This window comes from Sphaerisporangium sp. NPDC049457, assembly GCF_055586705.1.
Map to the genome: position 1 here is coordinate 1 of NZ_JBVJHR010000030.1, position 57671 is coordinate 57671.

Annotated in this window: 51 protein-coding genes (1 of these 51 running past the window's edge); 21 read left to right on the forward strand and 30 right to left on the reverse strand. The window is 71.3% G+C overall.

Annotated features, from left to right (window positions below; translation table 11 throughout):
• Positions 1-135 precede the first annotated feature (135 nt).
• Positions 136-723, reverse strand: coding sequence for a TetR/AcrR family transcriptional regulator (locus ACZ6QO_RS35275; protein WP_465857430.1), 588 nt, complete (start codon positions 721-723; stop codon positions 136-138).
• 70 nt (positions 724-793) lie between these two features.
• Between ACZ6QO_RS35275 and ACZ6QO_RS35280 the strand changes: the two genes are divergently transcribed.
• The 4 genes from ACZ6QO_RS35280 to ACZ6QO_RS35295 all read left to right on the forward strand — a co-directional run bounded on the left by ACZ6QO_RS35280 (position 794) and on the right by ACZ6QO_RS35295 (position 5791).
• Positions 794-1618: a class I SAM-dependent methyltransferase gene (locus tag ACZ6QO_RS35280; RefSeq protein ID WP_465857432.1), complete on the forward strand. Its 825-nt coding sequence runs from the start codon at positions 794-796 to the stop codon at positions 1616-1618.
• Positions 1619-1786: 168 nt separating this feature from the next.
• On the forward strand, positions 1787-2224 hold the full coding sequence (locus ACZ6QO_RS35285; RefSeq protein WP_465857434.1) for a Fur family transcriptional regulator: 438 nt from the start codon (positions 1787-1789) through the stop codon (positions 2222-2224).
• 30 nt (positions 2225-2254) lie between these two features.
• The gene (gene katG / locus ACZ6QO_RS35290; RefSeq protein ID WP_465857436.1) at positions 2255-4486 is read left to right on the forward strand and encodes a catalase/peroxidase HPI; all 2232 of its coding nucleotides are present in this window, start codon (positions 2255-2257) and stop codon (positions 4484-4486) included.
• A gap of 204 nt (positions 4487-4690) precedes the next feature.
• Positions 4691-5791, forward strand: a complete 1101-nt coding sequence (locus ACZ6QO_RS35295) for an NADH:flavin oxidoreductase/NADH oxidase (RefSeq protein ID WP_465857438.1) — start codon at positions 4691-4693, stop codon at positions 5789-5791.
• Positions 5792-5830: 39 nt separating this feature from the next.
• On the opposite strand, the gene ACZ6QO_RS35300 is transcribed toward ACZ6QO_RS35295, so the two are convergent.
• Positions 5831-7390, reverse strand: a complete 1560-nt coding sequence (locus tag ACZ6QO_RS35300) for a phospholipase D family protein (protein WP_465857440.1) — start codon at positions 7388-7390, stop codon at positions 5831-5833.
• Between the two features lie 110 nt (positions 7391-7500).
• Here ACZ6QO_RS35300 and ACZ6QO_RS35305 point away from each other — a divergent pair, with 110 nt between their 5' ends.
• Positions 7501-8082, forward strand: a complete 582-nt coding sequence (locus ACZ6QO_RS35305) for a DinB family protein (protein ID WP_465857442.1) — start codon at positions 7501-7503, stop codon at positions 8080-8082.
• A gap of 76 nt (positions 8083-8158) precedes the next feature.
• On the opposite strand, the gene ACZ6QO_RS35310 is transcribed toward ACZ6QO_RS35305, so the two are convergent.
• Complete coding sequence (locus ACZ6QO_RS35310) at positions 8159-9307, reverse strand: acyl-CoA dehydrogenase family protein (protein ID WP_465857444.1); 1149 nt, start codon at positions 9305-9307, stop codon at positions 8159-8161.
• A gap of 174 nt (positions 9308-9481) precedes the next feature.
• Positions 9482-10597, reverse strand: a complete 1116-nt coding sequence (locus tag ACZ6QO_RS35315; RefSeq protein ID WP_465857446.1) for a M24 family metallopeptidase — start codon at positions 10595-10597, stop codon at positions 9482-9484.
• A gap of 120 nt (positions 10598-10717) precedes the next feature.
• Here ACZ6QO_RS35315 and ACZ6QO_RS35320 point away from each other — a divergent pair, with 120 nt between their 5' ends.
• Both ACZ6QO_RS35320 and ACZ6QO_RS35325 read left to right on the forward strand, forming a co-directional pair.
• A complete protein-coding gene (locus tag ACZ6QO_RS35320; protein WP_465857448.1) occupies positions 10718-11623 on the forward strand; it encodes a 5'-3' exonuclease in 906 nt (301 codons plus the stop codon).
• Between the two features lie 32 nt (positions 11624-11655).
• Positions 11656-13056 (forward strand): RNB domain-containing ribonuclease, encoded by a 1401-nt coding sequence (locus ACZ6QO_RS35325; RefSeq protein ID WP_465857450.1) that lies wholly within the window; start codon positions 11656-11658, stop codon positions 13054-13056.
• 70 nt (positions 13057-13126) lie between these two features.
• On the opposite strand, the gene ACZ6QO_RS35330 is transcribed toward ACZ6QO_RS35325, so the two are convergent.
• The 4 genes from ACZ6QO_RS35330 to ACZ6QO_RS35345 all read right to left on the reverse strand — a co-directional run bounded on the left by ACZ6QO_RS35330 (position 13127) and on the right by ACZ6QO_RS35345 (position 18304).
• Positions 13127-13696, reverse strand: a complete 570-nt coding sequence (locus tag ACZ6QO_RS35330) for a ferritin-like domain-containing protein (protein ID WP_465857451.1) — start codon at positions 13694-13696, stop codon at positions 13127-13129.
• Between the two features lie 16 nt (positions 13697-13712).
• Positions 13713-14366, reverse strand: coding sequence for an MIP/aquaporin family protein (locus ACZ6QO_RS35335; protein ID WP_465857453.1), 654 nt, complete (start codon positions 14364-14366; stop codon positions 13713-13715).
• 447 nt (positions 14367-14813) lie between these two features.
• Positions 14814-17564, reverse strand: a complete 2751-nt coding sequence (locus ACZ6QO_RS35340; protein ID WP_465857455.1) for a DEAD/DEAH box helicase — start codon at positions 17562-17564, stop codon at positions 14814-14816.
• 266 nt (positions 17565-17830) lie between these two features.
• Positions 17831-18304, reverse strand: coding sequence for a MarR family winged helix-turn-helix transcriptional regulator (locus tag ACZ6QO_RS35345; protein WP_465857457.1), 474 nt, complete (start codon positions 18302-18304; stop codon positions 17831-17833).
• A 112-nt stretch (positions 18305-18416) separates the two neighbouring features.
• Here ACZ6QO_RS35345 and ACZ6QO_RS35350 point away from each other — a divergent pair, with 112 nt between their 5' ends.
• Together ACZ6QO_RS35350 and ACZ6QO_RS35355 are read left to right on the forward strand one after the other, a co-directional pair.
• Entirely contained in the window at positions 18417-18773 is a 357-nt protein-coding gene (locus ACZ6QO_RS35350; RefSeq protein ID WP_465857459.1) for a nuclear transport factor 2 family protein, read from the forward strand.
• A 136-nt stretch (positions 18774-18909) separates the two neighbouring features.
• Positions 18910-20439: a carboxylesterase/lipase family protein gene (locus tag ACZ6QO_RS35355; RefSeq protein WP_465857461.1), complete on the forward strand. Its 1530-nt coding sequence runs from the start codon at positions 18910-18912 to the stop codon at positions 20437-20439.
• 80 nt (positions 20440-20519) lie between these two features.
• On the opposite strand, the gene ACZ6QO_RS35360 is transcribed toward ACZ6QO_RS35355, so the two are convergent.
• Positions 20520-21407, reverse strand: coding sequence for a diacylglycerol/lipid kinase family protein (locus ACZ6QO_RS35360; RefSeq protein WP_465857463.1), 888 nt, complete (start codon positions 21405-21407; stop codon positions 20520-20522).
• A gap of 161 nt (positions 21408-21568) precedes the next feature.
• On the opposite strand from ACZ6QO_RS35360, the gene ACZ6QO_RS35365 reads away from it, so the two are divergent.
• The gene (locus ACZ6QO_RS35365; RefSeq protein WP_465857465.1) at positions 21569-22579 is read left to right on the forward strand and encodes an NADP-dependent oxidoreductase; all 1011 of its coding nucleotides are present in this window, start codon (positions 21569-21571) and stop codon (positions 22577-22579) included.
• Between the two features lie 79 nt (positions 22580-22658).
• On the opposite strand, the gene ACZ6QO_RS35370 is transcribed toward ACZ6QO_RS35365, so the two are convergent.
• The 6 genes from ACZ6QO_RS35370 to ACZ6QO_RS35395 all read right to left on the reverse strand — a co-directional run bounded on the left by ACZ6QO_RS35370 (position 22659) and on the right by ACZ6QO_RS35395 (position 27028).
• Positions 22659-23399 (reverse strand): MBL fold metallo-hydrolase, encoded by a 741-nt coding sequence (locus tag ACZ6QO_RS35370; protein WP_465857467.1) that lies wholly within the window; start codon positions 23397-23399, stop codon positions 22659-22661.
• Between the two features lie 164 nt (positions 23400-23563).
• Positions 23564-24424: a twin-arginine translocase subunit TatC gene (gene tatC, locus ACZ6QO_RS35375; RefSeq protein WP_465857469.1), complete on the reverse strand. Its 861-nt coding sequence runs from the start codon at positions 24422-24424 to the stop codon at positions 23564-23566.
• 44 nt (positions 24425-24468) lie between these two features.
• Entirely contained in the window at positions 24469-24825 is a 357-nt protein-coding gene (tatA, locus tag ACZ6QO_RS35380; RefSeq protein ID WP_465857471.1) for a Sec-independent protein translocase subunit TatA, read from the reverse strand.
• A gap of 66 nt (positions 24826-24891) precedes the next feature.
• Positions 24892-25080 (reverse strand): hypothetical protein, encoded by a 189-nt coding sequence (locus ACZ6QO_RS35385; RefSeq protein WP_465857473.1) that lies wholly within the window; start codon positions 25078-25080, stop codon positions 24892-24894.
• A 50-nt stretch (positions 25081-25130) separates the two neighbouring features.
• On the reverse strand, positions 25131-26087 hold the full coding sequence (locus tag ACZ6QO_RS35390) for a helix-turn-helix transcriptional regulator (RefSeq protein ID WP_465857475.1): 957 nt from the start codon (positions 26085-26087) through the stop codon (positions 25131-25133).
• Positions 26084-27028, reverse strand: a complete 945-nt coding sequence (locus ACZ6QO_RS35395) for a helix-turn-helix transcriptional regulator (protein WP_465857477.1) — start codon at positions 27026-27028, stop codon at positions 26084-26086. Before ACZ6QO_RS35395 ends, ACZ6QO_RS35390 begins: the two co-directional genes overlap by 4 nt.
• Positions 27029-27064: 36 nt before the next feature.
• On the opposite strand from ACZ6QO_RS35395, the gene ACZ6QO_RS35400 reads away from it, so the two are divergent.
• A complete protein-coding gene (locus ACZ6QO_RS35400) occupies positions 27065-28147 on the forward strand; it encodes a DUF3866 family protein (RefSeq protein WP_465857478.1) in 1083 nt (360 codons plus the stop codon).
• Positions 28148-28240: 93 nt separating this feature from the next.
• Here ACZ6QO_RS35400 and ACZ6QO_RS35405 read toward each other — a convergent pair whose 3' ends face one another.
• Positions 28241-28468, reverse strand: coding sequence for a DUF397 domain-containing protein (locus tag ACZ6QO_RS35405; protein WP_465857479.1), 228 nt, complete (start codon positions 28466-28468; stop codon positions 28241-28243).
• 18 nt (positions 28469-28486) lie between these two features.
• Positions 28487-29341: a helix-turn-helix domain-containing protein gene (locus ACZ6QO_RS35410; RefSeq protein ID WP_465857480.1), complete on the reverse strand. Its 855-nt coding sequence runs from the start codon at positions 29339-29341 to the stop codon at positions 28487-28489.
• Between the two features lie 292 nt (positions 29342-29633).
• On the opposite strand from ACZ6QO_RS35410, the gene ACZ6QO_RS35415 reads away from it, so the two are divergent.
• On the forward strand, positions 29634-29867 hold the full coding sequence (locus tag ACZ6QO_RS35415) for a hypothetical protein (protein WP_465857481.1): 234 nt from the start codon (positions 29634-29636) through the stop codon (positions 29865-29867).
• 33 nt (positions 29868-29900) lie between these two features.
• On the opposite strand, the gene ACZ6QO_RS35420 is transcribed toward ACZ6QO_RS35415, so the two are convergent.
• The 5 genes from ACZ6QO_RS35420 to ACZ6QO_RS35440 form a co-directional block, all read right to left on the reverse strand.
• A complete protein-coding gene (locus tag ACZ6QO_RS35420; RefSeq protein ID WP_465857483.1) occupies positions 29901-30344 on the reverse strand; it encodes a phage tail protein in 444 nt (147 codons plus the stop codon).
• 128 nt (positions 30345-30472) lie between these two features.
• Positions 30473-33253 carry a COR domain-containing protein gene (locus ACZ6QO_RS35425; RefSeq protein ID WP_465857485.1) on the reverse strand — a complete coding sequence of 927 codons (2781 nt, stop codon included), beginning with the start codon at positions 33251-33253 and terminating at the stop codon, positions 30473-30475.
• Between the two features lie 332 nt (positions 33254-33585).
• Positions 33586-34881, reverse strand: a complete 1296-nt coding sequence (locus tag ACZ6QO_RS35430) for an amino acid deaminase (RefSeq protein WP_465857487.1) — start codon at positions 34879-34881, stop codon at positions 33586-33588.
• A 230-nt stretch (positions 34882-35111) separates the two neighbouring features.
• Entirely contained in the window at positions 35112-35591 is a 480-nt protein-coding gene (locus ACZ6QO_RS35435; protein WP_465857489.1) for a DUF3291 domain-containing protein, read from the reverse strand.
• Between the two features lie 32 nt (positions 35592-35623).
• Positions 35624-36292 (reverse strand): helix-turn-helix transcriptional regulator, encoded by a 669-nt coding sequence (locus tag ACZ6QO_RS35440; protein WP_465857491.1) that lies wholly within the window; start codon positions 36290-36292, stop codon positions 35624-35626.
• Between the two features lie 174 nt (positions 36293-36466).
• Here ACZ6QO_RS35440 and ACZ6QO_RS35445 point away from each other — a divergent pair, with 174 nt between their 5' ends.
• Positions 36467-36622, forward strand: coding sequence for a hypothetical protein (locus tag ACZ6QO_RS35445; protein WP_465857493.1), 156 nt, complete (start codon positions 36467-36469; stop codon positions 36620-36622).
• Between the two features lie 7 nt (positions 36623-36629).
• On the opposite strand, the gene ACZ6QO_RS35450 is transcribed toward ACZ6QO_RS35445, so the two are convergent.
• The 5 genes from ACZ6QO_RS35450 to prcB form a co-directional block, all read right to left on the reverse strand.
• Complete coding sequence (locus tag ACZ6QO_RS35450; protein WP_465857495.1) at positions 36630-39083, reverse strand: CHAT domain-containing protein; 2454 nt, start codon at positions 39081-39083, stop codon at positions 36630-36632.
• Between the two features lie 233 nt (positions 39084-39316).
• Entirely contained in the window at positions 39317-40270 is a 954-nt protein-coding gene (locus ACZ6QO_RS35455; protein WP_465857496.1) for an FKBP-type peptidyl-prolyl cis-trans isomerase, read from the reverse strand.
• A gap of 310 nt (positions 40271-40580) precedes the next feature.
• A complete protein-coding gene (pafA, locus tag ACZ6QO_RS35460; protein ID WP_465857498.1) occupies positions 40581-41939 on the reverse strand; it encodes a Pup--protein ligase in 1359 nt (452 codons plus the stop codon).
• A gap of 201 nt (positions 41940-42140) precedes the next feature.
• A complete protein-coding gene (gene prcA, locus ACZ6QO_RS35465) occupies positions 42141-42980 on the reverse strand; it encodes a proteasome subunit alpha (RefSeq protein WP_465857557.1) in 840 nt (279 codons plus the stop codon).
• Positions 42981-43019: 39 nt separating this feature from the next.
• Positions 43020-43841: a proteasome subunit beta gene (gene prcB, locus ACZ6QO_RS35470; RefSeq protein WP_465857559.1), complete on the reverse strand. Its 822-nt coding sequence runs from the start codon at positions 43839-43841 to the stop codon at positions 43020-43022.
• A gap of 253 nt (positions 43842-44094) precedes the next feature.
• Between prcB and ACZ6QO_RS35475 the strand changes: the two genes are divergently transcribed.
• From ACZ6QO_RS35475 to ACZ6QO_RS35505, 7 genes are all read left to right on the forward strand, one after another.
• Positions 44095-45468, forward strand: coding sequence for an extracellular solute-binding protein (locus ACZ6QO_RS35475; RefSeq protein ID WP_465857500.1), 1374 nt, complete (start codon positions 44095-44097; stop codon positions 45466-45468).
• Between the two features lie 217 nt (positions 45469-45685).
• Positions 45686-46570, forward strand: a complete 885-nt coding sequence (locus ACZ6QO_RS35480; protein WP_465857502.1) for a carbohydrate ABC transporter permease — start codon at positions 45686-45688, stop codon at positions 46568-46570.
• Positions 46567-47451, forward strand: a complete 885-nt coding sequence (locus tag ACZ6QO_RS35485) for a carbohydrate ABC transporter permease (RefSeq protein WP_465857504.1) — start codon at positions 46567-46569, stop codon at positions 47449-47451. The genes ACZ6QO_RS35480 and ACZ6QO_RS35485 overlap by 4 nt, the downstream gene beginning before the upstream one ends.
• Positions 47448-48512, forward strand: coding sequence for an ABC transporter ATP-binding protein (locus ACZ6QO_RS35490; RefSeq protein ID WP_465857505.1), 1065 nt, complete (start codon positions 47448-47450; stop codon positions 48510-48512). Before ACZ6QO_RS35485 ends, ACZ6QO_RS35490 begins: the two co-directional genes overlap by 4 nt.
• Entirely contained in the window at positions 48509-49744 is a 1236-nt protein-coding gene (locus ACZ6QO_RS35495) for a CehA/McbA family metallohydrolase (RefSeq protein WP_465857506.1), read from the forward strand. The genes ACZ6QO_RS35490 and ACZ6QO_RS35495 overlap by 4 nt, the downstream gene beginning before the upstream one ends.
• Before the next feature lie 37 nt (positions 49745-49781).
• Positions 49782-52646, forward strand: coding sequence for a glycoside hydrolase family 38 N-terminal domain-containing protein (locus ACZ6QO_RS35500; RefSeq protein ID WP_465857508.1), 2865 nt, complete (start codon positions 49782-49784; stop codon positions 52644-52646).
• Between the two features lie 209 nt (positions 52647-52855).
• Positions 52856-53257, forward strand: coding sequence for an SDR family NAD(P)-dependent oxidoreductase (locus ACZ6QO_RS35505; protein ID WP_465857510.1), 402 nt, complete (start codon positions 52856-52858; stop codon positions 53255-53257).
• Positions 53258-53625: 368 nt separating this feature from the next.
• On the opposite strand, the gene ACZ6QO_RS35510 is transcribed toward ACZ6QO_RS35505, so the two are convergent.
• Positions 53626-53835: a ubiquitin-like protein Pup gene (locus ACZ6QO_RS35510; protein ID WP_189167324.1), complete on the reverse strand. Its 210-nt coding sequence runs from the start codon at positions 53833-53835 to the stop codon at positions 53626-53628.
• Positions 53836-54225: 390 nt separating this feature from the next.
• Here ACZ6QO_RS35510 and ACZ6QO_RS35515 point away from each other — a divergent pair, with 390 nt between their 5' ends.
• Positions 54226-55107, forward strand: a complete 882-nt coding sequence (locus ACZ6QO_RS35515) for a serine/threonine-protein kinase (RefSeq protein ID WP_465857512.1) — start codon at positions 54226-54228, stop codon at positions 55105-55107.
• 53 nt (positions 55108-55160) lie between these two features.
• On the opposite strand, the gene dop is transcribed toward ACZ6QO_RS35515, so the two are convergent.
• Both dop and arc read right to left on the reverse strand, forming a co-directional pair.
• A complete protein-coding gene (dop, locus tag ACZ6QO_RS35520) occupies positions 55161-56678 on the reverse strand; it encodes a depupylase/deamidase Dop (protein WP_465857514.1) in 1518 nt (505 codons plus the stop codon).
• A 180-nt stretch (positions 56679-56858) separates the two neighbouring features.
• Positions 56859-57671, reverse strand: the final stretch of a protein-coding gene (arc, locus tag ACZ6QO_RS35525; protein ID WP_465857516.1) for a proteasome ATPase. 951 nt of this gene lie beyond the right edge of the window; 813 of the gene's 1764 nt are visible here — the last part of the coding sequence; its start codon lies off the right edge, out of view; its stop codon occupies positions 56859-56861.

The window sequence follows — 57671 nt, forward strand, 5'->3', positions numbered from 1 at the left end:
GGGGGGGGGGTGCTGTAGTGGGTTGTGGGGGGGGGGGGGGGGGGGGGGGGGGGGGGTTTGGGGGGGGGGGGGGGGAGGGGGGGGGGGGGGGGGGGGGGGCGGGGGGGGGGGGGGGGCCCCCCCCCCCCCCCCCCGTCACCGTACGACGCTTGCGATGACCGCGGTCACGACCTTGTGGACGGCCGCCTCCTGCGGCGGAGTGCCCTTGCGGTCGGCGAACAGCATGTGCGCGGCTCCGACGAGCATGGCCGCGAGCGTGTCGACGTCGGCGTCCGCCGCGACGCGGCCCAGTTCCCGCTCGGCGGCGAGGTAGGCCGCGATCATGATGGCGGCCTCGGTCAGCACCGGGACACCGGCCGGCCAGGCCTCGCGCAGCCGGGCGCGCAGCTCGTCGCGGGAGGTGACCAGGCCGACGATCGCCACGGCCACCGACTCGAACAGCGCGGTCAGCGCGCTCGTGAGGTTGCCGGCGACGTCGCCCGTCCCGGCGCGCTCGCGCAGGGCGGCCGTCTGCTCGTCCATGCGGTTGATGCTGTCGAGCACGAACTCGGCGAGGAACCCGTCGAAGTCGGGGAAGTGCCGGTGCAGCACGCCCTTGGCGCAGCCCGCCTCGGTGGTGACCGCCCGGCTGGTCAGCGCGCTCGGCCCGTCTCGCAGCAGGACGCGCTCCGCGGCGCCGAACAACTGCTCGCGCACGTCGCGGATGTGCACTCCCGTCGGCATGGGCACCCTTCTTTCCGGCCGGCCGGCCCACCCGGTTGTCGAGTGGGCAAGTGCCCACTATGGTGGGCATGTGCCCACTCTACCGCAGGCGGGAACGCCTTTCCCTGAGCAGGAACCCCATCAAGCCCGGGAGGTGGCGGAGTCGTTCGGCGTGGACGCCGAACGCTACGACCGCACTCGGCCGCACTACCCCGAGGCCATGGTGAGCCGCATCGTCGCCGCCAGCCCCGGGCCCGACTTCCTGGACGTCGGGATCGGCACCGGCATAGACGCCCGGCAGTTCCAGGCCGCCGGCCGCAAGGTGCTCGGGGTCGAGCCCGACGCGCGGATGGCCGACTTCGCGCGGCGGAGCGGCATCGAGGTCGAGGTGGCGACGTTCGAGGCGTGGGACGCCGCCGGCCGGACCTTCGACGCGGTCACCGCCGGGCAGTCGTGGCACTGGGTGGACCCGGTCGCCGGCGCCGCCAAGGCGGCGCGGGTCCTGCGTCCCGGCGGGCGGCTCGCCGTGTTCTGGAACGCGCTGGAGCTCCCGCCCGACCTCGGCGAGGCGATCATGGAGGTCTACCGCCGGGTCATGCCCGACTCGCCGCTGCACCAGCGCGTGTCGTCCGCCGCCGACGCGTACCCGATGATGTGCGACAGGGCGGCCGACGGCATCCGGCGGGCGGCCGCGTTCGGCGAACCGGAGCAGTGGCGATTCGACTGGGAGCAGTACTGCACCCGGGACGAATGGCTGGACCAGGTGCCCACCACCGGCCTGCACACCCGGCTCCCACCGGCCACGTTGCGCGAGGTGCTCGCCGGCATGGGCGCCGCCATCGACGCGCTGGGCGGCGGCTTCACGATGCGCTACGCCACGCTGGTCGTCACCGCCGCGCGTACCGGCGACGCCTGATCCGGGCTTCGGGAGCAGGGGCCGCGCAGGAACGGGGCGACGCCCCCAGGCCGCGAAGTCGGACGGCATGTCGCGACGTTAGGGGGTGAACGCCGCCCGGCGCGGCACTAGACTGGGATCGTTCGTTGTCTTGGGCAGTTCGTGTTTATGAAGGTAGGTCTTTCCGCCATGACCACACCCGAGACTTCGACCGCCGCCGATGAGCTGCGCAGGGCAGGCCTGCGGGTGACGGCCGCCCGCGTCGCACTGCTCGAGACCGTCCGGAACGGTGACCACCTCGGCGTCGAGGCGCTCGCCTCCGGGGTGCGCGATCGCGTCGGCCACGTCTCCCTGCAGGCCGTGTACGAGGCTCTCCACGCGCTCACCGCGGCGGGCCTGGTCAGGCGCATCGAACCGGCCGGCAGCCCGGCCCGGTACGAGGGACGCGTCGGGGACAACCATCACCACCTCGTGTGCCGGTCGTGCGGTGTCGTCGCCGACGTGGACTGCGCGACCGGCCAGGCGCCCTGCCTGACCGCGTCCGACGACCACGGCTTCTCGATCGACGAGGCCGAGGTCATCTACTGGGGCCTGTGCCCCGGCTGTTCCACCGCCCGCAGCTCCTGAGCACTGTGATCCCTAGTCCGGAAGGATTCCATGTCCGAGAACCATGACGCAATCGTCACCGACGCCAAGACGGAGGGCGAAGGCGGCTGTCCGGTCGCCCACGAGCGCGCCCCGCACCCGACTCAGGGCGGCGGAAACCGCCAGTGGTGGCATGACCGTCTCAATCTGAAGATCCTCGCGAAGAACCCCGCCGTGGCCAACCCCCTCGGCGACGGGTTCAACTATGCCGAGGCGTTCAAGACCCTCGACCTTGCGGCCGTGAAGCGGGACATCGCCGAGGTGCTGACGACCTCGCAGGACTGGTGGCCGGCCGACTTCGGCCACTATGGCCCGTTCATGATCCGCATGGCGTGGCACAGCGCGGGCACCTACCGGATCAGCGACGGCCGCGGCGGCGCGGGGGCCGGCCAGCAGCGCTTCGCCCCCCTCAACAGCTGGCCGGACAACGGCAACCTCGACAAGGCCCGCCGCCTGCTGTGGCCGGTCAAGAAGAAGTACGGCCAGAAGATCTCGTGGGCCGACCTCATGATCCTCACCGGCAACGTCGCCCTGGAGACGATGGGCTTCAAGACCTTCGGCTTCGCCGGCGGCCGCGAGGACGTCTGGGAGCCCGACGAGGACGTCTACTGGGGTCCTGAGTCGACCTGGCTCGGCGACCAGCGCTACACCGGCGACCGCGAGCTCGAGACGCCCCTCGCCGCGGTGCAGATGGGCCTCATCTACGTCAACCCGGAGGGCCCGAACGGGAACCCCGACCCGCTGGCCTCGGCCCGCGACATCCGTGAGACGTTCCGCCGCATGGCGATGAACGACGAGGAGACCGTCGCGCTGATCGCGGGCGGCCACACCTTCGGCAAGACCCACGGCGCCGGCCCGGCCGACCACGTCGGCCCCGACCCCGAGGCCGCCTCGATCGAGGAGCAGGGCCTCGGCTGGAAGAACTCCTTCGGCACCGGCAAGGGCGCCGACACGATCACCAGCGGCCTTGAGGGCATCTGGACGCCCACCCCGGTGACGTGGGACAACTCCTTCCTTGAGACGCTGTTCGGCTACGAGTGGGAGCTGACCAAGAGCCCCGCCGGCGCGCACCAGTGGAAGCCGAAGGACGGCGCCGGCGCCGGCACCGTCCCGGACGCCCACGACCCGTCGAAGCGTCACGCCCCGACGATGCTGACGGCCGACCTCGCGCTCCGGTTCGACCCGATCTACGAGCAGATCTCGCGCCGCTTCCTTGCGAACCCCGACGCGTTCGCCGACGCCTTCGCCCGGGCGTGGTACAAGCTGACCCACCGCGACATGGGCCCGATCGTGCGCTACCTCGGCCCGGAGGTCCCCGACGAGGTCCTGCTGTGGCAGGACCCGCTGCCGCCGCTGACGCACGAGCTCGTCGACGCCGGCGACATCGCCTCCCTCAAGGAGCGCATCCTCGCCTCGGGGCTGCCGGTGTCCCAGCTGGTGTCCGCCGCGTGGGCGGCGGCCTCGTCCTTCCGCGGCAGCGACAAGCGCGGCGGCGCCAACGGCGCGCGCATCCGCCTTGAGCCGCAGAGCGGGTGGGAGGTCAACGACCCCGACCAGCTCGCGACGGTGCTGCGCGCCCTGGAAGAGGTCCAGCAGGCCTTCAACGCCGCCCAGAGCGGCGGCAAGCGGGTCTCGCTCGCCGACCTGATCGTGCTCGCCGGGTGCGCCGCGGTCGAGCGGGCCGCCAAGGACGCCGGCGTCGAGGTGGAGGTCCCCTTCACCCCGGGCCGCGTGGACGCCTCGCAGGAGCAGACCGACGTCGAGTCGTTCGCCGCGCTGGAGCCGGCCGCCGACGGGTTCCGCAACTACCTCGGCAAGGGCAACCGGCTGCCGGCCGAGTACCTGCTGCTCGACCGGGCCAACCTGCTGACGCTGAGCGCCCCCGAGATGACCGTCCTCGTCGGCGGCCTGCGCGTCCTGGGCGCGAACCACCGGCAGTCGCCGCTGGGCGTTCTCACCACGACGCCGGGGACCTTGACCAACGACTTCTTCGTCAACCTGCTCGACCTGGGCACGACGTGGAAGGCGACGTCCGGGGACGCGAACACCTTCGAGGGTCGCGACGCCGCCACGGGCGAGGTCAGGTGGACCGGCAGCCGCGCCGACCTCGTCTTCGGCTCGAACTCCGAGCTGCGCGCGCTCGCGGAGGTCTACGCGAGCGACGACGCCAAGGAGAAGTTCGTGAAGGACTTCGTCGCGGCGTGGGACAAGGTCATGAACCTCGACCGGTTCGACCTCGTCTGATCGCCGCGTCCAGGCCGGCCCGCGCGGCCGGCCTGGACGCCGCCGCCGGGGATGGAGAGCAATCCGATGATTGCGTGCGCGGGATATCTGCTGGAATAAATATCAGGCGTATGCAATTATCATCAGCGTTGTCACATCATCGCGGGCGGGTGACCCGCCCCCTCCCGACGGCCGGCCGCACAGGCGAGCACAAGGAGTCTCCACATGACCTCGCTGTTCACTCCGCTGACCCTTCGGTCGCTGACCATCCCCAACCGCATCTGGATGGCGGCGATGTGCCAGTACAGCGCGGATCCGGAGGAGGCGACGGCGGGCGTCCCGACCGACTGGCACTTCGCCCACCTCGCCGCGCGCGCCTCCGGCGGGACCGGCCTGATCGTCACCGAGGCGACCGCCGTCAGCCCCGAGGGCCGGATCTCCCCCTATGACCTGGGCATCTGGAACGACACCCAGGTGGCGGCGTTCCAGCGCATCACGGCCTTCCTGCGGTCACAGGGCGCCGTCGCGGCCATCCAGCTCGCCCACGCGGGACGCAAGGCGTCCACCGAGCGCACCTGGGTCGACGGCGGGCGCCCGATCGCCCCGGACGAGCCGTACGGCTGGACCCCGCTGGCCCCCAGCGCCATCCCGTTCGCGCCCGGGTCGACGACGCCCGAGGAGCTCACCGCCGACCGCATCGCCGCGATCGTCCAGGAGTTCGCCGACGCCGCCCGGCGCTCGCTGGAGGCCGGATTCCAGGTCGCCGAGATCCACGGCGCCCACGGATATCTGATCAACCAGTTCCTCTCCCCGCACAGCAACCACCGCACCGACGAGTACGGCGGCTCGTTCGAGGGCCGTACCCGTTTCGCCCTGGAGGTCGTCGACGCCGTACGGGCGGTGTGGCCGGAGGAACTGCCGGTGTTCTTCCGGGTCTCCGCGACCGACTGGCTCACCGAGAACCCCGAGGACGACCGCGACGGCTGGACCGCGGCCGACACCGTCCGTCTCGCCAAGGAGCTGCACGCCCGCGGCGTGGACCTGATCGACGTCTCCAGCGGCGGCGTCGCCCCGCGCGCCAAGGTCGTGACGGGCCCCGGCTACCAGGTGCCCTTCGCCGAGCAGGTCCGCAACGACGCCGGAGTGCCCGCCGCGGCCGTCGGCATGATCACCGAGCCCGCGCAGGCCCAGGAGATCGTCGCCTCGGGCCAGGCGGACGCCGTCCTGCTGGGCCGCGAACTCCTGCGCGACCCCTTCTGGGCCCGCCGGGTCGCGAACGAGCTCGGAGGCCAGGTCGCCACCCCCGTCCAGTACCACCGCGCCTGACCGCTTCGTTCAGAAACGCTTCGTTCAGAAACGCTTCGGTCAGAAACGCCGGGAGCGGCGCATGGACGACGGGCGGCCGTCGGGGTCGACGGCGAGCCGGTAGAGGGGCGCGGCGAGCATCCTGCGGAACCGGGTCAGCTCGGGGACCAGGTGCGGGCGCAGCCGCCCCGGCGGGCGCGGGCCCTTCCGGCCGCCGTCGTACCAGGCCTGGAGCCTGGCCGCCGACGCGGCGAAGGCGTCGAACGCGGCCACGGGATCACATAGTCCGTCCAGCTCCGCACCGGCGTCGGGCAAATCCAGATGCTCGGCCATGAGCGTCAGCCGCAGCTCACGGGCGAACCTGGCGGCGCCGTGCGGCGGACGCGGATCCTCCCGTTCGTCCAGGACGGCGCAGCTCAGCTCCGAGTCGTTCGTCCACGAGCGCAGGTTGACGTTGTCGGACCCGACCGAGGCCCACACGTCGTCGACCACGCAGGCCTTGGCGTGGACGTAGACGGGGGTGCCCTCACGGTTCTCCAGATTGTAGATCGCGACCCGGTCGCCGCCCGCCGTGAGCAGCCTGTCCAGCGCCTCGACCCTGCCGATCAGGCTCGCGGGCCCGGCCAGCCAGCCGTCCTGGTCGGGATGGCGCGGGACCACGATCACCATCCGCAGGCCGGGCTCCCGCTCCAGCGCCTGAGCGAACGGCTCGATCACGTCCGTGGACCACAGGTACTGGTCCTCCAGGTAGACCAGCCTGCGGGCCCTGCCCAGCACCTTGTGGTAGGCCTGCGCGACGCTCCGCTCGCCCTGCGGCGCGAACGGGTAGGCGCTGTGCCGGGCGGGATAGGTGCGAAGGACCTGCACGGCGTGCGTGCCCGCCGGCGGCGGAGGCGGGCCCGGCTCGGGCAGCGGGGGCGCGTCGTCCAGCTTGGCGAAGTGGTCGCGCAGCCGCCGCAGCGGATCCCTGGTCGCGGGAGCGGGGTCCTCCCAGCGCTCGCGGAACACCTTCTCCACCTCCGCGACCGCCGGGCCCCGGATGGCGACCTGGACGTCGTGCCACGGCGGCCGCTCGCCGTACGCCTCCGGCATCGGGCAGGTCTGGGGGTCGCCCAGGTGGTCGCCGTCGTCGCGGCGGCTGTGGCACAGGTCGATGCCGCCGACGAACGCGACGTCCTTGACCGGGTCGCCGTGCCGGAGGATGACGAACTTCTGGTGGTGCGAGCCGCCCGGCCTGGTCCGCGTGTCGAGGATGGCCTGCCCGCCGGCCGCCTCGATCCCCTCGCCCAGGTGCCGGTTCTCGGCCGAGCTGAAACGCAGTCTGTCCAGGTGCGAACGCCAGATGAGCCCCCTGACCACCGCTCCCCTGCCCGCCGCGGCCGCCATCGCTTCGCCGACGCCCGGCCCGCCTTCGGTGAGCCGCTCGTCCGGATCGCCCCGCCAGTCCGCGAAGGCCAGCAGGTCACCCCGCCGCAGCCCTTCGAGGCAGGTCTTCAGCTCGGCGAAGTAGGTCGCGCCGTGGACGAGCGGGCGCACGTCATTGCCCGTGGTCCAGGCGTCGAGCCTGGTCGCGGGATTGCCTCTCTCCTCGTCGGTGAGGAACCAGTCCTGGATCCGCATTCGCTCCCGGCTACCCACCGCGGCCCCGATCAGTCCTCCGGCGCCGGCCGCGGCCCGGGCGTCCGTTAAATGAGTTGCCGGGCGCCGCACGCGTCACGATGATGACGGCCATGGCGACACGACGACGAGCCGACATGTTCACCGCGGACGGCAAACCCTCCGACGACGACCCTCGCGAGAACGGGCCCACGCTGGGCGACGAGCGCACCACGCTGGTCGAGGCCCTGCGCACCGGGCGTCTCACCCTGGAGCTGAAATGTGCCGATCTTGACGCGGAGGCCATGGCGCGGCGTTCGGTGGAGCCGTCGACGATGTCGCTGCTGGGGCTGGTACGGCACCTCGCCGAGGTCGAGCGCGCCACGTTCCGGGTGCTGATGGCGGGCCAGGACGTGCCCAAGCTGTACTGCTCCGAGACCGACCGTGACGGCGATTTCGACGGCGCCGTCCCCGACCCCAAGGTGGTCGCCGAGGCGTGGGACGCGTGGCGCGCGGAGGTCGCCTTCGCCGAGCGGTTCGTGGCCGAGGCGCCCAGTCTCGACATCACCGCCGACGACTCGGCGAACCTGCACGGCAGCGGCGGGGCGCAGATGTCGCTGCGCGAGGTGCTGGTCGGGATGGTGTGGGAGTACGGCCGCCACATGGGCCACGTCGACCTGTTGCGCGAGCGCATCGACGGACGCATCGGCCAGTGACGGCCTCGCCCTGCCGGCAGAGGTGAGAGCCCCGGTCAGGGCTAGGCGTCCTTGGTGAGAGCGCCGGTCAGTACGGCTAGCCCTCCTTGGTGAGGGCTCGGCTGATCACCAGACGCTGGATCTGGTTGGTGCCTTCGACGATCTGCAGCACCTTGGCCTCGCGCATGAGGCGTTCGGCGGCGAAGTCCTCGACGTAGCCGTAGCCGCCGAGAACCTGCACGGCGTCGGTGGCGACCTTCATCGCGGCGTCGGTGGCGAACAGCTTGGCCATCGCGGCGCGGGTGCCGTACGGGCGGCCCGCGTCGCGCAGGCGTGCCGCGTCCAGGTACAGGGCGCGGGCGGCGGCGATCTGGGTGGCCATGTCGGCGAGCATGAAGCCGAGGCCCTGGAAGTCGGCGATGCGGGTGCCGAACTGGCGGCGTTCGCGGGCGTAGGCGGTGGCGGTGTCCAGGGCCGCCTGGGCGACCCCGACGGCGCAGGCGGCGATGCCGAGCCGTCCCCCGTCCAGGGCGGCCATGGCGATGCGGAAGCCCTCCCCCTCGCTCCCGATCAGCGCCTCGGGGCCGAGCCGTACCCCGTCCAGCCGCACCTGGGCCGTCGGGGACGAGCGCATGCCCATCTTGCGCTCCGGCCGCCCGAACGACAGCCCCGGCGTGCCGGCCGGCAGGTGGAAGCACGAGATGCCCCGGGCGCCGTCGCCGGAGGTGCGCGCCATCAGGGTGTAGAAGTCGGCCACGCCGCCGTGGGTGGTCCACGCCTTGACGCCCTCCACGGTGTAGCCGCCGTCCGCGGCCTCGGCCCGGGTGGTGAGGGCGGCGGCGTCCGAACCCGACTGCGGTTCCGACAGGCAGTACGCGCCGAGCAGCTCGCCGCCGATCAGGCCGGGCAGCAGGGCCTCGCGCTGTTCGTCGCCTCCGTAGGCGGCGACGGGGAAGCACGACAGGGTGTGAACGGAAACGCCGAGACCGACGGCGAGGAACGCGCCCGCCAGCTCCTCCACGACCTGCAGATACACCTCGTACGGCTGGGCGGCGCCGCCGTGCTCCTCAGGGTAGGGCAGGCCGAGCAGGCCCGAGCGGCCCAAGGTGGCGAACAGGTCGCGGGGGAAGCGGCCCTCGGCCTCGTCGCCGGCCGCGCGCGGCGCTATCTCCTTGGCGATGATGTCGCGGACCAGGTCCAGCAGGTCGTGGGCTTCGGGGGTGGGCAGGGCGCGGTCGACCGCCATGGGAGCACTCCGGTCACAGGGGGGCGGGGAAGAGGGAGGCACGGAAGAGGGCGCGGCGTCCCGCCGGGCGGCGTCCCGCGGAGGAGGTCCGCTGGAGCCGGCCCACCGCCGGGCGGCCTCCCGAGGAGGCCGCGGGGCGGGAACGGGGCGCGACGGTGGGCACGGTGCCGCCGGTCAGACCACGACGAGGCCGTGGGGCTGGTTGTTGAGGCGCTCCGCGCCGGTCTCGGTGCACACCACGATGTCCTCGATGCGCGAGCCGTGGCGTCCGGGCAGGTAGATGCCCGGCTCGACGGAGAAGGCGAACCCGGGCGCCAGCGCCTCGGTGTTGCCCGAGACGATGTAGGGCTCCTCGTGGGTCTCCAGCCCGATGCCGTGACCGGTGCGGTGGATGAACCGCTCGCCGTACCCGGCGTCGGTGATGATCTCGCGGGCGGCGGCGTCGACCGCCTCGCACGTCACGCCCGGCCGTACGGCCGCGCAGGCGGCCTCCTGGGCGTCGCGCAGCACCTGGTAGTAGGCCGAGAAGTCGGCGGGCGGCTCCCCCACGCTGTAGGTGCGGGTGGAGTCGGAGCAGTAGCCGCTCGGCATCTGGCCGCCGATGTCGACGACCACCGGGTCGCCGGCCTGGATGACCCGGTCGGACAGCTCGTGGTGCGGGCTCGCGCCGTTGGGGCCCGAGCCGACGATGACGAAGTCGACGGTGGCGTGACCGGCGGCGAGGATGGCCTCGGCGATGTCCCTGCCGACCTCGCGCTCGGTGCGGCCGGGCCTGAGCAGCTGCGGCACCTGCGCGTGGACGGCGTCGATGGCGGCGCCTGCCTCGCGCAGCGCGGCCACCTCGGCGGGGCTCTTGCGCATGCGCAGTTCCCTGAGCACCGACCCGGCCAGCACCTGCTCGGCGCCCGGCATCGCCGAGCGGAAGCGCAGGGACTGCATCGCCCACATGCGGTCGGCGAGGCCGACGGTCGCCACCTGGCCGACGCGGCGGGCGACCAGCGCGTACGGGTCGTCGGTCTCGTCCCAGGCGACGAACTCAAGGCCCAGCCGGGAGGCCGGGGAGTGCTCGGCGGCGGCGAGTTCGAGCCGCGGCACCACCATGAACGCCTCGCCCTCGGCGGGCACCACCAGGCAGGTGAGCCGCTCCAGCGGGAGGGCGTCGTAGCCGGTGACGTAGCGCAGGTCGGGGCCGGGGGTCAGCAGCAGGGCGTCGATGCCGGCGGCGGCGGTGGCGGCGCGCACGTCGGCCACGCGGGTCACCGGGTAGAGGTCCAGGGACGTCGTTGTCACATCGACCAATGTATTCCACCGGTATCTGACCCGTTCGCACCCCCTGTCCCACCCGCACTCGCCCGGAAGGCCGCAGGGGACTCCGTCCTGGGCGGGCGCGAGTGCTGGGAGGATGGGCCCATGCCAGGGTTGATGCTGCTCGACACCCCATCGCTGTACTTCCGCGCCTACTACGGCGTCCCCGAGTCGATGACCGCCCCGGACGGCATGCCGGTGAACGCCGTCAGAGGGCTGATCGACATGATCGCCACGCTGGTGCGCGCCCACGCGCCCGACGAACTGGTGGCCTGCATGGACGCCGACTGGCGGCCGGCGTTCCGCGTCGCGGCGATCCCCTCCTACAAGGCGCACCGGGTCGCGACCGGCCACGAGGAGGAGGTGCCCGACACCCTGGCCCCGCAGGTGCCGGTGATCGAGCGGGTGCTCGACGCGGTCGGCATCGCCCGTGTCGGCGTGCCGGGGTACGAGGCCGACGACGTCATCGGCACCTACACCGCCCGCGCCACCGGCGCGGTCGAGATCGTCACCGGCGACCGCGACCTGTTCCAGCTGGTCGACGACAAGCGGCCGTGCCGCGTCCTCTACACGATCAAGGGCATCCGCAACCTGCAGGCGATCGACGAGGCGCAGGTCAGCGCCAAGTACGGCATCCCCGGCCGCGCGTACGCCGACTACGCGACCCTGCGCGGGGACCCGAGCGACGGGCTGCCCGGCGTGCCGGGGGTCGGCGACAAGACGGCCGCCGCCCTGATCACCCGGTTCGGCTCGCTGGAGGCCGTGCTCACCGCCCTGGACGACGGCGTCACCGACGGCTTCCCGGCCGGCAGCCGCCTCAAGCTGGCCAAGGCCCGCGACTACCTGGCGGTGGCGCCCGCGGTCGTCAAGGTCGCCCACGACGCGCCGCTGCCGGAGGTCCCCATCACCCGGCCGGCCGCGGCGCGCGACCCCGAGGCGCTGGTGGCGCTGGCCGACCGCTATGGCTTGGACGGTCCGCTGAACCGGCTGCTCACCGCGCTTGCCCCATAAGATCCTCCATTGTGAGTCATAGAACGATTCATGTGTCCGACGCTCCCCGGCTCGCCGAGGGCTTCGAACGCATCCGCGATGAGCTGCGACTGCCCGAGGAGTTCCCCCGGCCGACGCTGGAGGAGGCCGACCGGGCGGCGGCGGCGCCGTTGCCGTCCCTGCCCGACCGCACCGACCTGCCGCTGCTGACCGTCGACCCGCCGGGGTCGATGGACCTGGACCAGGCGCTGTGCATCGAAGAACGGCCCCGGGGTTTCCGGGTGTGGTACGCGATCGCCGACGTCGCCGCCTTCGTGCGGCCGGGCGGCGCGATCGACGGCGAGGCGAGACAGCGCGGCGAGACGCTGTACCTGCCCGACGGGCGCGTCCCGCTGCACCCGCCGGTGCTGTCGGAGGCGGCGGCCAGCCTGCTGCCGGGCGTCGTCCGGCCGGCGGCGCTGTGGTGCGTCGACCTGGACGCCGACGGCGTCACCATCGGGGCCGACGTGTCACGGGCGCTGGTGCGCAGCCGCGAGCGGCTCGACTACGACTACGTGCAGGCGGCGGTGGAGACCGGCACGGCCGACGGGACGCTGCGGCTGCTGCCCGTGGTGGGCGAATTGCGCCTGGCCCTCGAACGGGAGCGCGGCGGGGTGTCGCTGCCCACCCCCGAGCAGGAGGTGGTCGCGCACGGCGACGGCTACCGGGTGGAGTTCCGCACGCCGCTGCCGGCCGAGACGTGGAACGCGCAGATCTCCCTGATGACCGGCATGGCCGCGGCGGCGATGATGCTCGACGCCGAGATGGGCGTCCTGCGCACGCTGCCGCCCGCCCCGCCGGAGACCGTCGCGCGGGTGCGCAGGATCGCCACGGCCCTCGGGGTGAGCTGGCCCGGCGGCGCGGGCCTGGGAGAGGTGGTGGCGGGCCTGGACCCGAAGACGCCCGCGAGCGCCGCGTTCCTGAAGGAGGCGACGGTGCTGCTGCGCGGCGCCGGGTACACCGCCTTCAACGGCGAGCCGCCCAGGGACGCCGTGCACGCCGCCGTCGCCGCGCCGTACGCGCACGTGACCGCTCCCCTGCGCCGCCTGGTCGACCGGTACGGCACCGAGGTGTGCCTGGCCGTCGCGGCCGGGGTGGCGGTTCCCGAACCGGTCCAGGAGGCCCTGTCGACGCTGCCGGCGCTCATGGCGGGCGGCGGGCGCCGCGCGTCCGCCGCCGAGCGGGCCTGCCTGGACCTGGTCGAGGCGTTCGTGCTGCGCGACCGGGTCGGCCAGGCCTTCGACGCGGTCGTGGTGGACGTCGAGGAGGGCCGGCCGGGAGGCGTCGTCCAGGTCGCCGAGCCCGCCATCGTGGCCCGGTGCGACGGCGAGAACCTGCCGCTGGGCGAGAAGGTGCGGGTGCGGCTGACCCGCGCCGACCTGCTCACCCGCGAGGTCCGCTTCAGCATCGCCTGATAGAGGTGCCGTCCTGATGCTCAACTGACAGGAAAGGACTCCTGGACGTCGGCCACCATGATGCTCAGGGTCACGCTGTTGGTTCTGCCTCCTCGGGAGTGGTGGCCAGGCGAGCGAGGAAGGGAGAACGACCGCGGAAACCGCGGTGGAAGCGCCCAGCCGGGCCTGCGCCGAGGAACTCTTCCAGCCACGCCATGTGTTCGATCTTCTCGTTGCGGATCGCCTGGGCCAGGAGACAAGTGCGCTGATCTCTGCCTTCGGTGAGGTCGCACAGGCCGTCATATGGGTGGACGGCACGTCGTACGTCCTCGACGAGTGTCGTCACCGGATCGCGTACGTCGGCCGTGGTGTCCTCTGGCCGTGCGAGCCTGCTTTCCAGGAACTGCCGGATGTCCTCGGGGAGCCTTCCGTCCAGCTCGTAGATGCGGCTGACGAGCGCGTCGAAATGGTGTCGATCCTCATCGCGGATGTCTTTGAGAATCTGGCGCAGTTCCTCATCCGCGAAACCGAGCGGATGAACCGTCAGGATCGTGTAACGGTAGACGGCGCTCAACTCCACTGCGGCAGCGGAGGCGAGCCGCCCGATCAAGATGTTCACATCGACACCCGCTCGCTCGACGACTTCGCGCGCGCTGATCATGGTCTGCTCCAGGCGGTCAGGTGAGGGAGAGTTCCAGCGGGGCGCGTTCCTTGGGGTTGAGCGCGAGGAAGGCCACCCCGGCCAGGGCGCCGCCCACCAGTTCGGCCAGGAGCCAGATCCAAATCTTGTCCCAGGCGAACAGCCCCATGGAGGCGGCGCCGACGGCCACGGCCGGGTTGAAGGCCCCGCCCGAGATGCCGCCCACCGCGAACGCGCCGGCCGCCACGGTGAACCCGATGGCCAGACCATAGAAGCTGTTACCCGGGTGATCCCTGCTGGTGGCCGAGTTCAGCACCACATACGCGAGCGCGAAGGTGAACAGCGCCTCGGCCAGCAGCGCGGCCACCAGCCCTCGGCCTGAGGGCGACAGCACCGGCACCCTGCTGGGATTGACGATGTAGGAAGCGGTGAGCGCGGCGACAACGCCTCCGGCCAACTGGGCGATCCAGTACGGGACGGCGTCTGACAGGTTGATCCGGCCGCGGAGCAGCACGGCCAAGGTCACGGCGGGATTGTAGTGCGCGCCGGAGACGTGTCCTCCGGCGTACACCATGACCATCAAGATCGCGCCGATGGCCACCGGCGCCAGGGGTGTATTGGTCAAGACCGTGGCACCGACCGTGAGAATTAGGAAGAACGTTCCGATGAACTCCGTGATGTAGCTGCGCATAGACAGTCCTCTCAGCTTGTGGACCGAGACCGATCACGCTCCGCGGCAGCGCATCCAGATCGTGCCATGCGCCTCGGCCCCTGGAGATTGCGGAGCGCTTACGGCTCCTTACGGCTCCTTACGGCCCGCCGAGCCGGAAATGAGCGCCTTGCAAGATGGCCCGGCATCCGCTGAAATGCGCGCCTCGATCACTGCCACCCGTGCGCTGCGGATCGAACACCATGCCGTCGCTGGTGAACCCTCGGGCCAACCCCCAAGGGCCTGTGCCGGCCGGGAGCCGCCGCGATGCCGGCCGCCCGCCGGTCCCCCGCGACGTTCCTGCTGCTGCCGGCGCGCCGCAGGTCTGGCGGCGCCCCGGCGAACCGGCTCGCCGGAGTCCCCGGCCCGCTCGCCCCCGCGGCGCGGGCGGACCGGGAACGGCCCCGGCCGGGCCGGGCGGCCGCCCGGTCAGACGACGGAGGAGTAGGCGACCACGCCCCGGCGCAGCGCGTCGATGGCCTTGCCGGCGTTCTGCCTGACCTTGCTGTGCTGGACCGCCGCCTTGCCCACCTGGTCGAGCAGGTCGATGAGCTGCTTGGCCCAGCGTACGAAGTCGCCGGCCGCCAGGTCGCCGTCGGTGAGCACGGCGTCCAGGGTGTGGCCCTTGGCCCAGCGGAAGGCCGCCCAGGCGAACCCGAAGTCGGGCTCGCGGACGAACGACAGGCCGTGGTCGCGCTCGATGTCCTCCAGTTCGGCGAAGATGCGGACCATCGCCGCCAGCGACTCCTTGGCGCCGCCCGCCGGGATCCTCGGCTGCCGCGCGTCGTCGGCCTGCCGGGACTCGAACACCAGCGACGACACGCAGGCGGCGAGCTCGGCCGGGTCGAGATCCTCCCAGATGCCCGCCCGCAGGCATTCGGCGGTGAGCAGGTCCAGCTCGGTGTAGAGCTGGGCGAGCCTGCGCCCCTCGGGGGTGACGGCCTCGCCGTCCAGGTATCCGAGCTGGTCCAGCACCCCGCACACCCGGTCGAAGGTGCGCGCGATCACGTGGGAGCGGCTCTCGACCCGCCGGCGCAGCCCTTCGGTCTCGCGCAGCAGCTTGTAGTAGCGCTCGGCCCAGCGGGCGTGGTCCTCGCGCTGGTCGCAGCCGTGGCAGGGGTGGGCGCGCAGCCGGCGGCGCAGCTCGGCGATCTCCCATTCGGGGGTGCCGGGGGCCGAGCCGCGGCCCGCCATGGCGTCGGCGTCGTGGTCGCGGACCCGCACCGGGCGGCCGAGGTCGCGGTCGCCGATCTTGGCGTGCAGGGTGGCGACCAGGTTGGCGCGGTCCTTGGGCGCCCGCGGGTTGAACCCCTTGGGGATGCGCAGGTGCTCCACCGGTTCGACCGGCACCGGGAAGTCGGCGGCCGACAGCCGCTTGACCTGCTTGCCGATCGTCAGCACCAGCGGCGAGGGCCCCTCGGTTCGCATGGTGAGGCCAGGGTCCAGGATGACGGCCAGGCCCGCGCGCCGCCCGCCGGGGACGCGGATCACGTCGCCGGGCTTGAGCGCCTCCAGCGAGCGGACGGCCTGCGCCCGGCGCGCGGTGCCGCGCTGGCGCGACAGGTCGGCCTCGCGGTCGGACAGCTCCCTGCGCATGCGCGCGTACTCCTGGAAGTCGCCCAGGTGGCAGGTCATCGCCTCGGAGTACCCCTCCAGGGCCTCCTCGGCCCGCCGAACCTGCTTGGCGATGCCGACGACCGCGCGGTCGGCCTGGAACTGGGCGAAGGAGGCCTCCAGCAGGGTGCGGGCGCGTCCTCTGCCGACCTGCCCGACCAGGTTGACGGCCATGTTGTACGACGGGCGGAAGCTGGAGCGCAGCGGGTAGGTGCGGGTGCTGGCCAGGCCGGCCACCGCCACCGGGTCCATGCCGGGCTGCCACGCCACCACGGCATGACCCTCGACGTCGATGCCGCGCCGCCCGGCCCGCCCGGTGAGCTGGGTGTACTCCCCCGGGGTGAGGTCGGCGTGGGTCTCGCCGTTCCACTTGTCGAGCTTCTCGATGACCACCGACCGCGCGGGCATGTTGATGCCGAGCGCGAGCGTCTCGGTGGCGAACACCGCCTTGACCAGGCCGCGGGTGAACAGCTCTTCGACCACCTCCTTGAAGGCGGGGAGCATGCCGGCGTGGTGGGCGGCCAGGCCGCGTTCCAGGCAGTCGCGCCATTCGAGGTAGCCCAGCACCGCCAGGTCCTCGTCGGGCAGGTGGGCGGTGCGCTCGTCGACGATCTGGCGGATCTCGTGGCGCTCGCTGTCGGTGGTGAGCCGGATGCCGGCGTGCAGGCACTGCATGACGGCGGCGTCGCAGCCGGCCCGGGAGAAGATGAAGGTGATGGCGGGCAGCAGGCCCTCGGAGTCGAGCTTCTCGATCGCGTCGGAGCGGCTGACGGAGTTGGCCGACCGGCGCGGCCGGGAGTAGCCGCGCCGTCCGCGCGCCTGGGCCAGGCGCTGCTCGTCGCGGGAGATGCGCATCAGGCTGGGGTTGATGCGCGGCCGGTTGTCCTCGTCGACGAACAGGTCGTACAGCCGGTCGCCGACCAGCATGTGCTGCCACAGGGGCACGGGCCGGTGCTCGTCGACGATCACCGTGGTGTCGCCGCGGACCTCGCCCAGCCACTCGCCGAACTCCTCGGCGTTGCTGACCGTCGCCGACAGGGCCACGACGCGCACCGACTCGGGGAGGTGGATGATGACCTCTTCCCACACGGCGCCGCGAAAGCGGTCGGCGAGGTAGTGCACCTCGTCCATGACCACGTGGCTGAGGTTCGCCAGCGTCGAGGAGCCGGCGTAGAGCATGTTGCGCAGCACTTCGGTGGTCATGACGACGATGGGGGCGTCGCCGTTGACGCTGTTGTCCCCGGTGAGCAGCCCGACCTTCTTGGCCCCGTAGCGGCGCACCAGGTCGTTGTACTTCTGGTTGGACAGCGCCTTGATCGGCGTGGTGTAGAAGCATTTGCTGCCCTGCTCCAGGGCCAGGTGCACCGCGAACTCGCCCACGACGGTCTTGCCGGAGCCCGTCGGGGCCGCGACGAGCACGCCGTCTCCGGCCTCCAGGGCCTTGCACGCGTCGAGCTGGAACTCGTCCAGCTCGAAGTCGTACAGGCCGCGGAAGGAGGTGAGGGCGGGCCCGCCGGCGGCGTGCTTCTCACGGAATGCGGCGTAGCGTTCCGCAGGCGTCGTCATGCAGTTCAGCCTACCGATAACCGCTTTCCGGTCCCGTCCCCTCCATCGCCGCCCCGGACCGCCGGCGATGGAGGGCACGCCCGGCAGCGCGCGGAGCGATCACCCGTCGCGCGCCTCCTGGTAGACGGCACGGCGAGGGACGGGGACGGCGGTTCGCCGTGCCGGAGGCATATCAGGCCCATCTGTTCGCTGCGGCCGGAAAGCACAAAGCGGCGCTCTCGTACCATCGTGCGACTGTGGCTCACACCAGAGCCTCCGCTCGGGGGTCATCGCGAGGAGTCGAGGTGGCGCTTGAGGGTCTCCATGATCTCGGCGAGCGCCTCCAACTGCGGGATGGTGAGCACGTCGGCGAAATGGGCGCGTACCGCCCGCGAATGGCCCTTGGCAGCACGGAGGAAAGCGGCGCGGCCTTCGTCGGTCAGGTGGACCTCGGCGACCCGGTTGTCGGCCTGGTGGCGGCCCCGCCGGATCAGCCCGCGGCGTTCCATCCGGGCGAGATGGTGCGACAGGCGACTCTGCTCCCAGCCGATCAGGTCGGCCAGCTCGGTCGAGCGGACCGGCCGCCCACCCCGCTCGTGCAGGGTCACCAGGACCGGGTAGTCGCTGCCGGAAAGCCCGGAGTCCGCCATCAGCAGCTGATCCAGACGTTGCCGCAGCAGCGGCGTGACCTCGATCAGCGCGCGCCACGCTCTCAGTTCGACCGGGTTCAGACTTCCGGGTTCCGCCGCCTCGTCCACCACTGTCCGCACCTAGCGATCACTCGGAGAGCCCCGATCGGATATTTACCTGACGCGTCATATATCGTACGGGAATCGCGCCCGAGCGGGGCGTGACCATGGGGAGGAGTACGCGGTGGCGACGATCGAGCAGCTCATGAACGCGAACCTACTGGAGGTCTTCAACGAGCGCGACGATGAGCGGCGCCGGGCCGCGATCGCCCGGACGTACGCCCCCGAGGTTCGGTTCTCCGACCCGGAAGAGACGGTGGAAGGCCACGACGCACTCGACGCCAAGGCCCGGATGATCCTCGACGGCGCGCCGGGCTTCGTCTTCACGCCCGGCGGCCCGGTCCAGGTCAGCGCGGATCTCGGCTACCTTCCGTGGAACTTCGGCCCGGCGGGCCAGCCGCCCGTGGTGCGCGGCGTCGACATCGCGCTGGTCGCCGACGGCCTGATCACCACCCTGCACACGCTGCTGCTCACCGACTGACGGCGATCCACCGCGAACTCGCCCGGCCGGACGCCGGCGAGGTCTTCGCCTCAGGGGGCCGGGGCTAAATGGTTTGCTCGTGGCCGGTGGGCGCTGGAATGCTCGGGGCGATCGTGAACGGGGAGGAGACCGCGCGATGGCCGTCGCCGCATCCAGCAAGCCGTCCGAGTCCGGGCCGGAGGTCCGTACGGCGGCCGGCGTCCTGCGCGGCGTCCGGGAGGCGGGCCTGGCGGTCTTCCGCGGCGTCCCGTTCGCCGAGCCGCCGGTCGGCGCCCTCCGTTTCGCCGCGCCGCGGCCAGCGCGCGGCTGGGACGGCGTGCGCCCGGCGGTCGCGTACGGCCCGCCGCCCCCGCAGTCCGGCGTGCTGGGGGTGTCCCAGGACACGGCCGGCGACGACTGGCTGACGCTGAACGTCTGGACGCCGGAACCCGATCCGGCGGCGGGGCTCCCGGTGATGGTGTGGATCCCCGGCGGCGGTTACGCCATGGGCGACGCGAGCCTGCCGGAATACGACGCCGGGCACCTGGCCGGAAGCGGAACCGTGGTCGTGACCCTCAACTACCGTCTCGGCGTCGAGGGTTTCGCGCAGATCGACGGAGCCCCGGCCAACCGGGGACTGCTCGACCAGGTCGCGGCCTTGGGTTGGGTTCGGGACAACATCGGGGTGTTCGGCGGCGACCCCGGCCGGGTCACGGTCTTCGGGCAGTCGGCGGGCGGCGGATCGGTCGCCGCGCTGCTCGCCATGCCGCGCGCCGCCGGGCTCTTCCGCCGGGCGGTCGCGCAGAGCGTCCCGGGGACGTTCTTCTCCCCCGAGCTGGCCGCCGACATCGCCGCCGCCTGCGCCGCCGAGCTGGGGGTGCCGCCCACGGTGTCCGGCCTGTCGGCGGTGGATCCGGCCCTGCTGCCCGCCGCGGGCGACGCGATCTTCGCCAAGATGGTCCAGTCGCGGGAGCGCTGGGGACGGATCGCCCACCGGCCGATCCCGTTCGCACCGGTCGTCGACGGTGACGTCCTGCCGGCGACCCCTTGGCAGGCGCTGGCCGGCGGCGCCGCCCGGGACGTCGAGCTGCTCGTCGGACACACGCGTGACGAGCACCGGCTGTTCAGCCTGATCGACGGCGTGCTCGGCCAGGTCACGCACGAGCAGACCGAGACCGCTCTGCGCATGCTCGCCCCCGGCCCGGACGGCGCGCGCCGGTACCGGGAGGCGTTCCCGGCCGCGGCCGACGAGGAAATGTACGAACTGGTCAACGCCGACTGGTTGTTCCGCATGCCGAGCCTCCGCCTCGCCGAGGCGCAGATCGCCGGCGGCGGCCGGGCCCACCTGTACGAACTCACCTGGCCCGCCCCGGGGCTGGGCGGCGGCCTCGGCGCCTGCCACGGCCTGGACGTGCCGCTCGTCTTCGGCAACCTGAGCGGCAATCGGCCCGCCATGCTGATCGGCGACCCGCCCTCCCCGGCGGCGGAGGAGCTGTCCGCGCGGATCCGCGAAGCGTGGACGGCGTTCGCCGCGCACGGCGACCCGGGCTGGCCACCGTACGACGCCGGACGCCGCCTCGCGCAGCTCTTCGACACGCCCTCGGCGGTCACCGCCTACCCGGAGGAGACCTCGCGGCTGCTGTGGCAGGACCACACCTTCCCCGCGCTCCCGCTGCTGGCGCGGTAGAGCGGCCAGGAAAACCGCTCCGCTGTCGACTACGGCAGGGCTCCTACTCCCGGATGCGGTAGCCGGCGCGGTGGAGGCGACTAGGAAGAGCGCGGAGCGATGACGCGGAGGGCGCCGGGGTGGACGGCGCAGGTGAGGGGCAGGGGCGCGATGCGCTCGCCGTCGGCGTAGGCGACGATGCCGGGCGCGTCCAAGGTGACCGTACGGGCGCGGCGGTAGGCGATGGCGGGGTGGCCGAGGTGGGTGCCCCGGTAGACCCTGGGGAAGGTGCGCAGGAAGGCGGACGTGGGCAGCGGGCCGACGATCAGCACGTCGAGCAGCCCGTCGTCCGGGACGGCGTCCGGGCAGACCCGCATGCCGCCACCGTAGGAGTGGGTGTTGCCGACCGCGACCATCATGGCCTCCTGCTCGATCACCTCGTCGTCGATCGTCAGCCGGAACGGGACGGGGGTGAACGAGCGCAGCTCCTGCAGGGTGGCGAACAGGTACTTGGACCTGCCGGGCGGGCCGGTCAGCCGGTTGGCCCGCTCGTTGACCTTGGAGTCGAAGCCGCAGGCCACGACGCCGGCGAACCATTCGTCCGCGCCGATCGTGCCGGCGTCCACGGTGCGGACGCCGCCGGAGGCGACGATCGCGGCGGCGGCCAGCGGGTCGTTGCGGGGAATGCCGAGGGCGGCGGCGAAGTCGTTGCCGGTCCCTGCGGGGATGAGGCCGAGGGGCACCTCCGTGCCGGCCACGGCCTGCACGGCCAGGTGCACCAGCCCGTCGCCGCCGAACGCCACCAGGGCCTCGGGGCCTTCGGAGACGGCCGTGCAGGCGCGTTCGAGGGCGTCCTGAGCGGAGGTCCCGACGATCACCGAGACCGGCCTGCCGCCCTCCCGCAGGCGGCGCACGACCGGGTCCAGGAGGCGGAGGGTGCGGCCGCCACGGGCCGCGGGATTCACGAGAACGACCAGCTCACCAGCCACTCTCGGAACCTATAGGTATAGAACTCGTCAAGCTAGGGTCAAGGCCGGGAAAGTACGCGCCACGATCATCGGAGTGGGTGATGACTCCGACGGCCGGATGCACCGCAGGCAAGGCCGGGCCGCCCAGGCGGTCCGGCGCCGGCGACGCCTAACGTGGAACCATGACGAACCGGACAAGCCGTGAGATACACCTCGCGTCCCGCCCCACGGGGTGGCCCACCGCCGACAACTTCCGGCTGGTGGAGACGGAGGTCCCCGAACCCGGCCCGGGCCAGGTGGTCGTCCGCAATCTGGTGATGTCCGTCGATCCGTACATGCGAGGGCGCATGGACGACGTGAAGTCCTACGCCCCGCCGTACCGTCTGGGCGAAGCCCTGTACGGCGGGGCGGTCGGCGAGGTGGTCGCGTCGGCCGACCCCGGACTCGCCGCCGGCGACATGGTCCAGCACGGGCTCGGCTGGCGGGAGTACGCGCTGCTCGACGCCGCCGGCTCGCGCAAGGTCGACCCGGCCGCCGCGCCGCTCTCGGCCTATCTGGGAGCGCTCGGCATGGTCGGGCTGACCGCGTACGTCGGACTGCTCGACATCGCGGCGATGCGGCCGGCCGACACCGTCTTCGTCTCCGGCGCCGCCGGCGCGGTGGGCGGCATCGTGGGGCAGATCGCGAAGCTGCGCGGATCGCCGCGGGTCGTTGGAAGCGCCGGATCCGACGCCAAGGTCGCCCACCTCACCGGCGAACTCGGCTTCGACGCGGCGTTCAACTACAAGAACGGCCCGGTGGCCGAACAGCTCAAAAAGGCCGCGCCGGACGGCATCGACGTGTACTTCGACAATGTCGGCGGCGAGCACCTGGAAGCGGCGATCTCGTCGCTGAAGCCGTTCGGCAGGGCCGCGCTGTGCGGGGCGATCTCGCGCTACAACCTGGAGGAGGCGCCGCCGGGCCCGCGCAACCTCTGGCTGGCCGTCACCAACCGGCTCACCCTGCGCGGGTTCATCGTCAGCGACCACGCCGGCCGGACGCCGGACCTGGTGGCCGAGGTCGGCCGCTGGCTGCGGGAAGGCCTGCTGCGGGCCGACGAGACGGTCGTCGACGGCATCGAGAACGCCCCGGAGGCGTTCATCGGCATGCTGCGCGGGGACAACCTCGGCAAGATGCTGGTGCGCCTCGCCTGATCCTCGTGACGGTGCCGTCGTGCACCGCGAGCAGCCGAGCAGCGCGATCGCCGGAGCATGGGCCCCGCACAGATGAGTCTCACCCGAGGGTGACGGTGAGTCCTTCCTCGGCCGCCAGCACCTCACCGCCGAACTCCTTCTGGGCGGCGGCCACCGATGCGGCCCGGTCGTTGCCCGGCCAGAAGTGGGTGAGCATCAACCGGCGTGCGCGTGCGCGGCGGGCCCAGTGACCGGCCTCCGAGGAGGCCAGCAGATTGCGGGTGGGGCGGTCGGTCTCGCCGTCATGGTCGGTGGCCTCGACGATGAACAGGTCGGCGTCACGCCCGAGTTCGGCGAGCGCGGGAGTCGGACCGGTGTCGCCGGTGTAGGCCAGGGTGACCCCGTCGGCCTCAAGGCGGACGCCGGCGTTGGGCACGTAGTGCGGCAGCGGCAGTCCGGTGAGGGCGAACGGCCCCACCTGGTGACCGCCAGGCAGTTGATGCACGTCGAAGACCGCGTGGAGGTCGACGTCGGGCTCCAGCCCGCCGAGCCGGTCGAGCACGCCCGGCGGGCAGTACAACGGCAGCCGTGGGCCACCGGGGTCGCCGTACAAGCGCATCCGGAACAGCCCGTGCAGGTCGATGCAGTGGTCGGGGTGCTCGTGTGTGACGACGACAGCGTCCACCGCGCCGTCCGGCCAGTGCGCAAGCAGCCGCGGCAGCGTGGCGTAACCCAAGTCGAGCAGCAGCCGGTAGCCGTCCCAGTCCACCGCGAACCCGCTGCAGGCACGGCCCGGCTCGGGAAACGCACCACAACTGCCAAGGACGGTCACTTGTCGCATCCGTACAGGATGCCAGCCCTCACACCGGTCATGGAGGGCTCGGGCGTGCGCCCCTCCGTCCTGCGAGGCAAGCCATGCCGCGACTGCTCAAGGGCCGCCCTCGCCGCCGAACCGCGCGATCGGACCCGGTGATCGTTCGTGGTCATCCCCACGGTCGAGGGCGTCTAGTCGAGCGGCGTGGACGCGGTGCCGTCGAGTTCCTCTTCGAGTTGCCGCTGACGCTCGGCGTCGAGTTGTTCCCTCTTCCGGTCGTGGAGGTACATGATGACCTCCGCGATCAGGAACATGCCGACCATCGGCAGCGCCAAGGCGAGCATGGTGATCGGATCCTGGCTCGGCGTGGCGATGGCCGCGAAGACGAACATCAGGAAGATGACCATGCGCTGGTGCTTGCTCACCATGCGGAACGGCAGCACGCCGATGAAGTTGAGGAACACCAGCAGCAGGGGGACCTCGAACGACAGGCCGAAGATGACCAGCATCGCCATCATGAACCCGACGTACTGGTCCATGCTGATGAGCTGGATCACGTTGTCGGGGGCGAACCCGAACAGCAGCGACAGGCCCTTGTCCATGGTGATGTAGGCGAGGGCCGCGCCTGCGGCGAACAGCGGCACCGACAGGCCGAGGAACGACAGCGAGTAGCGCCGCTCGTTGCGGTAGAGGCCCGGCGTGACGAAGGCCCACACCTGGTACAGCCAGATGGGCGCGGAGACCACCGCGCCGAACATGAGGGCGACCTGGAGGTTCACCATGAAGCCCTCGAACACGCTCTGCTGCACGAGCGTGCACTCGCCGGCCTTCAGCTTGTAGGCCGCAGGGAGTCGGCAGTAGGGGCCGACCATGAAGTCCCAGATGCGGTCGAAGAAGACGAACCCGACCACGGTGCCCAAGGTGAGGCCGAGAATCGCCTTGACCAGACGATTGCGCAGTTCACGGAGGTGATCCATGAGCGACATGCGGCCGTCGGGATCAGCGGCGGGCTGGTCCTTGCCTTCGGGGCTTGACCGTTTGAGCAATGCCATCGGGCGTCCTGGTCTCGCGAGCGGTCAGGGACAGGAGTCGGCGGTCAGGCGGACCCCTGGTCCTTCTGCGCCTGGGACAGCGGAGCGCTGTTCACCGGAGCGTCGGCGGGGCGGGCCTGGGCGCCGCGCAGCCGGGCGTTCTCCTCCTCCAGCAGGCGGAGCCGGTCTTCGACGGAGGGCGTCACCGGAGCAATGGCCTGCTGCGGCGCCGCGGCCGGCTGGGCCGTCGCGGTCTCCGCGGCCCTGGCCTCGTCCTCTTCGTGCAGCTTGGTGGTCTCCTTCTTGAACAGCCGAAGCGACTGACCGAGCGCCTTGGCGGTGTCAGGGAGCTTCTTGGCGCCGAAAAGAAGGACAAGGACCAGCAGAATGAGGATCCATTCCATGGGACCAAGTGATGGCATGACACATCCTTACGCCAGGCGACGTGCGTTCTCAGCCTCGATCGTACGCTGCCGCCGCCACTTGATTCACCCCTCTGCGCGCCCAGATGCGCCGATCACGGCGCTGAGCCGCCCTCGGACGGGCGCCAGACGGCCGTTGGCCCGCCCGATTTCACGTGAGAGCCCCCGGGCGGCCACCACGACGCGCGCCGAGAGCACGGCCAGCGGCACCACCCCGGCGACGCCGAGGCCGACCGCGACGAAGATCCAGGTCATGTCCGGGCACTCTACCGAAGCCCGCCGGGACGCGCCCCGGATCCGCCTCGTCAGTGGCAGGTCTCGTAGCGGGCCAGCGCCGCCGAGGCCGCCTCGCGCACCCGGTCGGCCAGCGACACCGGGGACACGACCCGGCCGCTGTCGCCCAGGCGCAGCGCCAGCCGGACGAGCCAGCCCTGGTCGCGGGCGCGCAGCGTGACCCGCAGGCGGCCCTCCCCCAGCTCGGTGACCTCCTCGCACGGGTAGTACTCGGCGACCCACCGGCCGGCGGGGGTCAGTTCGAGCTCCACCAGCTCGTCGGTGGGCGAGGGCCGGAACACCCCGTCGGTCACGTCGATCGGCTCGGCCTCGGCGGGCGGGTCGGCGGCCACGTCCAGCATCTCCACGCCGATGATGCGGTCGAGGCGGAACAGCCGCATGCCTTCGGCGCGGTAGCACCAGCCCTCGACGTAGGAGCGCCCGTCGACCATCACCAGCCGCGTCGGGTCGACCTCGCGCGGGGTGATCTCGTCGCGTCCCGGCACGTAGTACCGCAGCGACAGCCGGCGGCCCTCGCGCAGCGCCCGCCGGACGGTGACCATGGCGTCGGGGGCGGCGTCCAGCTCGAAGGCCACCTGACTGCTCACGGCGGCCGCGCCCTCGCCCGCCGCGCGTTCGAGCTTGGCGATCACCCGGGCCAAGGCGTCGCCCTCGGCGAACTCGGGCAGCTCGGCCAGCATGCGCAGCGCGACGAGCAGCGCGCTGGCCTCGTCGATGCCGAGCCGCAGGGGACGCGCGATGGTTTCGGCGTTGTCGATCAGGATCTCGCCGCCGTCCCAGGAGACGTCGATGAGGTCTCCCGGAGTGTGGCCGGGCAGGCCGCACATCCACACCAGCTGCAGATCGTCGACGAGCTGCTTCTCGGTCAGCCCGAACAGCCTGGCGACCTCGGGCACCTGCGCGCCCGGGTGGGACATGAGGTAGGGCACCAGGGCGAGCAGCCTGGGAAGCCGGTCGGCCGTGCTCACGCGAGGGCTCCCTTCAGGCGGCGGATCACCGCGTCGCGGACGTCCGGCGGGTCGAGCACCTCGGCGTCGGACCCGAACGCCACGACCGACCCGGCCACCCACTCGGGGTCGGCGAACTCGACGGTCACGACGTCCCAGCCGTCCTCGCCGGGCCGCACGGACCCCACCTGGCGCAGCCACTGGCAGGTGTCCTGGCGGACGCGGACGGTGGCGGTGCGCTCGGGAAGCAGGCTGTCGCGGTGGCCGACCATCGAGCGGATGTCGACCCCCTCGGGCACGACCACGGCCCCGGGACGGCCGACCGGCGTGACAGGACCGCTGATGCGGCTCAGGCGGAAGACGCGGGGGGCGTCGCGTTCGCGGTCGTGGCCGACGACGTACCAGCGGCCGCGCCGGCTGACCACGCCCCACGGCTCCACCGTGCGGGTCAGCAGGACCTCGCTGCCCGCCGCGCGGTAGTCGAAGCGGACGACCCTGCGGTCACGCACAGCCTCCCACAGGGCGGGAAAGGCGGGGTCGCGGGTGTCCACGCGCAGCTCCAGCGGGCCGCCGGCGGCCTCGTCGGTCTGCACCCCGGCGGCGCGCAGCTTGAGCAGGGCGCCGCCGGCGGCCTCGGCGAGGTTGGCGCGCTGCCAGACCTGGGCGGCCAGGCCGAGCACGGCGGCCTCGTCGGCCTCCAGCGTGATCTCGGGCAGCTCGTAGGCCTGCCGCATGATGCGGTAGCCCGGCTCGTCCTCCCAGGGATCGCGGTGGACCTCCACCGGGATGCCGATCTCGCGCAGCTCGTTCTTGTCGCGCTCGAACATGCGCTGGAAGGCCTCGTCGTTGCCGGCGTCGTAGCCGGGCACGGCATGGCGGATCTGTTCCGCGCTGAGCGGGCGGCGCGTGGCCAGCAGGCAGATGACCAGGTTCAGCAGCCGCTCGGTCTTCCGCCGAGACATCGGGCCCCCTTCTCACGGTGACGCTACCCTTGCCCCGTGATCAGATGGCGCAAGGGCGAGGTGGTCGCGGTCCGGCGCGAGTGGCCGGGCGCGATGGAGTTGGACGTGACCCTCCCCGAAGGGAGCTGCCGGGCCCTGGCCTACCCGCCGCTGGTGGGCCGCCCCGAACCTGGCGACACGGTGCTGCTGAACACGACCGCTCTCGCCATGGGCCTCGGTACGGGAGGTTACGCCATGGTAGTGGCCGTGCCGGACCGATTGCCGGAAGATCCGCAAGGTCCCGGCCACCTGGTCAAGGCACGATACACGCCGTTGCAGGCCACGGTGCTCGGCGCCGACGAACAGGACTCCCCTCATCACGAGCTCCTACGCGAGGCCGACTCGGTCGAGGGCATGCCGGTGATCGTCGCCGACCTGCACTCGGCCCTCCCCGCGATCCTGTGCGGCCTGTACGGCTCCCTCCCCCGGACGGACGAGCGCCCGCCCCGGGTGGCCTACGTGATGCTGGACGGAGGCGCGCTGCCGGGCTGGTTCTCGATGTCGGCGGCGCGGCTGCGCGAGATCGGCTGGCTGTGCGGGGTGGTCACCACTGGCCAGTCCTTCGGCGGCGACGTGGAGGCGGTCACCGTCCACACCGGGCTGCTCGCGGCCAGGCACGTGCTGTCGGCCGACGTCGCGATCGTGACCCAGGGCCCTGGCAACCTGGGCACCGGCACGCGTTGGGGTTTCTCCGGGGTGTCGGCGGGCGAGGCGGTGAACGCGGCGGCCGTACTGGGCGGGCGTCCGGTGGCGGCGCTGCGCGTCAGCGAAGGCGACCTGCGCGAGCGCCACATCGGGGTCTCCCACCACTCGCTCACCGCCTACGGCCGGGTGGCCCTGGCCCCCGCCCAGGTGGTGGTGCCGGAACTGCCCGGCCCGTTCGGCGAGAAGGTCGGCGCCCAGGCCGCCGTGCTGGCCGACCGGCACGAACTGGTCACCGTCGCGGTCGAAGGGCTGCGCGAGACGTTGGAGGCCAGCCCGGTCAAGCTGTCCACGATGGGCCGCGGCCTGGACCGCGACCTGGCGGGCTTCCTGGCATCCGCCGCCGCCGGCCGGCACGTCGCGTCGCTCCTCGCCTGACAATCCTGACAATCCCAATAATAGGGACGCAGTTGAGCCACCTCCTGGCAGGAGGCCGGCCCATCGCCTGGCAGTGCCGTGATGGCGGGAGTCTCAGCCGGAGAAGAAGTCGAATTCACCGGCCTTGACCCCGGCGAGGAAGGCTTCCCACTCGCCGCGGGTGTAGACGATCACCTCACGGTCCGGGTGATGACTGTGACGCACGGCAACCCGCCCACTCCCATCCCCCAGCGGCCCCGCTTCGACGCATTGGGCGTCGCCGTTAGGGCTGTAAGTGCTGATGTGCCAAGCGACACCGGCCAGTTCCTCAGGTGTGGCCATGGGGGCCTCTCCGTTCGCTTAAGCCATGCGTTCCGCCGCTGCGGCGATGAGTTCCGCCGACTCTTCACGAGTCAAGGCAGCCTGGTCCAAATAATCGTATGCCTTCGTGAAATTCCCCACTCCATCCGATTCGACGTACATGCACCCCGCACCAGTCTCGGTGAAAGCTATGTCCGGGTAGGGAGCCGACATGTCGAAGATCATGAAAGGCCCGCGCGGGCTGGCATGGGCTCCGGCACTGAAGGGCAGCACTCGAATCGAGACATGTGGCCGCGTCCCGAGTTCCCTGAGGTGCTCCAGTTGCGCACGCATCACCGGCACGCCTCCGACGACACGGCACAACAGGGCCTCGTCCAGAATCGCGGCCAATCGGATGGGCCGCTCTCTGATGAGCACCTGCTGACGGATCATGCGGAACTCCACCCATCGAGAGACGTACGCCTGACCGGCCTCCGGATCGGCCGCCCTGATCACCGCATCGGCGTACTCGGGCGTCTGAAGAAGGCCAGGGATGACCAGCACGTCGAACGAGCGGAGCATCTCAGCCCGCGACTCCAGCCACGCGTGATCGATCACTCTGCCAGAGGTCTCACCGGCATAGTCGTCCCACCACCCCTTCTGCCAGATATCGCGGCTGAGCTGTTCCAGACCGTCGCGGACGTCAGGGTCGTCGACTCCGTAGAGGTTGAGCAACGCGAGCACATCGGGCGCCCTGGCAGGCGTGAGGCCCTGTTCCCACCGACTGATGGCGGCCTGGTCACGCTGGACGTAGTCCCCGGCCTCCCGGAGAGTCAGCTTGGCCGCTTCGCGCAGCTCACGGAGTTGCTTACCGAGCCACTGAGCGCGAAGCGTCGGGCCTTTCCGTAGTGCCACATCGCCCCCCCCTTCGCCCAAATAGGACTAAACGGCGCATTGATTATTTCTCGATTAAGTTGCTGCTCAATATTGCGCAGGACTCAATCAGCTGTCACTCTACTACCGAGAGTTCCATTACGCAGTGCGATGGCGCGAACTCATACAGATATGCGGAGGCCGGGACGGGGCATGCTTGCGACGGCTGTGCCCGTCCCGGCCGGGTGCCGGAGAAAGGGGTGATCCGATGGATCAGCGGCCCGATTCCAGCTTGCCCACTGTCTATCACGACAGGGGCAAGGAAGACGCGGTCGTGCCACGGTTGAGAGCGGAGGAGCGCGCACGGCTGTTCGCGCTGCTCCGTGACCCGGACGAGGAGTGCGGAGACGAGGGTGGGGTGGAGCTGTACGGGGTGGAGTTGCCCGGCGGTTCGGCGACGACGATCACGGTGAACGGACGGCCTCACGGAAGCTGGAGGAGCTGCGAGCGACTGGCCAACCGGCTCGGCCTGCGCCTGGTCTGGCTCGACCCCGAGCCGCGCTTCTGAAACGGACGGCCGGGTCCGCGCCCCGGCCGCGGCTCACTCCAACTCCATCCGCTCGTAGGCGACGACAAGCTTCTCGGTGAGGACGCTCGTGTCACCGGCCTTCACGGACGTGATCTCCAAGCTCTTCGGCCAGGCGTTGACCAGGTTGTACCGCTTGATCGGGGTGCCCTCGGCGTCGAAGACGACGATCGCGCCGTTCTTGCGTGCATCGCCCGCCTTCCCCGATTGGGATTCCCTCACCCACTTCTCGAAGCCGTCGTCCGAGGTCACACCCCGGGTGAGCGTCACCTCGCCGGCCTTGGGGCGTCCGGGGAGCCGCTTGACGACGATCTTGCCGTCGGGGGTGTTCTCCTTCACCTCGATGACGTCCTGCTCCATCTTGAGCCCGGAGATCTCCTCGATCCGCTTGATGACGACCCCGTCCACCTCCAGACCGAAGGAGTGGCCGGTCGAGCCGTCTGAATCCGGTAATGGCATGCGCGGTCTCCTTTGCCGCAGGGATGTCCCTGGTCGAGCCTAATATCGCATCGCCTCTTTATTCCCGGTCATTCGCCACCGGTGTGAGTTCGCCACGGGGTCAGGCATACCGGGCCCTTCGCGACCGCCTATGGCCGGGCAGGGTAATGCAGTGCCTGACGGTGCTGGTGACATAAGTAGACAATTCCGCGGCTTTCCGGCAATTCACGCTCGCGCAGGCCGCCCCACTCTTCGCCGCAGATCTCCACCAGTGCCTGGCGCAGCTCGGTGAAGTCCACGCGGGGCTGTTCCCCGTGCCGGCCGGGGTTGGGCATCCCCGAATCGTCACCCACGGGCAGGGCCACGCTTTCGAGGAGTTTGCACGACAGTTCCAGCCGGGACTTGTCCTCCTCGCTGAACGTGATACCGGCCAGGCCGGACACGGCCGGGCCGACCAGCGGCGCCGCCCACTTCAGGCCGGTGAGCAGGATGCGCAGATAGGGCGCGTATCGGCGAAGCCACCCGGGGAGAATCTTCAGCTCGTAAACGCCGGCGCCGTCCTCCAGCGGGTGCGGGCCGTCGGGCTGTTCGCAGTACAGGCGCAGCTCGTAGGTGGACAGCTTGGTCTTGGTGATGGTGAAGACGCTCGGGCAGTAGGCGCCCTGCTCGCCCCGGTGGCGCAGGAGATCACGCACGCCGTCCATGACCTGCAGCTGGGCGTACTTGATCTGGCTGGTGGTGTCCGCGATCTCATCCAGGCTGTGCTGCATCCTGACCAGGGTGGTCTCCACCGCAGTCGGCGCGGGCGGGCGCAGGCCCAGCAGCAGCGTCCGGGCGTCGACCATCGCGAAGGTCTGCTGGCATTGCAGCGGGGCGCCGTGTTCCAGAGCGCGCAGCGCGACGGCGTGCTCGAACTCGTGCGCGCACCGGCCCGGCGGCGCGATGCACGGGCACGGGATGAACCGGCGGACGTCCATCCCGGGATAGCGTTCGGCCAGGATGCCGGTGAACGCCTCGTCCAGGATCGAGTAGAAGGTGTGGGGCGTGGTTCCGCGCACCGTCAGGCGCAGGGTGGGCTGGGCGGCGTCATCGTCGACCAGCAGCGCCATCGTACGGTCCTGGCCGCGGTCGGCGGCGGTGTGGTCGTGGTGGCGCAGCAGAACTCCCCGCGCCCACGCCACCCCGATGGTGTAGCGGTGCTCGCGGGCGATGAACCACGACGGGATGCCCGCCTGGCGGGACGACAGCCGGTAGGTCAGCCGCAGCTCCGAGGTGCCGGGCTTCGCCAGTAGTTCGTCCCATTCGCCGGGGAGGTGTTCGGGGGCGCCGGCGGGCAGCCGCTCGACCACCAGCGCCACATCTTCATGACCGGGCGCGTCGATGCGGTAGGCCAGGTCGAACCGTTCCATCATCGCCGTCAGCGTCGCCCACAGGCCCGGGTCGTCAAGGTCGCGCCATAAGCGCCCGCGTTCGGCGCGGCTGAGCAGCCCGCCCCGCTCGGCGACCTGCCGGCTGTCCAGCACCCTGGTGATCATTTCATCGACCCAGGCCGGCTGTAACACGACGGTGTCCCGCAGCTCGGCGTCACGCGCGAAGTGCAGGATGTCCCCGCGATCGTGCAACGCTCCCCGTAGCACCTCGCGCTGTACCTGCTCTTCGACACCGCATTCGGCCATTTCCCGGTCGGCCTGGTGAAGACTGATCCAGCGGCCGGGCCGGTCGGCCAGCCGCCGTGCGGCCTCGTCCCAGCCGGTGGGCCAGCGTCCGCCCATCAGAGGCAGCGCCGCCGCGATGTCGGCGATCTGGTCACGCAGTTCCTGGATGCCGGTGCCGTCGGCGCAGTCGACCTGGGAGACCCCCTGGATGCGGGGGTAGCGCCGACGAAGATCGACCTCGTCCAGGTCGGCGACCGACTTGGCGCAGTGGGTGGCCACGATCACGATCGGGGAGTCCGGGGCGGCGTTGGTGATGGTCTGCAGCCATGCCTCGACCTGCCCGCCGGAACGCCACCCTCGGCGGCTGTTCCATACCAGCACGAACAGCGACCGATCGGTCAGGTAGAAGCGCTGTGTGGCGCGATACTCCAACTGGCCGCCGAAGTCCCACACGTTCAGCCGCATCACCGTCCCCGGCCGGCTCGGGTGCGGCAGGTCCAGCGGGTCGAGATGTACCCCATGGGTCTGTGGCTCGTGCGGATCGTAGGGCAGGCCGCACAGCGCCTTTGCCACCGACGTCTTGCCCACCGTCGCCTCGCCCACCACCAGCATCTTCGACGACCACTGCTCCACGCTCCCGCGCAGCAACGCCCGCAGAAACGCCAGCACCCCCGAAGTCCCCGAAGTCACAATCTCCGGCGGCGGACTCACCAGCGGATTTTCCTCGATATCCAGCACACGGAGATCAGCGAGCTTTCCCAAGGATTCCGGTAGCGCGGTCAACTGATTGTCACGGAGGTACAGCGCGGTGAGAGCGGTCAGGTTGCCCAACGACTCCGGTAGCGCGGTCAACTCATTGCCATAGAGATACAGCCTGGTGAGAGTGGTCAAGTTGCCCAACGACTCCGGCAACACGGCCAGCCGGTTGACTTGGAGGTCCAGCCTGGTAAGAGCGGTCAGGTCGCCCAACGACTCCGGCAACACGGCCAGCCGATTGCCGCTGAGGTCCAGCCTGGTAAGAGCGGTCAGGTTCCCCAACGACTCCGGCAGCACCTCCAGCCGATTGCCACCGAGGCCCAGCCTGGTAAGAGCGGTCAAGTTACCCAACCACTCCGGCAACACCTCCAGCCGATTGCCGCTGAGGTCCAGCTCGGTGAGAGCGGTCAAGTTGCCCACGGCTTCGGGCACGTGAGCGAGGCCGAGATGATTCAAATCCAGTACATCGCCGGCTGCCTTGATCCGGTGGTCGGCTTCGTGCTCAGCGGACTGCGTCATTGGTCGGCTCACCATTGCTCGGGCCGGGGGTTGGTCGATTGTCGCTACGGGCGGTGCGTCTGAGTATTTGACAATAGCGAAATTGCGGCCCGTTTGATGCGAATCGACGCACGGCGGGTGGGCGCCTGGACGAGGTTTGCGACCAGGCGTCGGTCATCGTCCTGCGGTCGGTTGAATCGTTGAGGAGCCGACGCCGGGAAAATTCATCAATATGCGGGCCGTTTTACCCTTTTATTGTCGTCCCGATTTACGTGATCCAGGGAAGGGATGAACCCGGGGGCGGTACGGTTCCGCGCCGGTGCCGTCGACGGCGGTGACGTTTCTGAAGAGCATCAGAAGAAGGTCCTCAGCAGGTCGACGACGGCGCCGTCGTCGTCGATGACGGGGATGAGCGCCCACTTGTCCATGGCGGTGCAGGGGTGGGACAGACCGAACCGGACGACGTCGCCGCAGGCCAGGTCGCACGCGGGGTCGACGGAGAGATAGGTGTGCTGGTCGTTGAGCGCGGTGACTCCCGCGCCTTCCAGCGGGCCCTTGCCGCGCACGTGCTGCGGCTCGGGCAGCCCCTCGTCGAAGGGCAGGTCGCGCTTGCCTGCGTCGAGCAGGGCCAGCCGGGGCTCGGGGCGGGAGACGACCCGCGCCCACCCGTGCATGGCGGCGCGGAACGGCTCGTCGCCGCCGGACGACGCGCCCGCACCTGCTCTCCCGCCGGCGCGGGACGGCGCGCCCGTTCTGCCGGGGTTGCGGGGGCGGAACGGGGAGATCGCACGGTAGAAGCCGTCGTCGTGAATCACGTAGGCGCCCGAGCGCAGCACCACCCGCGCCTCCAGCCCGCCGAGCACGTCCACCACCTGGTCGAAGTACGCGCTGCCGCCCGCGGTGACGATGGGCTCGCCGGTTTCGAAGTCCAGGCCGCCGAACAGCTCGGCCACCCCGCGCAGATAGCCGCGCACCGCCGCGAGACCCGAAGAAGAGGCGTCGCGGGCGAAGGGCCCCTCGTATCCGGCGACGCCGGCCAGGCGCAGCGACGACGCGGCGCGCACCGCCTTGGCCACCTCGCGGGCAGCGGCCGGGCCCCGGGCCCCCGTGCGCCCGCCCGGCGCGCCGAGCTCGACGCATACCTCGACCCGCCGGCGGGTCCCGCGCAGCGCGGCGTCCATGATCCGCACCGCCTCCACCGAGTCGGCCCAGCAGATGAACCGGAACTTCGGGTCCCGGTCGATCTCCCCCGCGATCCAGGCGAGTCCCGCCGGGTCGACCAGCGGGCCGGCGAGCATGAGCCGGCTCACCTTGAAGGCGCGCGCGACGCGCAGTTGCGCGAGGTTGGCCAGGGTGATGCCCCAGGCGCCCGCGGCGAGCTGCCGCCGCCACAGCTCTGGGGCCATCGTGCTCTTGCCGTGCGGCATCAGGGTGACGCCGGCCTCGGCCGTCCAGCGGGCCATGCGGGTGATGTTGTGCTCCAGGGCGGCCGCGTCGAGCGTCAGCAGCGGCGTGCCGAAGTCCCCGAGGACCGGGCCGCTCGCCAGGTAGTCGCCCACCGTGCCGGCGACGCCGGGGGGCAGGGCCTTGTACCGCCAGTCGAGAGGCTCGTCGCGCAGTGCGTCGATCATGTCCCCGTCGATGCTCATAAGCACCATCCATCGCGCTGCGCACTATGCAACGTTTGTTCTGGTATGTGACTTTCGTTCTAACATCGCGGTCAGGTGCCGGTCAACGGCGGGGACATCGCCGGCGGGCCTACGGGCGGCGGGGAACCGCTCGCGCATCCGCGTTCGTGGCGGGGAACCGCCCGGGCGGCGCCGCGACCGCCCGGGGTGCCGCATGGCCGGCCACGGGGCCGTGCGGCCGTCTCGGCGGACTACCGCACGAGCCCGTGCTCGGGGAGATCGACGCCGTCGCCGCTCGGCGGCGCGTGGAAGTCGTTGAAGGTGAACGCCTCCGGGCCGGGACCTACGGCCTTGAGGCGTTCGAGCCTGGCCATGCCCTCGGCCAAGGAGGGCGTGTGATCCGCGGGGATCCACCACATCACGCTGTACGGCTCGGCCGCGCGGGCGAACCACTCGCGGCGCCGGCGCAGGACCGCAAGGTGCGGGCTGCGGTACACGAAGTTCCACAGGGCCTCGCGCGACTCCCAGACCGAGAAGTTGATCAGCAGCATGTCGCCGTAGTCGTGCTGGACGGTGTCGGTCGGGTCCTCCCCTCCCTTGAGCCGCCAGACGAACCCGGGCGCGGCGTCGGACAGCGCGTTGATCGGCTCCAGGTTGGCCACGAAGTCGGCGATCTGGGGGTCGTCGAGGGGCGCCAGCAGATGGGCGACGTTCAACTGGGCTAGATGCATGCGCTCAGCAGACCATACCGCCGATTGTAAAGTCAATCTCCATTGTTTTTAGAGAAGGCGACGCAGCACTCCCCCGGACGCGGATCCAGCCGGGCCGTCCTGCCGCCGTCCCCGAGGGCCGACAGCATGCCCTGGCACAGCGCGAGGTTGAGCGAGCAGACCAGCAGGGGACGCTCCTCGGCGAGCACGTGGAAGGGGCAGTTGCGCAGGCGGACCACCTCGTCCTCCACGTACGGCTCGTAGCCCCGCTCCCGCAGCGCCGCGCAGAGATCGGCGGCCTCCACCCGCTCCCCGGCCTTGCGCGCGGCGGCCTCGACGGCCTCCTCGCCGCCGAGCGCGTCCACCGCCTCGGCGAGCACGAGCGCCAGCGTGCGGTAGTCCCGGGGCGGGAGGCTCACCTGGCGCTCGCCCTCGGCGCGGCGGTACACCTTGGCGGGACGCCCGCTCCCCGGGCCGGTGCGCCCGCTCAGCCGGCGGAAGCCCGACTCCAGCAGGCCGCTGTCGACGAGCTTGTCCAGATGGAAGGCCGCCAGGGTGCGGCCCACCTCCGCCGCCCGCGCGGCCTCCTCCCTGCCGACGTCGTGCCCCTGCGCCGACACGTACTCGTACAGCGCCCGCCGCACGGGGTCACTGAGGACGCCGAGCACCTGAAGGGCGTCGGAAAGACCTGGATCGGAAAGACCTGGATCGTCACCGCTCACAATGGCGAGTGTAGGACGGCTCCCGCCGAAGCGCGGGCGAGCCGGCGCCCGCCGGACGGCGGCCCTGAGCGGGCACCGGGCCGGGAAGGCCGTAGGCCGCATGCCGCGGTCGGCGCCGTCGAACCGTCCCAAGAGCCGTGCTCCGGCACCGGCGCCACGTCCATACTGGGGAGCATGAGCGGTGATGACCCCCGGCAGGGCGCGATGAAGTTCGCCGACGACGGCAGAACTCTGCTCGTCTACGACAACGGCGAGTGGAGGCCCGACTATGGACCGCTGCAGCAGACGGACGAGCCGGGGGTGGAGTTCCGGGACAAGAGATCCGGGTGACGACGCCTCAGAAGCCGGAGACCGGCGACGCCGTCACCGACCTGCGGACGACGCTGAAGTGGATCATCGCCGCGGCCGCAGGAACCGGCGCTCTGCTGCTGGGGGCGGGCCCCTTGACCGCCATGGGCAAGCTCAACGACGGCGGCGACGTCCTCGCCGCGTTCTGCGGCATGGCCCTGGCCGCCATCGGGATCGGCTGGATCATCTGGCAGGCGAGCGAGGCCCCCATGAAGGCTCCGGCTCCGGCGGCCATGAACTGTCCCGCCCACCCCATCAGTCTGGTGTACTCGTAGGTCGCGCCGGCACTGCGACAGGCGTTGAAGAACACCAGGGGCCCGTGCGCGGACAGGCCTTTACAGAGCACGGAGCTGGCGAGCAGGTCGGGTCGGAACTCTCCCCCGCCCATCGGGACCATGGACCCGCCGGCGTCCGGCTGGAAGGTGTTATGACAGGCGAAGTGAAGCAGGCCGGGAGCGCCTTTCGCGATCCAGTCGAGCAGTTCCTCTGTTTCCCGCAGGATGATCCCGGACTGGAGCTTCAGGGCGTCGCGCAGGCACCGGTTGACGCTGAGGATCTCGGCCTGCGCGTCGGAGGGCGAGCCCTCGGGCAGAACGAAGGCGGACCGGCTGATGGAGATGCGAGCGGTTCGCACCTGGTTGAACACACGACGCGCGACGGGGAACTGCTCGACGAGAAAGCCTTCGTCCTTGTGCCGGGCCAGCGGGTACAGCAATTCCCAGGGAATGATGTCGTGATCGGTGGCGATGCTGAAGGTCGAGATGCTCCCGCGGACGTCCCAGAACTGCTCCTTGACGGCGTCGGGCACCATTTGCTGCCAGAGGTTGGCCCCGAGTTCCCGCAGGCGGCGAGGTTCGCGCCTGTGGGGGCCGCCGCGGCCGGCGAGGCGTTCGAGCTCCGCGATGGTCCGCTCGATGGCGTTGACCGGTTCCGCCGCCAGGCTCATCGGCACCATCTCGTACCAGATGTCCGGGGTGAGCACCTGGAATTGGTACCTCCCCTCCGGTGACCGCGTCAGCTGGAGTGCCGCCTCGCCGGGGACCGCGTGTAGCTCGCCGATCAAGGTGCTGCTCGACCCGCTCGGCACGCCACGCGCGCCCGCCTCCGCGGAGATCTCGACCGGCAACTCTCCCACGAACGTCCCGCCCACCCAGGCGATCAGGTTCGCCCGAAGCGTGCCGGTGCGACGTGCCTCCAGTTCGAACAGGACCGGTTCAGAGTCTCCAGCTTCCGGGACGAGGAGCCTCTGACTGAGCTCGCTGAAGGCGACGAGTCCCTGGCCCGCCTGGAGCGTCACCAAGACCTCGACCCCGCCCGCGGGGACGCTCAGGCCCTTCATGGGCGCGCTTCGCGTGAACGCCCGCCCGGAGCCCTCCGTCAGGATGCGCACGACCAGCGCCACTCGGTCTCCGGGGGCGACCTGAAGGGGAAAGTCGGCGGCGAGCACCCTGCCGGCACGCTCGGGCGGCGGCGCGGCCGACCCGGCGGACCCGGCCGACCGATCAACGGACCGATCGACGTGCCTTCTCACCGAGGACGTCGGCGGATCATAGCCGTAGTGCGGATGATCACTGTAGTGCGGATCATCGCTGTAGTAGTGCACATCCTCCTCGCTCAGCTCGTCTGCGAAGGACTCGGCCGGCTCATGGGCGACCGGGGTATCGATCACCTCTCGAGGCCGTTCAGCATCTTCCAGGCCGGCACGGTCGCCCGTCGCCGCATGGCGGACGCGCAGAAGCGCCGCCAGTTCGGCGAGGAGGTGCGTCCGCGAGGGATCATCGACGGGAACGGTGTCCACGGCCCGGCGCCAGAGCGCGACCGCCTCGGCGAGGTCTGACGGGTCACCGCTCCGCATGAAGCGGGTCTGGAGCGCGGACGCCAGACCGGCATAGACGGAGGCGGCGCCAGGGTGACCGTCGAGGGTGTCCTCCACGGCGGAGCGGTAGTGCGCGACCGCCTCGTGGATGTCGGCCGCCGCGCCGGTCCACAGGTACAGGTCGTGGAGCGCGCCGCCGAGAGCGCTATGGCGGCCCGCATAATGGGGATGCCCTTCCGGTGTATGCCGGACGATGCGCCGCCACACCTCCACGGCGCGCGAAATGGCCGGATCATCAGACCGGCTCGCCCGTTCCAGCAGGTCCTCGGCGGCGGGAACGGCTCTGTCCGCCAGAGAGAGGAGCAGCGGGCCGGGCAGATGCTCATCCGGGACACCGGCCATGAAGCAGCGGCCCAGCATCTGCAGAGCAAGGTCCAGATCGTGCTCGGCTCCACCCCCGAGCAGAGCCAGATGACGCGCCCAGTGGAACCAGCCCAGCGCGTGCCAGGCGTCTACGTCGAAGTCGTCCAGGAGCCGGCGCAGGGCGAGGGCGTCGTCGAGCGCCTCCTGGTCCAGCACCGCCGCGGGATCTCGCGATTCCGCGTAACGCTCGACGCTCGTGCGCACGGACGCTAAGAGTCTTTCCCGCTCGGCCACCTGGCACCTCTCGTACGAGCCTGGCACGAAGGTATCGCGGCGGTTCTCCGGCCGGGAGACGATTGCTCGACCACGCGGGCGCCTTTACAAAGTAGATCGCCGCCGGACGGATGCCGCCGCCGGAACGCCGAACGGCCGCACGTCGCGCCCTGGGAAGGGCGCCGAGTGCGGCCGTGCGTGCGAAGCGGGAAGGGCCCCCGGGATCAGTAGGCGCCGAGGACGTCGACGACGAAGACCAGGGTGTCGGTGCCCTTGATCTTGTCGCCGGAGCCGGCCTTGCCGTAACCGAGGTCCGGCGGGATGGTGACGAGCACCCGGCTGCCGATCGGCAGGCCGACCAGGCTCTGGTCCCAGCCCTTGATGACCTTGCCGACGCCGATCGGGAACATCACCGGCTCGCCCCGGCCCCAGCTGCTGTCGAACTCCTTGTCGGTGCCCCAGATCTTGCCGGTGTACTGCACCAGGATCGTCTGACCGGACTTGACCACCGGGCCGGTGCCCTTGATCACGGTCTTGGTGACCAGGCCCTTCGGCGCCGGCGCGTCGGTCTTGGTGGTGAGCTTGGGCGCCTGGTCGCCGCCGGGGTTCTCCAGCTTGACGCCGGCGACCCCGGGGTCGGTCGCGGTGCCCTGCGCCGCCTTGGCGGTGGGCACGCCCATCACGTCGACGACGTAGACGCTGGCGATGGAGGTGTCGGCGCCCTGCGACTTGGCCTGCTCGACCTGGTCGGGGGTCAGGCTGTCCTTTGCGACGACGGCGAGGAAGCGCCCGCCGGGCTTGCTGTCCTGGAACGCCTTGTACACCACGGCGGGAAGCTTGGGATCGACCTTGATCAGCTGCGGCGCGCCGTCGTCGTAGGTGGAGCCGGAGGCGGCGTTGGTCTTGCCGTCCCAGCTGTAGGCGGTGAGGTTGGCGACCACCGAGTCGCCGTCCTTGACCTGCGCGCCCTGGCCGGGGGTGATCGTCTGCGACGACGACGTCGCGGGCGGGGTGCCCTTGGGGAAGGTGACCTGCGGTTTCTTGCCGAAGTCACCCGCCACCTTCACGCCGCTGCCGGACGTGCCGGAGGCGCCGGTCTTGGCGGTGACGTCACCGCCGCTACCGCAGGCGGCGGCGAACAGCAACGGCAGAGCGGCGAGAACGGCCAGTCGGCGCATGGGTATCCCTCGGAGAGACGTCACGTTCGCGTCACACTACCCGACGCCCAAGACCGCACGAGTCCGCGCGACGCGATCTTGCCGAAGCGTGACCATGCCTTCGGGTCAGGCTGCCTGCGCGCAGGCTCCGAGCTGGGACGACGCCCGGCGGACAGGTGCCGGCGGCCGTCCGCGCACCCCGGCGCGGCGGTACTCGAACGATACGGCACGCCCGATCTGCCGAAAGTTTCACCGGCCGCGGCTCCGGCGCGGCACGAGCACGCGGACCCCGGCGCGGCGCCGGCCGGGCGCGCGCCGGAGCCGCGGCGGCTCACATGCCGGCGATGAGCTTGTCCACCCGCTCGTCCACGCTGCGGAACGGGTCCTTGCACAGGACGGTGCGCTGGGCCTGGTCGTTCAGCTTCAGGTGCACCCAGTCGACGGTGAAGTCGCGGCGCTTCTCCTGCGCCTTGCGGATGAACTCGCCGCGCAACCGGGCGCGGGTCGTCTGCGGCGGCACCGACTTGGCCTCGAAGATCTTCAGGTCGGACGCCACGCGCTCCACGGCGCCGCGCCGCTGCAGGAGGTAGAACAGCCCTCTCTTGCGGTGCACGTCGTGGTAGGCGAGGTCGAGCTGGGCCACCCTCGGAGAGGACAGCGGCAGGTCGTACTTGTTGCGGTAGCGCTCGATGAGCTGGTACTTCGTCACCCAGTCGATCTCGCGCGACACACTGTCGAGGTCGCCGGTCTCCACCGCGCGCAGCGTGCGCTCCCACAGCTCAAGAACCCTGCGGGTGATCGCGTCGCCGCCGCGGCGGTCGACGAAGTCGCGGGCCTTTCCGAGGTACTCCTGCTGGATCTCCAGCGAGGAGGCCTCGCGGCCGTTGGCCAGGCGCACGCGCCTGCGGCCGGTCATGTCATGCGACACCTCGCGGATCGCCCGTATCGGGTTCTCCAGGCTGAGGTCGCGCATGACCGTGCCGGCCTCCACCATGCGCAGCACCAGGTCGGTGGCTCCGACCTTGAGCAGCATCGTGGCCTCGCTCATGTTGGAGTCGCCGACGATGACGTGCAGCCGGCGGAAGCGCTCGGCGTCGGCGTGCGGCTCGTCGCGGGTGTTGATGATCGGGCGCGACCGGGTGGTGGCGCTCGAAACCCCCTCCCAGATGTGCTCGGCGCGCTGGGAGACGCAGTAGACCGCGCCGCGGGGCGTCTGCAGCACCTTGCCGGCCCCGCAGATGATCTGCCGGGTCACCAGGAAGGGGATCAGGACGTCGGCGAGCCGGCCGAACTCGCCGTGCCTGCCCACGAGGTAGTTCTCGTGGCAGCCATAGGAGTTGCCCGCCGAGTCGGTGTTGTTCTTGAACAGGTAGATGTCACCGGCGATGCCCTCTTCGCGTAGCCGCTTCTCGGCGTCGACGAGCAGGCCTTCGAGGATGCGCTCCCCCGCCTTGTCGTGGGTGACGAGCTCCACGACGTTGTCACACTCGGGGGTGGCGTACTCAGGGTGGCTGCCCACGTCGAGGTACAGGCGGGCGCCGTTGCGGAGGAAGACATTGCTCGATCGGCCCCAGGACACGACTCTGCGGAAGAGGTAGCGCGCCACCTCGTCCGGGGACAGCCTGCGCTGACCCCTGAACGTGCAGGTGACGCCGTACTCGTTCTCCAAGCCGAAGATGCGACGATCCATCACATCACACTATGTCCCCCGGAGGCCGGAGGGGAGAGATCTTCGCCGGGTTTCCGGGCGAGGAACCCCTACCGTGACCTCTAGGGAGGGTAGATCTCCCCATTCCACCCGATCTTTCGCCGCCCGTAACAGGCCGCGTCCCGGCCCTCCGGGGCGGAGGAGCCGGGACGCGGGCCGGACATCGGCGGAGTCGGGCGGGACTCAGGCGCCCGAACCGGTGTCGATCTCGCCTTCGGGGGCGGTGGCCGGCGTGTCGCCGGCGGCGCCCGGCTTGCCGGCCTCCCCGGCCTCCCCGGCCTCCCCGGCCTCCCCGGCCTCGCCGACCGGCGGCTCGGCGGCCGGCCCGGACTCGGCGGACGCCGCGGCGTCGAGGAGCCGTTCGAGGCGGGGGCCGGTCAGGCGCTGGAACTTGCGGTGCTCGCGGGTGCGGTCGAGCACCGCGACCTCCAGCTGCGACACCGGCGGGCGCTCGCCGCCCGGCTCGGTCAGCGCGGCCAGGCCGGCGTCCAGCGCCTCGGAGAGCGGCATGCCCTGGCGGAAGCGGTCCTTCAGGCGGCCGGCGACGGTGTCTGCCACGCCGCCCATCACCACGAACCCGTGCTCGTCGGTGACCGAGCCGTCGAAGGTGAGGCGGTAGATCTGGTCGTCCTCGGGGGCGTCGCCGATCTCGGCGACGACCAGCTCGACCTCGTACGGCTTGCGCGACTCGGTGAACACCATGCCGAGAGACTGGGCGTACAGGTTGGCGAGGCCCCGGGCGGTGACGTCGCTGCGATCGTAGGTGTAGCCGTTGATGTCGGCGTAGCGGATGCCGCCGAGGCGTAGGGCCTCGAACTCGTTGTACTTGCCGACCGCGGCGAAGCCGATGCGGTCGTAGATCTCGCTGATCTTGTGCAGCGCCCGGGAGGCGTTCGGCGCGACGAACAGAATGCCGTTCTCGTACTGCAGCACCACGACGCTGCGGCCGCGCGCGATGCCCTTCCGCGCGAAATCGGCCTTGTCCCGCATCTCCTGTTCGGGGGACACATATCCAAAGGGCATGGACACCGGTGGTGATCCTCTCGTGGCCGTGGGTGGTGACTAGCGCAGCGGGGCGGTCGGGCCGTCGGGGTCGCTCATGCGGCGGTCCAGCACCTGCCGGACGTACGCCTCGACCTCCTCGTCGGACAGTCGGCGGAAGCCGTCCTCGGTGATCACCGTGACCAGCGGCCAGATCTTGCGGGTGACGTCGGGACCACCGGTCGCCGAGTCGTCGTCCGCGGCGTCGTAGAGCGACTCGACACAGGCGAGCACGGTGTCCTCCGCGGAGGCGTTCTCGCGGTAGAGCTTCTTCAGGGCGCCGCGCGCGAACAGCGAGCCCGAGCCGATCGAGGCATAGTTGGTCTGCTCGTACGGGCCGCCGCCCACGTCGTAGGAGAAGATGCGGCCGGTGCCGGACTCCTCGTCGTAGGCCGCGAAGAGCGGCACCACGACCATGCCCTGCATCGCCATCGGCAGGTTGCCGCGGATCATCGCCCCGAGCCGGTTGGCCTTGCCGTCGACCGAGAGCATGCGGCCCTCGCGCTTCTCGTAGTGCTCAAGCTCGACCAGGTAGAGCCGGGCCAGCTCGATGCCGGTGCTGGCCGTGCCCGCGATGCCCACGCACGAGTAGTCGTCGGTGCGGAAGACCTTCTGCATGTCCTTCTGGGAGATGTAGTTGCCCGAGGTGGCCCGCCGGTCGCCCGCCATGACGACGCCCCCCGCGAACGTCGCCGCGACGATGGTCGTGGCGTGCGGGATCTTGTCGCCCACGGAGGCCGCGGAGGCCGCAGAGTCGAATCTCCCCGGGAGGAGCCCTGGAGCGTAGGACCCGACGAACTCGGTGAACGACGTCGACCCCGTGTCCAGGAACAGGTTGTTCATCCAGCCCCGCTGTGCTGCCACGCGACTCCCTCCCAAGCGCTTTACAACTCCTACGCCGACCCTACTCGTGGTGCTGTCGTGGATGCACTTCCCACGATCAGCTCACGGCGAACCGCTTTCGCCCATCGAGCACCATCTTCCCCAAAATTCACCTTTACGGATCAGACCGGGCATGCGATTGTCGAGTTGTCGTGACATGACAACACAACCCTTGGCACTCCCACCCCCTCGTCCCCAAGGGGAGGTCCTTCCGTTGAGACTCGCACGCTCCCTCGCCGTAGTGACCACCGCCACGCTCTCCCTCACCGCCTGCGGCTCCGGAGGATCCTCCGGAGCCGATGACACCACCCTGACGATCACGGCCAACGCCATCTCCGGCGGCAAGAACTCCGCCACCGCCGACTGGACCAAGAACTGGCTCATCCCCAAGTTCGAGGAGGCCCAGAAGGCCAAGGGCAAGACCGTCCACGTGCTGTTCCAGCCGAACGGCGTCGACGACGAGCAGTACAAGACGAAGATCGCGCTGGACCTGAAGTCGGGGGCCGGCGCCGACATCGTCGACCTGGACGGCATCTGGGTCGGCGAGTTCGCCCAGGCCGGCTACATCAAGCCGCTCACGGAGACGGCCGGCCCCGAGGTCGACCAGTGGGAGGGCTGGAGCCAGATCCCCGAGGCGGTGCAGGGCCTCGGCACCTTCGACGGCAAGAAGTACGGCCTGCCGCAGGGCACAGACGGGCGCGTCCTGTTCTACAACAAGACCCTGTTCGCCAAGGCCGGCCTGCCCGCCGACTGGCAGCCCAAGAGCTGGCAGGACATCATCGACGCCGGCACGGCGCTGAAGAGGTCCGGCGTGCCCACGCCCCTGCAGATCAACGCCGGCACCGCCATGGGCGAGGCCACCAGCATGCAGGGCGCGCTGCCGCTGCTGGCGGGCACCGGCACCGAGATCTTCTCAGGCGGCAAGTGGGCCGGCGCCTCCCAGGGCCTCAAGGACGTCCTCGGCTTCTACCGGCAGATCTACACCACCGGCCTGGGCGACCCCCGCCTGCAGCAGGAGGCCAAGGGCCGCGACAAGTCCTTCCAGGCGTTCGCGGAGGGCAAGATCGGCGTCCTGGCCGAGGGCGACTACTTCTGGCGCTCGGTCGTCGAGCCCAAGGCCGGCGTCGCCCCCATGCAGGACCGCGACAAGGCCGTCGGCTACGCGCTGATCCCCGCCAAGCAGCCAGGAGCCGGGGTGCGCGGCCAGGACTTCGTCAGCATGTCCGGCGGCGCCGTGCGGGCGCTCAACCCCAGATCCGACAACCCCAAGCTCGCCTGGGAGCTGCTGTCGTTCATGCACTCGGCCGAGGCCACCAAGGCCGGCCTGGCCGGAGAGGCCCGCATCACCTCCCGCACCGACGTCAACGACGAGGTGCTGGCCCCGGCCCCGATGCTCGGCTTCGTCGCCCAGAAGGTCCTGCCGATCACCAGCTACCGTCCCGGCCTGGCCGTCTACCCGCAGGTCTCGGTCGCCCTCCAGCAGGCGACGGCCGACGTCGTCGCGGGCAAGAGCGTCGACGAGGCCGCCGCCGCCTACCAGAAGAAACTCGAATCCCTCGTAGGCGGCCCCGCCAACATCGCCCAATGATCCCGATGGCGCAAAGCGTCCTGATGCACTGGATGCCGTCCACGTGTTCCATGTGTGAGGTCCTCGCCGGCGCGCGAGCGAGGACGCGCCGGTGGTCTGACGAGGAAGGAGGAAACGCGAGGAACGAGCGTTTCCGAGTGACGAGGAAGACCACCGGCTCAAGGGCCTCCTCGCTCCGCGCGAGCGGAGCGAGCGCCATGAACACGAAGCGAGCGCCATGAACACAGACGCGGCAGGGCTGGGGAGAGGTAGGGCGGCGGGGTTCGTGCTGCCGGCCATGGTCCTCATCGGGGTGTTCCTGATCTTCCCCGCGCTCTGGACGATCTACCTGGGACTCACCGACTTCAGCCTGACCGGGCTGGCCGCCGCCGACCCGCAGATCGTGGGCGTGGACAACTACGCCGAGGCGCTCGGGGACGAGCGGTTCCGCACCTCGCTGTGGCTGACGGCGCAGTTCGTGCTCGGCTCGGCGATCATCGGCCAGGCGGGGCTTGGCTTCTCGATCGCCTGGGCGCTGCGCAACCGCACGGGGCCGGTGAAGCGGGTGGTCGAGGGCCTGGTCCTGCTGGCGTGGATCCTGCCCTCGTCGGTGGTGGCGTTCCTGTGGATCGCCCTGCTCGACCGGGACCAGGGCACGCTGAACGCCCTGCTGCACACGCCGGGGTTCGCCTGGCTGCTGGACCACCCGATGCTGTCGATCATCGTGTTCAACACCTGGCGGGGCACCGCGTTCTCGATGATGCTGTACGGGGCGGCGCTGGAGAACGTGCCGCCCTCGCACCTGGAGACGGCCCGCCTGGCGGGGGCCTCGACCTTCCAGCAACTGCGCGACGTGGTGTTCCCCCGGATCAAGGGGCACATGCTGACCAACCTGCTGCTGATCAGCCTGTGGACGTTCAACGACTTCACGAGCTTCCAGATCACGGCGGGCGGCCCCGAGGGCCGGTCGGAGATCCTGCCGGTGTACATCTACAACGTGGCGCTCAGCGGCGGGCGGCTCGGGTTCGGCGCGGCCGTGTCGTTCCTGGTGCTGATCATCAACCTGGTGCTGGCGCTGGTGTACCTGCGGCTGCTCCGCGGCCGCCGGGGGGTGGCGGCATGACCGTGGAACAAGACCGCGAGACGGCCGCGCGGGCGGCGCGGGCGGCGCGGGCGGACGCCGCCCGGGTGCGCCACGCGGTGGCGGCGATCGGGCGGGCCACGTTCCTCGCGGCGGTGACGGGGTTCTTCGCGCTGCCGCTGCTGTGGCTGGCGACCGCCCCGTTCGACGCCCATCCGACGATCACCGCGTCGGTGCCGGAGTTCACGCTCGGCAACTTCCGCGCCCTGTTCGACAACCCGTACGTGCTCACCTCGCTGGGCAACTCGGTGCTCCAGGCGGCGGGCAGCGCGGTGCTGGTCGTGGTGCTGGCGGCGCTGGCGGCGTACGCGCTGTCGCGGGTGCGGATCCCGGGCAGGGACGCGCTGCTGTACGTCCTGCTGCTGCTGTCGTCGGTGGTGACCGGCACCGCCGCCATGGTGCCGATCTTCGAGCTGGCCACCCGGCTCAACCTCATCGACACCCACCTCGGCGTGGTGCTGACGCTGTCGGGCGGCCTGCTCCCGGCGGCGATCTTCATCCTGAAGGACTTCATGGACGGCACGCCGACCTCCTACGAGGAGTCGGCGCGGGTGTTCGGCGCGAGCCCGCTGCAGATCCTGTGGCACATCGTGGTGCCGGTGGTCAGGCCCGGGCTGGCGACGATCGCGGTGTGGGCGGTGGCCTCGGTGTGGGGCAGCTTCCTGACGCCGTTCATCCTGCTGCGCGACCCGGACAAGTCCCCGGGCGCGGTGATCCTGTACACCCTCTACACCGAGGGCGGCTCGCCGCACCTGGACCTGATCTCGACGTTCTCGCTGCTGTACTCCCTCCCCGTCGTCCTGATGTACGTGTTCGTCAGCCGCAAGTACGGCTTCCGCTTCCACGGAGGGATCAAACGGTGATCTCGCTGCACGGCCTGACCAAGGAGTTCCCCGGCGGGGTACGGGCGGTCGACGCCCTGGACCTGGAGATCGCCGACGGGGAGTTCTTCGCGCTGCTCGGCCCGTCCGGGTGCGGCAAGACCACCCTGCTGCGCACGATCGCCGGCCTGGAGACCCCCACCTCGGGGCGCATCACGATCGGCTCGGCCGACGTGACGGCCCTGCCGCCCGGCAGGCGGGACGTCGCCATGGTCTTCCAGGACTACGCGCTGTTCCCGCACATGGACGTGACGGCCAACATCGCCTACCCGCTGCGGATCAGGAAGGTGCCCCGCGCCGAGCGGGAGGCCAAGGCGGCGGAGACGGCCGCGCGGCTGAGCCTGTCGGAGCTGCTCGCCCGGCGGCCGGGCCAGCTGTCGGGCGGCCAGCAGCAGCGGGTGGCGCTGGCGCGGGCCATCGCCTGCCACCCCACGGTGTTCCTGTTCGACGAGCCGCTGTCCAACCTGGACGCCCGGATGCGCCTGGAGGCCAGGACGTTCCTCAAACGCCTCCAGCGCGAGCTGGCCGTCACCACCGTGTTCGTCACCCACGACCAGAGCGAGGCGCTGGCCATGGCCGACCGCATCGCGGTCATGTCCGCCGGGCGGATCAGGCAGGTCGGCACGCCTGCTGAGGTGTTCCAGCGGCCGTCCAGCACGTTCGTGGCCTCCTTCATCGGCTCCACGCCGATGAACCTGCTGCCCGGCGTGGTCAAGGACGGCGCGCTGCGGGTGGCCGGGGCCGTCCTGCCCCTGCCCGGCGGCCTCGCCGAGGGGCAGGAGATCGTGTACGGGCTCCGCCCTGAGTACATGGACCTGTCGGCCACGGCCCGCGAGGACGCCTTCGCCGGCCGGGTCTCGGTCGTGGAGAACCTGGGCACGTCGTTCCTCGTGACGCTCGAAGTGCCGTCGGACGCCGGCGAGCTCCTGGTCCAGGCGGTGGTCCCGGAGGACGCCGAGCCCGCGCCCGGCGCCGCCGCGTGGGCCGTCCCGCGCCATCCGCGCGCCCTGGTGTACCGCGACGGAGAGCTGGTGGCCCCGTGACCGCCCTGCCGCCGATCAGGCTGAGCGGCCGGTGGACGCTGGAGGACCGCCTGGTCAAGCAGGTGTGGGGGGTGCCGTTCGAGCTGCCGGCCGGCGCGCGGGCGTTCACGGTGGAGCTGTCCTACGACCGGTCCGCCGGCGTGCTCGACCTCGGCTGCGAGGGCCCTTCCCATTTCCGCGGCTGGTCGGGCGGCGCCCGCTCCCGCTACACGATCACGCCGTCGTGGGCCACGCCGGGTTACCTGCCGGGGGAGCCCGAGCAGGGCGTCTGGCGGGCGCTCGTCGGCCTGTACCGCGTCCCGCTGGACGGCGTCGCCTACGAGATCACCGTGACCCCGCACGCCGCGCCGCCCGCGCCGCCGGACCCGCCCGCCGCTCCCCCGCCGTCCCCGGTGGCGCCGGCCTCGGCTCGGCGGGGACTGCCCGGCCTGGACGGCCTGCGGTGGCAGGCCGGCGAGCTGCACGCCCACACCGTGCACTCCGACGGCGTCCTCACCATCGACGAACTCGCGGCGCTCGCCCGCTCAGAGGGGCTGGACTTCCTGGCCGTCACCGACCACAACACCGTCAGCCACCACGCCGAGCTGCCCGCGGCGGCGGCGCGCGCGGGGATCACGCTGGTCCCCGGCCAGGAGGTCACCACCGACCTCGGCCACGCCAACGCCTTCGGCGACATCGGCTGGATCGACTTCCGGCGGCCCGCCGACGCCTGGGCGCGGGAGGTGGGCGACCGCGGCGGGCTGCTGTCGGTCAACCATCCGCTGGGCGCCGACTGCGCGTGGCGCCATCCCTTCACCGAGCGGCCCCGCACCGCCGAGGTCTGGCACTCCGGCTGGTGGGACCGCACCTGGGGCGCGCCGCTGTCGTGGGCGCAGGCATGGCGTGACGACCTGGTCTACGTCGGCGGCGGCGACTACCACCGCCCCGAGGAGAACCACCCGCCCGGCGCGCCGTCCACGTGGGTGCTCGCGGAGCCGCCCGAGGCCGGGCTCGCGGGCGCGGCGATCGTGGAGGGCGTCCGGGCGGGCCGTACGGCCGTCTCGGCCGGCCCGGACGGGCCGCTGCTGCTGCGGCACGGCGAGGAGTTCCTGGTGCTGGACGCCGACGGGCTGGTGCTGTGGGGGCCCGACCACCGGTCGGTGATCCGCGGCGACCGCGTCACCGTCCCCGCCCGTCCGGGGCCGCACCGTCTGGAGACCACCCGCAACGAGGTCATGGCCCTGTGCACCTGACCCGGCGCGCCATCGCACCCGGCTGGAGGCAACCGTCGTGAACGAGATCGTCGTCGTCCCGCACACCCACTGGGACCGTGAGTGGTACCTGCCGTTCCAGCGTTTCCGCATGGGCCTGGTGCGGATGCTTGACGAGGTCCTCGACACCATGGCGGCCGACCCGGCCTACCGGTTCACGATGGACGGCCAGCTCGCCGCGGTCGAGGACTACCTGGAGATCCGTCCCGAGCGCCGGGAGGAGCTCGCCGGGTTCGTCCGCGAGGGACGTTTCGCCGCCGGTCCCTGGACGATCCTGGCCGACGAGTTCCTATGCTCGGGCGAGACGCTGATGCGCAACCTCGAGTACGGGATGCGCGGCGCCGAAGAGCTCGGCGGCGCCATGCGGGTGGGGTACCTTCCCGACCAGTTCGGGCACTGCGCGCAGATGCCGCAGATGCTGGCCCTGGCCGGGCTGCCGGTCGCCTGCCTGTGGCGAGGGGTGCCCGGCGCGGTCGAGCGCGACGTGTTCGACTGGGAGGGCGCCGATGGCACGGTGATCCGCACCCAGTACCTGCCCGGCGGCTACGGGAACGCGGTGGCCCTGTTCACCGGCCCGCAGGAGGGGCTCGGCGACCGGCTGTCCGTGTTCGCCGCCACCATGCGCCCGTGGCGTCCCGAGGGACCGCTGCTGGCCATGTACGGCGCCGACCACTCGGCGCCCGCGGCCGGCATCACCGGGGCCGGCCTGCGCCTGGCCACCCTCGGCGAGCACCTGGCGTCTCCCGGCGCGCTGGAGGGCGGCGGGCGGCCGCAGGTCGTCCGGGGCGAGCTGCGCTCCCACGCCCGCGCCAACATCCTGCCTGGTGTGATCTCCGCCCGGGTCGACCTCAAGCAGGGCATGGGCCGCGCCGAACGCGTCGTCATCCGCTACGCCGAACCGCTGTCGGCCCTGTGGCTCGGCGAACCGGCGGCCACCGCCGGGCGGAACGGGCAGGACGGACATGACCGGCGGGACGGGCAGGACGGGAAGAACCGGCAGGACGGGCGGGACGGGCGGGATCGGCGGGGGGAGGGCGAGCGCACGGCGAGCCGCCGGCTGATCGAGCTGGCCTGGCGGGGGCTCGTCGCGTGCAGCGGCCACGACTCCATCACCGGTTGCGGCGCCGACGAGACCGCCCAGCAGGTCGGGGCGCGCATCGCCGAGGCCGAGCAGATCGGCCAGGCGGTGGTCGACCTGGTCTGCGCCTCGCTCGCCGCGACCGCGCGCCGCGACCAGCTCGTCGTCGTCAACCCCTCCCCGTTCGCGCGCACCGCCCTGGTGCTCGCCGATCTGCCGGCGGAGCGGGCGGGGCTCGCCGCCCACGACGGCTCCGCGGTGCCGGTGCAACGGCTCGCGGAGGCCCCGACGCTGCTGGACGAGTCGGCCATGGACGACCTGGGCGCGCTGCTCGGGCGGGTTCACGAGCGGGAGCTGTTCGGCCACGAGATCGTCTCCTGGTCGGCCGGCGACGGGGTGTTCACGATCGTGGTGGGCCGGCACGCCTCCACCCCCTACCGCCACGCCGATCTGAAGGCCGCGGTCGAGGGCGCGGTCGCCGCCCGCCCGGGTCCGTGGCTGGTCCGCACGGTCGCCGAGCCGGTCGTCACCGTCGCCGCCCGCGTCCACGTCCCCGCCCTCGGCCGCACGACCCTCACCTCCGTCCCCGTGCCCGTCTCGGACGAGCGTGGAGGGCGAGGGGACATGGAGACTCCTGGCGAGGCGCCGGGAGCGCGAAGCGGCGGACCGCACGCGCTGGACAACGGGCTGCTGCGCGTGCAGGCCGAGAGCGACGGCACGCTGACGCTCAGCACGCCGTCCGGCCTGGTCGCGCGGGGCGTCGGCCGGATCGTCGACGGCGGGGACGCGGGCGACACCTACAACTACGCGCCGCCGGCGGACGACCGCCTCGTGGACGTCCCGGCGTGGGTCACGGTCACGCCGGAGTGCTCAGGCCCGCTGGTCTCGGCGATGGAGATCGCGCGCGGATACCGCTGGCCGGCCGGCGCGCGGGGCTCGGGCCGCTCGCCGCGGGAGGCCGAGGTCACCGTCACCACCCGCGTGGAACTGCGGGCCGGTGAGCCGTACGCGAGGATCGCGGTCTCGTTCGGCAATCCGTGCCGCGACCACCGCGTGCGCTGGCACGCGCCGCTCCCCCGCCCGGCCGCGGAGTCGTTCGCCGGCGGCCAGTACGCCGTCGTCCGGCGCGGGCTGACCGCCGAGGGCGGCTGCGGCGAGGTGCCGCTGCCCACCTTCCCCGCCTCGGAGTTCGTCGCCGCCGGCGGTCTGGCCGTGCTCCTGGATCACGTCAGCGAGTACGAGCTCCTTCCCTCGCGATCCGAGCGTCCGGACGCCGGCGACGGAGCGGCTCCGGCGGAGGAGATGGCGGTGACGCTGGTGCGGGCGGTGGGGTACCTGTCGCGCAACGACAACGCCTACCGGGACGAACCGGCCGGCCCGCAGATCGCCACCCCGGCGGCCCAGTGCCCCGGCCCGGTCACGGCGCGCTTCGCGGTGCACCTGTACGAGGGCTCCTGGGACCAGGCGGCCCTCCCCCGCCTCGCCGAGGAGCACCATCTGGACCTGCTGGCCGTACCCGGCTCGGCGCCCACCGGCACCCTCCCGGGGGCCGCCGCGCCGGTGTCCCGGCTGGAGGTGAGCGGCGACGGCGTGACGCTCGGCGCGCTGCGCGAGCGGGACGGCCGGCTGGAGGCCCGCCTGGTGGCCCGGCATCCTGCGGCGACCGAGGCGGTGATCACCGGCCCGTTCACCTCGGCCTGGCGGGCGGACGCCGCGGGCCGGCCGATCGACCGGCTGGAGGCCGCTGACGGCGTCCTGCGGCTCCCGCTGCGCGCCTTCGAGATCGCGACGGTGCACCTGGCCTGAAACGGACCCGCGTCAGGCGTCGCTCGCGACGCGCTGGATCGCGCGGGCGAGCGGGGCGAGGTCGATGCCGTCGAGGTGGTCGAAGAAGTGCCGGCGCACGCTGGCCAGGTTGACCGGCCACGCCCGTTCCAGGCGGGCGAGGCCGGCGTCGGTGAGGACGGCGTTCCACCCGCGGGCGTCGTCGTCGCACCTGACCCATCCCCTTCTTCGTGTCGAAGTTCGCCTGGCCCCACCTGGTGCGGCGCGGGGGCGGCGTCATCATCAACGTCGCGTCCATGGCGGGCATGATCGCCGGAGGGGTCCCCCCGATGGTGGGGCACACGGCGGCGAACGCCGGCGTCATCGGCATGACGCGGCAGTTCGCGCTCGAAGGCGCGCGCCATGGGATCCGTGCGGTGGCGATCAGCCCCGGGCCCGTCCTGACCCCGGCCGGCGAGCGCGATCTCGGCGACGACCAGGCGGCACGGGACGCGATCACCGCCAAGACGCTTCTCAAGCGCTTCGCCAGGCCCGAGGAGGTCGTCGAGCTGGCGGCCTTCCTCGCCTCTGACCGGGCGTCGTACATCACGGGCGCCAACTATCCGGTCGACGGCGGTGCGAGCGCCTGGTAGCGAGGGGCCGGTCGTGGGGCCTGGAGCGGCGCCGAAGGGGCCGGGCCGTGGGTGTTCTCGGCGTCATGGAGGCAGGGCCGGGGAGGCTGCTCCCTCGGCCGGAGCGCTTGCCTCCTTCGCCGGCCGGGGCGCCCCCCGGGGGGCGAAGCGGGGCTCATTGGCGCCCGAACGCCCTCCGGGGGCTCGCGTACACCTCTCTGGGTGCGCGGACTCGCCCTCATCGCCTCTGGATGAGGCGGGGGCGTCCTTGCCGCCGATGGGTGAGATGAGTCGTCGCGCCTCGGCCCTGAGGGCGCAAGGCGCTTCCCGCACCCGGGGCGGGAGGTCGCCGTGCTCGTCGCCAGGCGGGTGGGCCGGACCCTCCGGCCCTACTGGCCGCCCTTCTGCACGTAGCTGCGGACGAACTCCTCGGCGTTCTCCTCCAGCACCTCGTCGATCTCGTCGAGGATCGCGTCGACGTCGTCAGTGAGCTTCTCCTGACGCTCCTGGACGTCCGGAGACGCCTGCGCCTCGGTCTCTTCGACCTCGGTCTCCTGCCGGCCGGTCTGCTTCTGGCCGCCGGTGTCCTTCGTCGCCATGTGGTACCTCCGCTTGGGGGACGCATCTGATTCATATCTTCCCCGAACCCGACGACATTTCGCGCGGATCGTCCCGTGATCTACGCCAGACGTCCGGAGGAGGGCCGTCCCGTCAGACAACCTCCCCGGAACAGCCCGTCGCAAATCTGCTGGCTTGTTACGATTTATCCGTCTGATAGCGCCGGGATCCGCCCGCCGAGGGCCGTGTCGCCGGGATCACACCGGCCCGGCCGCGCGGCCCGGCCAGGCCGCCACGCCCATGCCGTACTGGTGTAAATCTGATCGTCACCCCCGGTCATATGGCATTCTGTGGTGATCCGCCCATAGGCATCCCACTCCGGACGGAGTGGCCGTGGGGGCAGGTCACGATGCCGGATATGAACGGGTGAAATGAAAGCGGACCACGCACAGCTGCTCGGAGATCGTTACCGGTTGATCTCGCCGCTGGGCCAAGGGGGCATGGGCATCGTCTGGCGCGCGCACGACAAGCGCCTGGCCCGCGACGTGGCGATCAAGGAGCTGCGCCCGTCACAGCACGGGGACCGGTTCGACGTGCACACGGCCAGGCGCCACGCGCTGCGCGAGGCCCGCTCGGCCGCCCGGCTCAGCCATCCGGCCATCGTCACCGTCCACGACCTGCTGGAGGAGGACGGCCGCCTCTGGATCGTCATGGAGCTGGTGGAGGCGCTCACCTTGCAGGCGACGGCCTGGCACCTCGGCCGCCTGCCGGTCCACTGGACGGCGTGGATCGGGTTCCACCTGCTCAGCGGTCTGCGGCACGCCCACGCCGCCGGCGTCCTGCACCGCGACATCAAACCGGGGAACGTACTGCTGACCGGCGAGCGGGTCGTGCTCAGCGACTTCGGCATCGCGGTGCTGCAGGACGAGACCCACACCAACACCAGCCCCATCGTCGGCTCCCCCGGCTACATCGCCCCCGAGCGGCTGCGCGGGCACCCGGCGACGCAGGCGGCCGACCTGTGGTCGTTCGGCGCGACGCTGTACTTCTCGGTCGAGGGCAGTCCGCCGCCCGTCGCCGGCGCTGGGGACGTCCTCGCCGCCCGCCCGCCCGAGCAGGTGCGCCTTCCCCGGCGGGCCGGGGCCCTGCGGACGCTGCTGCAAGGGCTGCTGCAGCCCGACCCCGGGGAGCGGCTCACCAGCGACCAGGCCGCGCTGCTGCTCTCGGAGATCCTGCGCAAGGAGGGCATCGCGGTGCCGCCCATGCGCCTGACCGGCAGCGGCATCTTCCCGCCCGGCGCCTTTACAATGTAGATCGCGGCCAGAGGCGCGTGCCGCCCGGCGCGAGGCCGGGCGGGGCGGGCGGGTCAGCGCTCGCCGGTGAGGGCGCTGACCAGGTCGGCGGCGGTGCGGCAGCGGTCGAGCAGCTCGCCCACGTGGGCCTTGGTGCCGCGCAGCGGCTCCAAGGTGGGCACGCGCTGCAGCGACTCGCGGCCGGGGATGTCGAAGATCACGGAGTCCCACGAGGCGGCCGCCACCGACTCGCTGTACTGGCGCAGGCACCGGCCCCGGAAGTAGGCCCGGGTGTCGTTGGGCGGCAGCTCGATCGCCCGCTGGACGTCGTCCTCGGTGACCAGGCGGTGCATGCGGTCGCGGGCGACCAGGCGGTTGTACAGGCCCCGCTCGGGGCGGATGTCGGAGTACTGCAGGTCGACCAGTTGCAGGCGCGGATGCGACCAGGCCAGCCCGTCGCGCGAGCGGTAGCCTTCGAGGATCTCGAGCTTGGCGACCCAGTCGAGCTCCCTGGACAGCTGCATGGGGTCCTCGGCGAGACGGGTGAGCACCGACTCCCAGCGGTTGAGCACGTCCTTGGTCATGTCGTCCACGGCCGCGCCGAAGCGGTCCTCGACGTACTTGCGCGCCTGCTCCAGGTACTCCATCTGGAGTTGGACGGCGGTCATCTTGCGGCCGTCGCGCAGGGTGATCTCGTACTTGCACGTCGGGTCGTGGGAGACCGCGCGCAGCGCCGCCACGGGGCTCTCGACCGACAGGTCGCCGGTGAGGAAGCCGTCCTCGATCATCGCCAGCACCAGGGCCGTGGAGCCCAGCTTGAGGTAGGTGGAGATCTCGGACATGTTGGCGTCGCCGATGATGACGTGCAGCCGGCGGTACTTCTCGGGGTCGGCGTGCGGCTCGTCGCGGGTGTTGATGATCGGCCGCTTGAGGGTGGTCTCGAGCCCGACCTCGACCTCGAAGAAGTCGGCCCGCTGGCTGATCTGGAAGCCCTCGCCGCGGGAGTCCTGCCCGATGCCGACCCGCCCGGCGCCGGTGACGACCTGCCGGGACACGAAGAACGGCGTCAGGTGGCGGACGATGTCGGCGAAGGGCGTGGCGCGCCGCATGAGGTAGTTCTCGTGACAGCCGTAGGAGGCGCCCTTGTTGTCGGTGTTGTTCTTGTAGAGCTGGATGGGAGCGTTCCCCGGCATGGCCGAGGCGCGGACGGCGGCGTCGTGCATGACGCGCTCGCCGGCCTTGTCCCAGATCACGGCCGCGCGGGGGTTGGTGCACTCGGGGGTGGAGTACTCGGGGTGGGCGTGGTCGACATAAAGCCTGGCCCCGTTGGTGAGGATCACGTTGGCCAGCCCGAGATCCTCATCGGTGAGCTGGGTGGGGTCGGCGATCTCGCGGGCCAGGTCGAAGCCGCGGGCGTCGCGAAGTGGATTCTCTTCCTCGAAGTCCCATCTGGCCCGGCGCGCCCGGGCGGCCGAGGCCGCCAGATAGGCGTTGACCACCTGTGAGGAGGTCACCATCGCGTTCGCGCCCGGCTGCCCGGGTACGGAAATGCCGTACTCGGTCTCGATGCCCATCACCCGCCGTACCGTCACGCTTCCAGCCCTTCATCTGTGCTCTCTCGCACCCGGACCTCCACCGTCACGCCGCCCATAACCACGAGCCTAGACCGTCGCCCGCACAACCAGACCCTTTGGTGGCTGCCCGTTCCGCCGGGGCGGAAACAGCGACGGCGCGGCTCCGGGAGGAACCACGCCGTCGCATGCCGGTGTCAATCAGAGGTACTGGCCGGTGTTGGCGACCGTGTCGATGGACCGCCCGGCCTCCGTGCCCTGCTTCCCGGACACCAGGGTGCGGATGTAGACGATGCGCTCGCCCTTCTTGCCGGAGATGCGCGCCCAGTCGTCGGGGTTCGTGGTGTTGGGCAGGTCTTCGTTCTCGCTGAACTCGTCGACGCAGGCGGCGAGCAGGTGCGAGATGCGCAGGCCCTTCTGCCCGGTCTCCAGGAACGCCTTGATGGCCATCTTCTTGCCGCGGTCCACGATGTTCTGGATCATGGCCCCGGAGTTGAAGTCCTTGAAGTACAGGACCTCCTTGTCGCCGTTGGCGTAGGTCACCTCGAGGAAGCGGTTCTCCTCGCTCTCGGTGTACATGCGCTCGACGACCCGCTGGATCATGCCGGCCACGGTCGCCTCGCGCGACTTGCTGTGCTCGCCGAGGTCTTCCTCGTGGAGCGGCAGCTCGGTGGTGATGTACTTCGAGAAGATGTCCTTGGCCGCCTCGGCGTCCGGCCGCTCGATCTTGATCTTGACGTCCAGGCGGCCGGGCCGCAGGATCGCCGGGTCGATCATGTCCTCGCGGTTGGAGGCGCCGATGACGATGACGTTCTCCAGGCCCTCGACGCCGTCGATCTCCGACAGCAGCTGAGGGACGATGGTGTTCTCGACGTCGGAGGAGACGCCGGAGCCGCGGGTGCGGAAGATCGAGTCCATCTCGTCGAAGAACACGATCACCGGGGTGCCCTCGGAGGCCTTCTCGCGGGCCCGCTGGAAGACCAGGCGGATGTGCCGCTCGGTCTCGCCGACGTA

Coding starts and splice junctions, on each gene's coding strand:
- ACZ6QO_RS35305 (WP_465857442.1), top strand. CDS start 7,501: ATGGCGACACGACGACGAGCCGACATGTTCACCGCGGACGGCAAACCC.
- ACZ6QO_RS35365 (WP_465857465.1), top strand. CDS start 21,569: ATGACGAACCGGACAAGCCGTGAGATACACCTCGCGTCCCGCCCCACG.
- ACZ6QO_RS35445 (WP_465857493.1), top strand. CDS start 36,467: ATGAGCGGTGATGACCCCCGGCAGGGCGCGATGAAGTTCGCCGACGAC.
- ACZ6QO_RS35320 (WP_465857448.1), top strand. CDS start 10,718: ATGCCAGGGTTGATGCTGCTCGACACCCCATCGCTGTACTTCCGCGCC.
- katG (WP_465857436.1), top strand. CDS start 2,255: ATGTCCGAGAACCATGACGCAATCGTCACCGACGCCAAGACGGAGGGC.
- ACZ6QO_RS35515 (WP_465857512.1), top strand. CDS start 54,226: ATGAAAGCGGACCACGCACAGCTGCTCGGAGATCGTTACCGGTTGATC.
- ACZ6QO_RS35510 (WP_189167324.1), bottom strand. CDS start 53,835: ATGGCGACGAAGGACACCGGCGGCCAGAAGCAGACCGGCCGGCAGGAG.
- tatC (WP_465857469.1), bottom strand. CDS start 24,424: ATGGCATTGCTCAAACGGTCAAGCCCCGAAGGCAAGGACCAGCCCGCC.
- ACZ6QO_RS35425 (WP_465857485.1), bottom strand. CDS start 33,253: ATGACGCAGTCCGCTGAGCACGAAGCCGACCACCGGATCAAGGCAGCC.
- pafA (WP_465857498.1), bottom strand. CDS start 41,939: ATGGATCGTCGCATCTTCGGCTTGGAGAACGAGTACGGCGTCACCTGC.
- ACZ6QO_RS35455 (WP_465857496.1), bottom strand. CDS start 40,270: ATGCGCCGACTGGCCGTTCTCGCCGCTCTGCCGTTGCTGTTCGCCGCC.
- ACZ6QO_RS35355 (WP_465857461.1), top strand. CDS start 18,910: ATGGCCGTCGCCGCATCCAGCAAGCCGTCCGAGTCCGGGCCGGAGGTC.
- ACZ6QO_RS35340 (WP_465857455.1), bottom strand. CDS start 17,564: ATGACGACGCCTGCGGAACGCTACGCCGCATTCCGTGAGAAGCACGCC.
- ACZ6QO_RS35330 (WP_465857451.1), bottom strand. CDS start 13,696: ATGATCAGCGCGCGCGAAGTCGTCGAGCGAGCGGGTGTCGATGTGAAC.
- ACZ6QO_RS35275 (WP_465857430.1), bottom strand. CDS start 723: ATGCCGACGGGAGTGCACATCCGCGACGTGCGCGAGCAGTTGTTCGGC.
- tatA (WP_465857471.1), bottom strand. CDS start 24,825: ATGCCATCACTTGGTCCCATGGAATGGATCCTCATTCTGCTGGTCCTT.
- ACZ6QO_RS35295 (WP_465857438.1), top strand. CDS start 4,691: ATGACCTCGCTGTTCACTCCGCTGACCCTTCGGTCGCTGACCATCCCC.
- prcA (WP_465857557.1), bottom strand. CDS start 42,980: ATGCCCTTTGGATATGTGTCCCCCGAACAGGAGATGCGGGACAAGGCC.
- ACZ6QO_RS35285 (WP_465857434.1), top strand. CDS start 1,787: ATGACCACACCCGAGACTTCGACCGCCGCCGATGAGCTGCGCAGGGCA.
- prcB (WP_465857559.1), bottom strand. CDS start 43,841: ATGAACAACCTGTTCCTGGACACGGGGTCGACGTCGTTCACCGAGTTC.
- ACZ6QO_RS35370 (WP_465857467.1), bottom strand. CDS start 23,399: ATGCGACAAGTGACCGTCCTTGGCAGTTGTGGTGCGTTTCCCGAGCCG.
- ACZ6QO_RS35300 (WP_465857440.1), bottom strand. CDS start 7,390: ATGCGGATCCAGGACTGGTTCCTCACCGACGAGGAGAGAGGCAATCCC.
- ACZ6QO_RS35485 (WP_465857504.1), top strand. CDS start 46,567: ATGACCGTGGAACAAGACCGCGAGACGGCCGCGCGGGCGGCGCGGGCG.
- ACZ6QO_RS35385 (WP_465857473.1), bottom strand. CDS start 25,080: ATGACCTGGATCTTCGTCGCGGTCGGCCTCGGCGTCGCCGGGGTGGTG.
- ACZ6QO_RS35430 (WP_465857487.1), bottom strand. CDS start 34,881: ATGAGCATCGACGGGGACATGATCGACGCACTGCGCGACGAGCCTCTC.
- ACZ6QO_RS35310 (WP_465857444.1), bottom strand. CDS start 9,307: ATGGCGGTCGACCGCGCCCTGCCCACCCCCGAAGCCCACGACCTGCTG.
- ACZ6QO_RS35420 (WP_465857483.1), bottom strand. CDS start 30,344: ATGCCATTACCGGATTCAGACGGCTCGACCGGCCACTCCTTCGGTCTG.
- ACZ6QO_RS35405 (WP_465857479.1), bottom strand. CDS start 28,468: ATGGCCACACCTGAGGAACTGGCCGGTGTCGCTTGGCACATCAGCACT.
- ACZ6QO_RS35435 (WP_465857489.1), bottom strand. CDS start 35,591: ATGCATCTAGCCCAGTTGAACGTCGCCCATCTGCTGGCGCCCCTCGAC.
- ACZ6QO_RS35480 (WP_465857502.1), top strand. CDS start 45,686: ATGAACACAGACGCGGCAGGGCTGGGGAGAGGTAGGGCGGCGGGGTTC.
- ACZ6QO_RS35395 (WP_465857477.1), bottom strand. CDS start 27,028: ATGTCTCGGCGGAAGACCGAGCGGCTGCTGAACCTGGTCATCTGCCTG.
- ACZ6QO_RS35335 (WP_465857453.1), bottom strand. CDS start 14,366: ATGCGCAGCTACATCACGGAGTTCATCGGAACGTTCTTCCTAATTCTC.